This window comes from Pacificibacter marinus (assembly GCF_018860665.1).
Taxonomy (GTDB): domain Bacteria; phylum Pseudomonadota; class Alphaproteobacteria; order Rhodobacterales; family Rhodobacteraceae; genus Celeribacter; species Celeribacter marinus_A.
The window spans coordinates 172,352-228,380 of the sequence record NZ_JAHKPK010000055.1 but is presented as its reverse complement, the minus strand read 5'-3'; the positions used below and the strand labels follow the sequence as shown (position 1 = coordinate 228,380).

General features: G+C 54.2%; 61 protein-coding genes (2 of these 61 cut by a window edge). 29 read left to right on the top strand and 32 right to left on the bottom strand.

The window, feature by feature from the left end:
* The 7 genes from KO497_RS15095 to rpmB form a co-directional block, all read right to left on the bottom strand.
* Positions 1–294, bottom strand: the start of a protein-coding gene (locus KO497_RS15095; RefSeq protein WP_215944774.1) for an IclR family transcriptional regulator. The gene continues 513 nt to the left of window position 1, outside the view; 294 of the gene's 807 nt are visible here — the first part of the coding sequence; the start codon lies at positions 292–294; its stop codon lies beyond the left edge, outside the window.
* Positions 295–387: 93 nt separating this feature from the next.
* Positions 388–1,356, bottom strand: a complete 969-nt coding sequence (locus KO497_RS15090; protein WP_215944773.1) for a substrate-binding domain-containing protein — start codon at positions 1,354–1,356, stop codon at positions 388–390.
* Positions 1,357–1,434: 78 nt separating this feature from the next.
* On the bottom strand, positions 1,435–2,715 hold the full coding sequence (locus KO497_RS15085) for an ABC transporter permease (protein WP_215944772.1): 1,281 nt from the start codon (positions 2,713–2,715) through the stop codon (positions 1,435–1,437).
* A gap of 1 nt (position 2,716) precedes the next feature.
* Entirely contained in the window at positions 2,717–4,297 is a 1,581-nt protein-coding gene (locus KO497_RS15080; protein ID WP_215944771.1) for a sugar ABC transporter ATP-binding protein, read from the bottom strand.
* A gap of 268 nt (positions 4,298–4,565) precedes the next feature.
* Positions 4,566–5,105, bottom strand: a complete 540-nt coding sequence (locus KO497_RS15075; RefSeq protein ID WP_215944770.1) for a copper chaperone PCu(A)C — start codon at positions 5,103–5,105, stop codon at positions 4,566–4,568.
* 47 nt (positions 5,106–5,152) lie between these two features.
* Entirely contained in the window at positions 5,153–5,500 is a 348-nt protein-coding gene (locus KO497_RS15070; RefSeq protein ID WP_215944769.1) for a hypothetical protein, read from the bottom strand.
* A gap of 166 nt (positions 5,501–5,666) precedes the next feature.
* Entirely contained in the window at positions 5,667–5,954 is a 288-nt protein-coding gene (rpmB, locus tag KO497_RS15065; RefSeq protein WP_215944768.1) for a 50S ribosomal protein L28, read from the bottom strand.
* Positions 5,955–6,284: 330 nt separating this feature from the next.
* Between rpmB and KO497_RS15060 the strand changes: the two genes are divergently transcribed.
* Positions 6,285–6,935, top strand: coding sequence for a PEBP family protein (locus KO497_RS15060; protein ID WP_215944767.1), 651 nt, complete (start codon positions 6,285–6,287; stop codon positions 6,933–6,935).
* A gap of 80 nt (positions 6,936–7,015) precedes the next feature.
* Here KO497_RS15060 and KO497_RS15055 read toward each other — a convergent pair whose 3' ends face one another.
* Both KO497_RS15055 and meaB read right to left on the bottom strand, forming a co-directional pair.
* Complete coding sequence (locus tag KO497_RS15055; protein WP_215944766.1) at positions 7,016–7,324, bottom strand: DUF1330 domain-containing protein; 309 nt, start codon at positions 7,322–7,324, stop codon at positions 7,016–7,018.
* Between the two features lie 102 nt (positions 7,325–7,426).
* Positions 7,427–8,425, bottom strand: coding sequence for a methylmalonyl Co-A mutase-associated GTPase MeaB (meaB, locus tag KO497_RS15050; protein ID WP_215944765.1), 999 nt, complete (start codon positions 8,423–8,425; stop codon positions 7,427–7,429).
* A 171-nt stretch (positions 8,426–8,596) separates the two neighbouring features.
* Between meaB and hrpB the strand changes: the two genes are divergently transcribed.
* Positions 8,597–11,014 (top strand): ATP-dependent helicase HrpB, encoded by a 2,418-nt coding sequence (gene hrpB / locus KO497_RS15045; protein WP_215944764.1) that lies wholly within the window; start codon positions 8,597–8,599, stop codon positions 11,012–11,014.
* 105 nt (positions 11,015–11,119) lie between these two features.
* A complete protein-coding gene (locus tag KO497_RS15040) occupies positions 11,120–11,716 on the top strand; it encodes a hypothetical protein (RefSeq protein ID WP_215944763.1) in 597 nt (198 codons plus the stop codon).
* Between the two features lie 166 nt (positions 11,717–11,882).
* Here the strand turns inward: KO497_RS15040 and gndA are convergent, their stop codons facing one another.
* Entirely contained in the window at positions 11,883–13,313 is a 1,431-nt protein-coding gene (gndA, locus tag KO497_RS15035) for an NADP-dependent phosphogluconate dehydrogenase (RefSeq protein WP_215944762.1), read from the bottom strand.
* Between the two features lie 271 nt (positions 13,314–13,584).
* Here gndA and KO497_RS15030 point away from each other — a divergent pair, with 271 nt between their 5' ends.
* Together KO497_RS15030 and KO497_RS15025 are read left to right on the top strand one after the other, a co-directional pair.
* Complete coding sequence (locus KO497_RS15030) at positions 13,585–14,043, top strand: NUDIX hydrolase (protein ID WP_215944761.1); 459 nt, start codon at positions 13,585–13,587, stop codon at positions 14,041–14,043.
* A 228-nt stretch (positions 14,044–14,271) separates the two neighbouring features.
* Entirely contained in the window at positions 14,272–15,750 is a 1,479-nt protein-coding gene (locus KO497_RS15025) for an inorganic phosphate transporter (RefSeq protein ID WP_215944760.1), read from the top strand.
* An 83-nt stretch (positions 15,751–15,833) separates the two neighbouring features.
* Here KO497_RS15025 and argF read toward each other — a convergent pair whose 3' ends face one another.
* Positions 15,834–16,757 carry an ornithine carbamoyltransferase gene (gene argF, locus KO497_RS15020; protein WP_215944759.1) on the bottom strand — a complete coding sequence of 308 codons (924 nt, stop codon included), beginning with the start codon at positions 16,755–16,757 and terminating at the stop codon, positions 15,834–15,836.
* A gap of 24 nt (positions 16,758–16,781) precedes the next feature.
* Positions 16,782–17,948, bottom strand: a complete 1,167-nt coding sequence (locus tag KO497_RS15015; protein ID WP_215944758.1) for an aspartate aminotransferase family protein — start codon at positions 17,946–17,948, stop codon at positions 16,782–16,784.
* Between the two features lie 404 nt (positions 17,949–18,352).
* On the opposite strand from KO497_RS15015, the gene KO497_RS15010 reads away from it, so the two are divergent.
* Positions 18,353–19,231, top strand: a complete 879-nt coding sequence (locus KO497_RS15010) for an aldose 1-epimerase family protein (RefSeq protein ID WP_215944757.1) — start codon at positions 18,353–18,355, stop codon at positions 19,229–19,231.
* Positions 19,232–19,265: 34 nt separating this feature from the next.
* On the opposite strand, the gene KO497_RS15005 is transcribed toward KO497_RS15010, so the two are convergent.
* The 3 genes from KO497_RS15005 to KO497_RS14995 all read right to left on the bottom strand — a co-directional run bounded on the left by KO497_RS15005 (position 19,266) and on the right by KO497_RS14995 (position 22,494).
* Positions 19,266–20,609: a mechanosensitive ion channel family protein gene (locus tag KO497_RS15005; protein ID WP_215944756.1), complete on the bottom strand. Its 1,344-nt coding sequence runs from the start codon at positions 20,607–20,609 to the stop codon at positions 19,266–19,268.
* A gap of 107 nt (positions 20,610–20,716) precedes the next feature.
* A complete protein-coding gene (locus KO497_RS15000; protein ID WP_215944755.1) occupies positions 20,717–21,592 on the bottom strand; it encodes a trypsin-like serine peptidase in 876 nt (291 codons plus the stop codon).
* Positions 21,593–21,708: 116 nt separating this feature from the next.
* Entirely contained in the window at positions 21,709–22,494 is a 786-nt protein-coding gene (locus KO497_RS14995; RefSeq protein WP_215944850.1) for an ABC transporter permease, read from the bottom strand.
* A 331-nt stretch (positions 22,495–22,825) separates the two neighbouring features.
* On the opposite strand from KO497_RS14995, the gene KO497_RS14990 reads away from it, so the two are divergent.
* The 7 genes from KO497_RS14990 to KO497_RS14960 all read left to right on the top strand — a co-directional run bounded on the left by KO497_RS14990 (position 22,826) and on the right by KO497_RS14960 (position 28,848).
* A complete protein-coding gene (locus KO497_RS14990) occupies positions 22,826–23,413 on the top strand; it encodes a GcrA family cell cycle regulator (RefSeq protein WP_215944754.1) in 588 nt (195 codons plus the stop codon).
* 231 nt (positions 23,414–23,644) lie between these two features.
* A complete protein-coding gene (locus tag KO497_RS14985; RefSeq protein WP_215944753.1) occupies positions 23,645–24,571 on the top strand; it encodes an ABC transporter ATP-binding protein in 927 nt (308 codons plus the stop codon).
* Complete coding sequence (locus KO497_RS14980) at positions 24,568–25,329, top strand: ABC transporter permease (RefSeq protein ID WP_215944752.1); 762 nt, start codon at positions 24,568–24,570, stop codon at positions 25,327–25,329. The genes KO497_RS14985 and KO497_RS14980 overlap by 4 nt, the downstream gene beginning before the upstream one ends.
* A gap of 148 nt (positions 25,330–25,477) precedes the next feature.
* Positions 25,478–26,890 carry a 30S ribosomal protein S12 methylthiotransferase RimO gene (gene rimO, locus KO497_RS14975; RefSeq protein WP_215944751.1) on the top strand — a complete coding sequence of 471 codons (1,413 nt, stop codon included), beginning with the start codon at positions 25,478–25,480 and terminating at the stop codon, positions 26,888–26,890.
* Positions 26,891–27,062: 172 nt separating this feature from the next.
* Positions 27,063–27,836, top strand: a complete 774-nt coding sequence (locus KO497_RS14970) for a hypothetical protein (RefSeq protein WP_215944750.1) — start codon at positions 27,063–27,065, stop codon at positions 27,834–27,836.
* Positions 27,837–28,023: 187 nt separating this feature from the next.
* Positions 28,024–28,416: a rhodanese-like domain-containing protein gene (locus KO497_RS14965; RefSeq protein ID WP_215944749.1), complete on the top strand. Its 393-nt coding sequence runs from the start codon at positions 28,024–28,026 to the stop codon at positions 28,414–28,416.
* Between the two features lie 36 nt (positions 28,417–28,452).
* A complete protein-coding gene (locus KO497_RS14960; RefSeq protein ID WP_215944748.1) occupies positions 28,453–28,848 on the top strand; it encodes a thiol-disulfide oxidoreductase DCC family protein in 396 nt (131 codons plus the stop codon).
* On the opposite strand, the gene KO497_RS14955 is transcribed toward KO497_RS14960, so the two are convergent.
* The 3 genes from KO497_RS14955 to KO497_RS14945 form a co-directional block, all read right to left on the bottom strand.
* Complete coding sequence (locus KO497_RS14955) at positions 28,845–29,198, bottom strand: YigZ family protein (RefSeq protein ID WP_215944747.1); 354 nt, start codon at positions 29,196–29,198, stop codon at positions 28,845–28,847. The two genes, KO497_RS14960 and KO497_RS14955, sit on opposite strands and share 4 nt — an antisense overlap.
* A gap of 74 nt (positions 29,199–29,272) precedes the next feature.
* Positions 29,273–29,584, bottom strand: a complete 312-nt coding sequence (locus KO497_RS14950; protein WP_215944746.1) for a DUF6455 family protein — start codon at positions 29,582–29,584, stop codon at positions 29,273–29,275.
* Between the two features lie 179 nt (positions 29,585–29,763).
* Positions 29,764–30,513, bottom strand: coding sequence for a M48 family metallopeptidase (locus tag KO497_RS14945; protein WP_354668126.1), 750 nt, complete (start codon positions 30,511–30,513; stop codon positions 29,764–29,766).
* A 195-nt stretch (positions 30,514–30,708) separates the two neighbouring features.
* On the opposite strand from KO497_RS14945, the gene KO497_RS14940 reads away from it, so the two are divergent.
* Entirely contained in the window at positions 30,709–30,948 is a 240-nt protein-coding gene (locus tag KO497_RS14940) for a hypothetical protein (RefSeq protein WP_215944745.1), read from the top strand.
* A gap of 26 nt (positions 30,949–30,974) precedes the next feature.
* On the opposite strand, the gene KO497_RS14935 is transcribed toward KO497_RS14940, so the two are convergent.
* Complete coding sequence (locus KO497_RS14935; protein ID WP_215944744.1) at positions 30,975–31,274, bottom strand: DUF167 domain-containing protein; 300 nt, start codon at positions 31,272–31,274, stop codon at positions 30,975–30,977.
* Positions 31,275–31,369: 95 nt separating this feature from the next.
* Between KO497_RS14935 and KO497_RS14930 the strand changes: the two genes are divergently transcribed.
* Both KO497_RS14930 and KO497_RS14925 read left to right on the top strand, forming a co-directional pair.
* Complete coding sequence (locus KO497_RS14930; protein ID WP_215944743.1) at positions 31,370–31,948, top strand: nitroreductase family protein; 579 nt, start codon at positions 31,370–31,372, stop codon at positions 31,946–31,948.
* Entirely contained in the window at positions 31,948–32,661 is a 714-nt protein-coding gene (locus KO497_RS14925) for an EI24 domain-containing protein (protein WP_215944742.1), read from the top strand. The genes KO497_RS14930 and KO497_RS14925 overlap by 1 nt, the downstream gene beginning before the upstream one ends.
* Here the strand turns inward: KO497_RS14925 and KO497_RS14920 are convergent.
* Positions 32,658–32,939: a DUF1467 family protein gene (locus KO497_RS14920; protein ID WP_215944741.1), complete on the bottom strand. Its 282-nt coding sequence runs from the start codon at positions 32,937–32,939 to the stop codon at positions 32,658–32,660. The genes KO497_RS14925 and KO497_RS14920 overlap by 4 nt on opposite strands.
* Positions 32,940–32,992: 53 nt before the next feature.
* Positions 32,993–33,397, bottom strand: a complete 405-nt coding sequence (gene mce / locus KO497_RS14915) for a methylmalonyl-CoA epimerase (protein WP_215944740.1) — start codon at positions 33,395–33,397, stop codon at positions 32,993–32,995.
* A 196-nt stretch (positions 33,398–33,593) separates the two neighbouring features.
* On the opposite strand from mce, the gene KO497_RS14910 reads away from it, so the two are divergent.
* Complete coding sequence (locus tag KO497_RS14910) at positions 33,594–34,319, top strand: response regulator (protein ID WP_215944739.1); 726 nt, start codon at positions 33,594–33,596, stop codon at positions 34,317–34,319.
* 3 nt (positions 34,320–34,322) lie between these two features.
* Here the strand turns inward: KO497_RS14910 and KO497_RS14905 are convergent, their stop codons facing one another.
* Together KO497_RS14905 and aspS are read right to left on the bottom strand one after the other, a co-directional pair.
* Complete coding sequence (locus KO497_RS14905; protein ID WP_215944738.1) at positions 34,323–34,838, bottom strand: DUF1993 family protein; 516 nt, start codon at positions 34,836–34,838, stop codon at positions 34,323–34,325.
* Positions 34,839–34,934: 96 nt separating this feature from the next.
* Positions 34,935–36,713: an aspartate--tRNA ligase gene (aspS, locus tag KO497_RS14900; protein WP_215944737.1), complete on the bottom strand. Its 1,779-nt coding sequence runs from the start codon at positions 36,711–36,713 to the stop codon at positions 34,935–34,937.
* Between the two features lie 435 nt (positions 36,714–37,148).
* On the opposite strand from aspS, the gene carB reads away from it, so the two are divergent.
* The 3 genes from carB to KO497_RS14885 all read left to right on the top strand — a co-directional run bounded on the left by carB (position 37,149) and on the right by KO497_RS14885 (position 43,418).
* Entirely contained in the window at positions 37,149–40,430 is a 3,282-nt protein-coding gene (gene carB / locus KO497_RS14895) for a carbamoyl-phosphate synthase large subunit (RefSeq protein WP_215944736.1), read from the top strand.
* Between the two features lie 530 nt (positions 40,431–40,960).
* Positions 40,961–41,659, top strand: a complete 699-nt coding sequence (locus KO497_RS14890) for a YoaK family protein (protein WP_252729693.1) — start codon at positions 40,961–40,963, stop codon at positions 41,657–41,659.
* A gap of 427 nt (positions 41,660–42,086) precedes the next feature.
* Entirely contained in the window at positions 42,087–43,418 is a 1,332-nt protein-coding gene (locus tag KO497_RS14885; protein ID WP_215944735.1) for a DEAD/DEAH box helicase, read from the top strand.
* A 110-nt stretch (positions 43,419–43,528) separates the two neighbouring features.
* On the opposite strand, the gene KO497_RS14880 is transcribed toward KO497_RS14885, so the two are convergent.
* Positions 43,529–43,990 carry a hypothetical protein gene (locus KO497_RS14880; protein ID WP_215944847.1) on the bottom strand — a complete coding sequence of 154 codons (462 nt, stop codon included), beginning with the start codon at positions 43,988–43,990 and terminating at the stop codon, positions 43,529–43,531.
* A 366-nt stretch (positions 43,991–44,356) separates the two neighbouring features.
* On the opposite strand from KO497_RS14880, the gene KO497_RS14875 reads away from it, so the two are divergent.
* Complete coding sequence (locus KO497_RS14875; protein ID WP_215944734.1) at positions 44,357–44,947, top strand: thymidine kinase; 591 nt, start codon at positions 44,357–44,359, stop codon at positions 44,945–44,947.
* Between the two features lie 85 nt (positions 44,948–45,032).
* On the opposite strand, the gene KO497_RS14870 is transcribed toward KO497_RS14875, so the two are convergent.
* The 5 genes from KO497_RS14870 to KO497_RS14850 all read right to left on the bottom strand — a co-directional run bounded on the left by KO497_RS14870 (position 45,033) and on the right by KO497_RS14850 (position 48,414).
* Positions 45,033–45,977: a 2-hydroxyacid dehydrogenase gene (locus tag KO497_RS14870; protein ID WP_215944733.1), complete on the bottom strand. Its 945-nt coding sequence runs from the start codon at positions 45,975–45,977 to the stop codon at positions 45,033–45,035.
* Positions 45,974–46,315 carry a tRNA-binding protein gene (locus KO497_RS14865; RefSeq protein ID WP_215944732.1) on the bottom strand — a complete coding sequence of 114 codons (342 nt, stop codon included), beginning with the start codon at positions 46,313–46,315 and terminating at the stop codon, positions 45,974–45,976. Before KO497_RS14865 ends, KO497_RS14870 begins: the two co-directional genes overlap by 4 nt.
* Positions 46,312–47,118 carry a pyrroline-5-carboxylate reductase gene (gene proC, locus KO497_RS14860; protein WP_215944731.1) on the bottom strand — a complete coding sequence of 269 codons (807 nt, stop codon included), beginning with the start codon at positions 47,116–47,118 and terminating at the stop codon, positions 46,312–46,314. The genes KO497_RS14865 and proC overlap by 4 nt, the downstream gene beginning before the upstream one ends.
* A gap of 109 nt (positions 47,119–47,227) precedes the next feature.
* Entirely contained in the window at positions 47,228–47,728 is a 501-nt protein-coding gene (locus KO497_RS14855; protein WP_215944730.1) for a YbjN domain-containing protein, read from the bottom strand.
* Between the two features lie 428 nt (positions 47,729–48,156).
* A complete protein-coding gene (locus tag KO497_RS14850; protein WP_215944729.1) occupies positions 48,157–48,414 on the bottom strand; it encodes an accessory factor UbiK family protein in 258 nt (85 codons plus the stop codon).
* 144 nt (positions 48,415–48,558) lie between these two features.
* On the opposite strand from KO497_RS14850, the gene lgt reads away from it, so the two are divergent.
* From lgt to KO497_RS14825, 5 genes are all read left to right on the top strand, one after another.
* Positions 48,559–49,437 carry a prolipoprotein diacylglyceryl transferase gene (gene lgt, locus KO497_RS14845; RefSeq protein ID WP_215944728.1) on the top strand — a complete coding sequence of 293 codons (879 nt, stop codon included), beginning with the start codon at positions 48,559–48,561 and terminating at the stop codon, positions 49,435–49,437.
* Positions 49,434–50,531, top strand: coding sequence for a class I SAM-dependent methyltransferase (locus tag KO497_RS14840; protein WP_215944727.1), 1,098 nt, complete (start codon positions 49,434–49,436; stop codon positions 50,529–50,531). The genes lgt and KO497_RS14840 overlap by 4 nt, the downstream gene beginning before the upstream one ends.
* A 40-nt stretch (positions 50,532–50,571) precedes the next feature.
* Positions 50,572–51,330: a peptidoglycan editing factor PgeF gene (gene pgeF, locus KO497_RS14835; RefSeq protein WP_215944726.1), complete on the top strand. Its 759-nt coding sequence runs from the start codon at positions 50,572–50,574 to the stop codon at positions 51,328–51,330.
* A 285-nt stretch (positions 51,331–51,615) separates the two neighbouring features.
* Positions 51,616–51,783, top strand: a complete 168-nt coding sequence (locus KO497_RS14830; RefSeq protein WP_215944725.1) for a hypothetical protein — start codon at positions 51,616–51,618, stop codon at positions 51,781–51,783.
* 304 nt (positions 51,784–52,087) lie between these two features.
* Positions 52,088–52,915, top strand: a complete 828-nt coding sequence (locus KO497_RS14825; protein WP_215944724.1) for a Hint domain-containing protein — start codon at positions 52,088–52,090, stop codon at positions 52,913–52,915.
* Between the two features lie 88 nt (positions 52,916–53,003).
* On the opposite strand, the gene KO497_RS14820 is transcribed toward KO497_RS14825, so the two are convergent.
* Positions 53,004–53,504, bottom strand: a complete 501-nt coding sequence (locus KO497_RS14820; RefSeq protein ID WP_215944723.1) for an Lrp/AsnC family transcriptional regulator — start codon at positions 53,502–53,504, stop codon at positions 53,004–53,006.
* A gap of 259 nt (positions 53,505–53,763) precedes the next feature.
* On the opposite strand from KO497_RS14820, the gene trxB reads away from it, so the two are divergent.
* Positions 53,764–54,711, top strand: a complete 948-nt coding sequence (trxB, locus tag KO497_RS14815) for a thioredoxin-disulfide reductase (protein WP_215944722.1) — start codon at positions 53,764–53,766, stop codon at positions 54,709–54,711.
* 117 nt (positions 54,712–54,828) lie between these two features.
* On the opposite strand, the gene KO497_RS14810 is transcribed toward trxB, so the two are convergent.
* Together KO497_RS14810 and KO497_RS14805 are read right to left on the bottom strand one after the other, a co-directional pair.
* Positions 54,829–55,056 carry a DUF1150 family protein gene (locus tag KO497_RS14810; RefSeq protein WP_215944721.1) on the bottom strand — a complete coding sequence of 76 codons (228 nt, stop codon included), beginning with the start codon at positions 55,054–55,056 and terminating at the stop codon, positions 54,829–54,831.
* Between the two features lie 4 nt (positions 55,057–55,060).
* Positions 55,061–55,474: an Hsp20 family protein gene (locus KO497_RS14805; protein WP_215944720.1), complete on the bottom strand. Its 414-nt coding sequence runs from the start codon at positions 55,472–55,474 to the stop codon at positions 55,061–55,063.
* 177 nt (positions 55,475–55,651) lie between these two features.
* Between KO497_RS14805 and KO497_RS14800 the strand changes: the two genes are divergently transcribed.
* Positions 55,652–55,870: a YdcH family protein gene (locus KO497_RS14800; RefSeq protein ID WP_215944719.1), complete on the top strand. Its 219-nt coding sequence runs from the start codon at positions 55,652–55,654 to the stop codon at positions 55,868–55,870.
* 84 nt (positions 55,871–55,954) lie between these two features.
* Positions 55,955–56,029, top strand: partial view of a 5-(carboxyamino)imidazole ribonucleotide mutase gene (gene purE / locus KO497_RS14795; protein WP_215944846.1) — the 5' end (the start) only. Its footprint extends 414 nt past the window's final position; 75 of the gene's 489 nt are visible here — the first part of the coding sequence; it begins with the start codon at positions 55,955–55,957; its stop codon lies off the right edge, out of view.

Here is a 56,029-nt window from a genome sequence, read left to right as displayed (position 1 = left end):
ATCAAGATACGGCGTTGCAAGTTCGGACAGTTTACTGTTGTCAGACCGCACCCCACCCACCAGCGCCATACGATCAGTCAACCCGTAAGTATCGCCATCGAAACGACGAATGTAGCCACGTTCTTCGAGAACAATCATCATGCGAAAGATTTCGTTCTTGGAACGGCCGATGCCAGCGGCAAGTTGAGACAGATTGGGCCGCGTGTCCGTGAGCGACAAGAACTCGATAATATCGAGCCCTTTTTCAAGCGCTGGCGCGGAGTATTTCTGTAACTTGGTCTGAGGCTCTGACATCAGAACACCTTTAATTTAGATACGCGGGAATCGAAACCCCCGCGTTGTTTTTGCCGTGACTGTCTAATACTTAGTGCAATCACGGCGCTTGATTTACTTTAAGCCATTTTTGACAAGAATTTCGTCAGCATTGTCCGGCGTGATGGCTTGCGTGCCCAACACAACTTGCTTGGGCACGTCATTGCCAGCAAGATAAGACAACGCCTGTCGCAGACCTTCTGCCCCTGGTGTGGGGTATAAGAATGTCGCCGCCAATTCACCATTGGCAACCCAAGACACACCTTCGCCCGGCAAACCATCAACACCGAGGAAGATGATTTCGTCTTCACGACCAGCGTCTTTGGCCGCAAGATACGCGCCGTAGGCCATTGGGTCGTTGTGACCGTAAACCAGCGTAATGTCTTCGTAATTGCGCAGGGCAGTCGACATGATGTCATAGGCCTGATCCTGTTTCCAATCACCAGATTGACGATCAAGCAAGAAGGTCACGCCCTCTTCACCCTCAAACGCAGCGTGGAAGGGGTCAGAGCGGTCAAAGGTCGCCTGAATGCCCAAACCGCCATAGATTTCAACGATATTCCCTACGGCATTCCCCTTGCCGCCCAGCAATTCCAGCGCGTGCGCACCAGCCGCTTCGCCGATCAGGACGTTGTCGCCACCGACCCACTGAACGAATTTATCCGTGTCAACGTTACGATCCAACACAAACACAGGAATGCCGGCATCCGTCGCTTGTTCAACCACGCCTGTGAGGCCAGCGGATTCTTTGGGTGAAATCAAAATGGCGTCAACTTCTTGGCGAATGAAGTTTTCAACATCAGCGACCTGATCTTCTGTCCGGTCGTTGGCATCAGCCATGAGCAGTTCGACATTGGCGTGCAACTCTGCTTCAGCGCGTAAATCTTTGTTGAATTGCACACGCCAAGGCTCAACAGTCGTGACCTGTGAGAATCCGATGACATAGTTGTCTTCAGCGACGGTCGGCGTTGCACCGAACAAAGCTGTCAGGGCCGTCGCGGACACAAGTGCCGAAATGCCTTTGCTAAATGTTCTTCTTTTCATAGTTTACTCCCTAGTCATGATGCGGATCTTACGATCCACGTTTTGATCGCTCTAACCTTTGATTTTCCAGATGAGAGGTTAGAGCCTCCTCCCTTTCCCTAATCGGCTTTTGGCCATGGCAAAGATTTCAGCAAACCGACCTTCTTGCAGTAAAACGGCCGCGATGATGATGCCGCCTTTCAAGATCAGCTGTGTATTACTATCGATATTGTTGAGTTGCAGGATATTGCTGAGAAATCCAAAGATCAGCACACCGACAAATGTGCCCATAACTGCGCCGCGCCCGCCCATTAAACTGGTGCCGCCGATGACGACAGCCGCGATGGCGTCCAATTCCAGCCCCATCCCCGCGTCGGGTTTGCCCTGCCGAAATTGCGCGACATACAATACGCCTGCCAGCGCCGACAATCCGCCGGCAATGGCATAGGTTGCGATTTTAATACGAGCCACATCGATGCCCGCTAGGCGCGACGCTTCTTCGTTGCCGCCAATGGCCAATAGATAGCTGCCAAAGGTTGTGAGACGGGTGATCAACACGAACACCAACAAAATACCAAGGAAAATCAACCCCGGCGCGGGCAAGAATCCCCATAGGATTTCACGTAGAACCTCAAAAGTCTCCGTGGCGTTTGTGCCCGTATAGACAGGATAGACAGCTGTATCTTGCCCTGCGATCACGCGCGCCAGACCAAGCGCCCCTACCATCATGGCAAGCGTCACGATAAAAGGCTGCAAGCGGCCATAAACGATCAAAGCCCCGTTGAGTGTGCCCATCACGGCCCCAATGCAGGGCACCACAAGCAGTACGGCGATCACGCCAAATTTGGCATCCACCTGCGAGGACAACCAGATCATCGTGGCCGCAGACACGGCCAAAGCCAACCCGCCGCCCATCGCCAAAGAGGCTTTGCTATGTTTGTCAGGGGCACCTGATTTCAGATTTTTGTTTATGAACAGAAAAGACGCCGCGACAATAATGAACAAAACAGCACCCGCGGCAGGCACGCCAAAGGCGCTGGCAGCCGTCCAGCCTTCTTGGGTTAACAGCATCGCACAGATCACCGTCCCAAGCGCCATAATGGAGCCAACGGACAAATCGATTCCGGCAATGAAAATCACCAACGTCATGCCGATGGCGACAATACCGGTCACGGACACTTGCCGCAGCACATCCGTCATGTTGCCCACTGACATGAAAATATTGTTGCCCTTTGATGACAAAGGCGAGGTCACCGCGCCAAAGACAATGAGCGCCACAAGGCCCCAATACAGTTTGGTTCGGTTCAGCAACCTGACAAGCAGGCGACCTGGATGTTTTATCGTAGGTTTTGATACCATGTTTGTTTTGGTCTTGCTCATATCAGTTTTTCCATGTGCGATCTGTCGACGTATGAACCTGCATCGCGAGGTCCTTGACAGCTTTGTTTGTAATGTCCTCGCCCATCAATTCACCCGCCATGTGACCTTCGCTCAGCACAATGACGCGATCGCAAACGGCAACAAATTCAGACAGTTCAGAGCTTGTGAAAATGACGCTGAGACCTTGATCTGCAAGCTTGCCAACCAGATCGTAAATCTCGTCTTTGGCGCCGATATCGATGCCACGGGTAGGCTCGTCCAGCAGCAAAATGCGCGGATTTGTGGCCAACCACTTGCCCAAAACCACCTTTTGTTGGTTGCCGCCACTGAGCTTTCCAACGATGTGGTCGGGACCGTTCGCCGCGATGCGCAGCTGCTCTATGGTCGACAAACTTTGATCCATACGCAGCTTATTAGACATCAGACCAAACCGCGATTTCAGCGGCATCAAAGGCAGAGCAATGTTGTCAGCGATTGAATCCGACAAGATCAACCCATTGCCTTTGCGATCCTCGGTGATCAGTGCCAACCCGTGGGCCACCCCGTCTTTGGGTGTTGTCGGTCGCACGATTTCGCCGTCAATTTCGATGATGCCCTCATAGGCACCACCGCGAGCGCCAAACAATGTTTCGACCAACTCTGTACGCCCGGCCCCCAAGAGGCCACCGACGCCCAAGACCTCGCCTTTGTGCAAGGTGAAAGACACATCACTGAGAACCTCGCGCCCCGCCGCACGCACGGTCAGGCCTTTAACGCGCATCAGTGGGACTTGTGTTGGAACGGTTTGGCGCACAACCGGTTGAATATCCACCGGACGACCGACCATCATATGGACCAGATCCGCAGGCGTCGTATCCGACACCAGTTTCGATCCGATTTGGTTGCCATCGCGCAGCACTGTGACACGATCCGAGATTTCGAAAACCTCGTCCATCCGGTGCGAGATATAGATGACTGCCACGCCCTGAAACGCCAGATCGCGCACGACTTCCATTAAAATATCAGTTTCGTTCTGGGACAAAGCAGATGTCGGCTCATCCATGATCAAAACGCGTGCATCCATCAACAAAGCGCGGGCGATCTCGACCAATTGTTGTTCACCGACACGCAAATCACGCACCCGTGTGTCGACATCCAGCGTAAACCCAAAGCGGGCCAGCGCGGCCTTTGCCGTCTCGCGCAACTTAACGCGGTCAATCTTTAACCCGAATTTCAACGGCTCGTGACCCAGCATCACATTTTCCGCGACTGTCATGTCAGGAATGAGACTAAGTTCTTGATGCATAATGACAATACCTAGTTTTTCAGCCTCACGCGGAGAGGCAAAACTGACAGGTTTTCCGTCTATATACATTGATCCGCTGGTAGGGCATTGCACGCCGCTGATGATTTTCACCAAGGTGCTTTTGCCCGCGCCATTTTCTCCCATTAAGGTATGAATTTCCCCGCCAGTGAAATTCACATTCACGTCCCGCAAAACAGAAATTCCAGAGAATGACATGCCGATCTGATCAAGACGCATCTCAGTGATTCTGCCCGAAACGCGCTGCTCGCGAAGTACAGATGTTGTCGTCAACGACATGATTCCTCCCAAAATCAACCAGTTTCACTTCTGGCAATCATTTTATATACGAAACGCATGTCATATGTAAATCGAAAAGATCTCCTTGCACACCAAGCGCCGATCCCCAGCCCAAGGATCAGCCCGTCAACTGGGGTCAACGTAACGAAATTGAGGGCACATCATAAAATATGGCCGCCCCCAATCACCCAAGCCTCCCTTTCAACTCAAACGCAAAACGGCACCCCATTGGGATGCCGTTGCAGAGTGTTTGAAAATTTTGAAGGGCTTATTTCGCGTGATCCATCTCGCTGTGATCCATATCACCGTGCCCCATCGCACTATGGTCCATATCACCGTGGCCCATGTCACCATGATCCATCGCGCCGTGCTCAGGTGTGCGCTCCAAATCGACGGGGACAGTCACCGTGATCTCGCCAGCCTTCTCGAAGGTTAGTGTGACATCGAAGGTCTCGCCTTGCAGCATCGGCCCGTTGAGCCCCATGAGCATCACGTGATCAGCGCCACGTTCCAAAGCATGCGTGCCCATAGCAGGCACTTCGAAACCATCTTCGTCTTTGCGCATTTTCATAATGCCGTCGGCTTCAATATGCGTGTGCAACTCGACCAATTTGGCCACATCAGAAGTGGCACCGATCAAACGATCCTCGTCATGGCCGGTGTTTTTGATCACGAAAAACGCGGCACCTGTCTTGGCAGAGGGGCCGGATGAGCGGGCATAGGCGTCTTCAATCGTGATATCGGCAAAAGCAGGCAAAGCGAACAAAGTGGCGGCAAAACCGCCCAGAAGTGTGGATTTAAGGGACATAGCGTCCTCCCGGTATTTGAAATTGTCTTTAGATATGAAGAAGATATTCAAACAACAGGGGGATCGCGCGCCGAGGCCCCCAGCACCACAAAGGGCGTGGTAGGGGCGATGTAGGCTGCTGCATGCACCGTAGATACGATACCAAAGGGCAGCTGAGCCGCCTCATCTGCGGCCACCACAGCCAATGACGCCAGCGCACAATCAGGACAAAAATGCGCGACACCCAATGGCTGCCCATCCGCGCCCATCAAAACCGTAACCGCGCCCGTGCCCACGCACAACACCATCTCGCCAGAGGCATCGCGCGCAACGCCACGCGCAGAGGCCATCGCACCAGAGGTGGCGATGATCACGGCGGCAAAGACAAAGGCCAATATAGGTTTTAACAAACGCATGTCGTTTGATACCGCCTTAGGTGCGGGATTGAAAAGCGACATTTTGCAGCGATTTGAACGATAAGCCGAACAGCGCTTGCGACAACAGCATATGAGAAAACCCCGCGAGGCGAACCAGCGGGGTTTTAATCAGTCAAGACACCCAACACAGGGCTGTCGAGAAGGCTTAAGCGGCTGCTTGAGCTTTCGCGATGTCTTTTTTGATTTTCAATGCGTTTGCAGAGAGCTCTTCGTCTTTGGCTTTCGCCATAAACGCGTCAAAACCACCACGGTGATCGACGGAGCGCAGCGCAGCTGCAGAGATTTTCAGTTTAAAAGTGCGACCGAGAGCTTCCGACATCAGCGACACGTCGTTGAGGTTCGGAAGAAAACGGCGGCGGGTACGGTTTTTAGCGTGGCTGACATTGTTGCCAGACATTGGGCCTTTACCAGTCAATTCGCAGCGGCGTGCCATGGGATCATCCTCGTTTAGGTACCAAGACGCGGCGCGTCCTAGAAATTGTTCGTCGTCTATATCATTCGCGCCCGTATGACGGTTTGGCGACAAAGGTGCAAGACCCCGTGTTCAAAAGCCGACAAATAAGACTGAATTCAATAGCCAAGGGCCTGTTTAAAAAAACGGTGCCCGAAATTCAGTTTTGGGTGAATAGGAGGAATCGAAAGAGTCGTCAAGACCCGCAAGCCCTGCCCTGTTGTATCTTTTGGCACAATTGACCGAATTTATGCGACAGAACTGTGCAGGCCCTGCGTATATATATGCATATAGACAATTAGGGGACGATTCATGACCTTCACACGCATCACGACAGCCGCCGCGATTCTGAGCACCCTCACCGCATTTGGTGCAAGTGCCGAAACCTTTAGCGCCGATGTTTGGGCCGACAATTGGTTTTCCATGTCGGTGAACGGCACGCAAGTGGCCGAAGATTCGGTGTCCATCACCACGGAACGCTCGTTCAACGCCGAGCAATTTACATTCGAGGCCACACGCCCATTTGTGATCGGCGTCACCGCCAAGGATTTCAAAGAAAACGACACAGGGCTTGAGTATATCGGCACGGGGCGTCAGCAGATGGGCGATGGCGGCATCATTTTCCAGATCAAAGACGCGAGCGGCGAGATCGTATCTGTAAGTGACGCCAGTTGGTCGTGCTTGGTCACACATGTGGCGCCGTTGGAGAAGTCCTGCGAATCCGAAGCCAATCCGGTGGCCGGATCAGGCGCCTGCGGGTTTGACATAACAGACACGCCAACAGGGTGGGACACCGCCGATTTTGACGCCTCAGACTGGCAAGGTGCAACGGAGTGGTCCGAAAGAGATGTCAGCCCCAAAGACGGCTATAACCGCGTCACTTGGGATGCAAACGCACAGTTGATCTGGGGGCCAGATTTGGAAACCGACAACACCGTTTTATGCCGTGCCGTTATCAACTAAATCCTGATTGAATGGCGTTGAGGTCAGGCACCATGGCAGATTTCCAGCCATAAGATCTCAACGCCAGTCAGGCATTTCGTTTACGCGACATCGACCTCCATCGAGACCACAGACACATCATATGTCAAAAAGGCTCTGTCGCGGATGGGCACAATGTCTTGGTAAATCTGACTGCCAAACACGGCGTCCACGGCTTGCCGGTTGGGGTAATCAACGATCATCACATGTTGCGCAGGCTTATTGCCCACAACAGTTTCTTGCACTGTAAAACGTTGAATGATTTTGCCACCAACCGCTTCAAGCAACGGCCCAGTTACTGCAAGGTAACTGGCTAAGGCCATCGGCTCATCTTCGTTAATCGTCACAAGTGCGATAACTTTTACGGACATAAATTTTTCCACATTCCAAAGTATAGAAATAAGCGCACGCCGCCACAAACGGCCACACCATTTCAGTTAAAACCAAAGGATCACTGGGACGCCACACTCACGTTAACGCAACATGTCCTTTGCGGGCAAACCTTTCAGCGCGTCCAAAACCGTTTGCGCGGCAAAGCTGGCAGAGATTTCGCCCTTTGACACCTGCGCTGCATAGCCTTGGATCGCTGATTTCAAAGGCTCGCGATCCAGCTGCCCCAACAGCCCATTACGGATGTCTTGCACAAACCAATATTGCGCTTGATCCGCGCGTGTCTGGGCATAATGCCCCTGCGCTTTGCGCCATTTCACAAGGTTTTGCATATCATCCCAAGCCTCGGTCAAACCCGCCTCTTCAATGGCAGACACGGTCGCCGCTTTGGGAAATCCGTCAGGGTCTTGTGGACGCCTGCGCAACAGATGCAAAGCGCCAGCATAATCGGCGCGGGTGCGCTGTGCGGCGGCTTTCAAATCGCCATCAGCCTTATTGACCAAAATCAAATCGGCCATTTCCATGATGCCGCGTTTGACACCCTGCAATTCGTCCCCGCCCGCAGGCGCAAGCAGCAGCAAGAACAGGTCCGACATCTGCGCCACAACCGTTTCCGATTGCCCCACGCCCACTGTTTCAATCAGCACCACGTCATAGCCAGCCGCCTCGCACAAAAGCGTCGCCTCGCGCGTGCGCCGCGCCACGCCGCCCAATTCCGTTTGCGATGGCGACGGTCGGATAAAGGCATTTTTTTCCCGCGTCAGCAGCTCCATACGGGTTTTATCACCCAAAATAGATCCACCAGTACGCGATGACGACGGATCAACTGCCAAAACAGCGACCTTCAGCCCCTGTTTGACCAACATCATGCCAAAGCTCTCGATAAAGGTCGATTTGCCGACACCGGGCGTGCCAGATAGTCCAAGACGCAAGGCCTCGCGTTTGGATTTTTGCACCAATTCCATCAGTTCAAGCGCCTGCACACGGTGATCGTCGCGCCCACTTTCCACCAAAGTGATCGCCCGCGCCAAAGCACGTCTGTCTCCCGCCACAAGATTTGTCGCTAATTCTTGAATATCCATTCTGAAACCCAGCATCCCCCGCGCAATTTTGCCAAGTGTGCCCCGCATAACGACCCGCTGTCCAGATAGGACTGCCCGTCTGCGGCATTTGGTAAGTCGTTCAAACTTCCCGCCAACCTCAAGCACCATGTCGGCTCTTTCCCTTCGCAAATCAATCCAGCATAAAGAGCCATGACCCGAACGACACTCCCTATTGATGCCGTCTTGCCCGAGCTTGTCAAAGCTGTGCAAACACAAGGCCAAGCTGTGCTGATGGCCCCACCAGGCGCTGGCAAAACCACGCGCGTGCCGCTGGCCTTGTTGCCAGTGATTTCCGGCAAAATCATCATGCTAGAGCCGCGCCGCTTGGCCGCCCGCTCGGCCGCTGAACGTATGGCCGAAACCTTGGGCGAACCTGTTGGGCAGACCGTTGGCTACCGCATGCGCGGAGAGAACAAAACCAACAAAAACACCCGTATCGAGGTCGTAACCGAGGGTATTCTAACACGAATGCTACAATCGGACCCCGAGCTTTCAGGCGTGGGCGCGGTCATTTTCGATGAATTCCATGAGCGGTCTTTGAATGCCGATCTGGGCCTTGCTTTGATCGTCGAAGTGCGCGGCGCCCTGCGCGATGATCTGGCCTTGGTCGTCATGTCCGCCACCTTGGATGCCGGGCCTGTTGCCGATCTGTTGGGCGGTGCGCCGATTGTCACCTCTGAGGGCCGCGCCTTTCCGGTTGAGACCCTTTGGCTGGACAAGCCCGTACCCAAAACCACCCGCTTTGAGGCCGCCCTCGCTGATCTGGTCATCGATGCCGTGAACACGCAAGACGGTTCGGCCTTGGTGTTTTTACCTGGTGAAGGCGAAATCCGTCGGGTTGAACAGCATCTGACAGGGCGTGTCCCCAAAGATTGCGCCATCAGACCCCTGTTTGGCGCAATGAAATTCGAAGCCCAGCGGGCTGCCATCGCGCCTTGCACGACAGGGCGCAAAATCGTGCTGGCGACGTCAATTGCCGAGACCTCTTTGACCATCGAAGATGTGCGCATCGTAGTTGATGGCGGACGGGCGCGGAGGGCGCGCTTTGATCCAAGCTCCGGCATGTCGCGCCTCGTCACCGAACGAGCGTCAAAAGCAGAAGCAGAACAGCGCAAGGGCCGCGCAGGACGTGTCTCGGAGGGTATCTGTTATCGGTTGTGGACCCGCGGCGAAGAGGGTGCGATGCCGATGTTTGCGCCTGCAGAAATCGAGGCCGCAGACCTCAGCGGCTTGGCGATGGAACTGGCCCTTTGGGGCGCGTCTGAGGCCGAGCTTGCGTTTTTAACCCCGCCGCCGCAGGGTCAATTGGTCGAGGCCCGCGCTTTGCTGCACGGGTTAGGCGCGCTTGATGCCACGCAGCGTATCACCGCCCATGGCCGCAAAATCGCCGCCATGCCGCTTCATCCTCGTCTTGCACATATGCTGCAAAAAGCAGGCCAAAACGCTGCAAATCTGGCGGCAATATTGAACGAACGTGACCCACTGCGTGGGGTCGGCGTGGATTTATCCTTAAGGCTCTCGGCTCTATCAAATCGCGATGCCCGTGCGGATCGTGGTGCTGTGGAGCGCATCAAGCTTGAGGCCAAACGCCTACGTGCAGGCCTGCCCTCAGGCCCCGAGATGTCTTTGGGCGAAATGGCTGCTTTGGCCTATCCCGACCGCATCGGCTTGCGCCGCAAGGGCAACCAAGCACGCTATATTATGTCGGGCGGCAAAGGCGCTGTGATGGATGACGGCGATGCACTGGCCGCCACGCGATTGATTGTGATCACCGATACCGATGGCGCGCCACGAGAGGCCAAAATCAGGCAAGCTGTAGCGCTGAGCGACGGTGAATTGCGTGGTCTTTATGGAGACCAGATCGCGTGGCACGACCTGTGTCATTGGGACAAACGCGCCGGCCGCGTGGTGGCGCGGCAGCGTGAAATGTTTGGTGCTCTCACTTTGGATGATCGCCCGTGGAAAGATGCCCCAAGTGCGGCGATTGCTCTTGGGGCTTTGGACGGTATACGCCAAATGGGATTGCCTTGGTCTGCTGCTGCGCGACGTTTTGCGGCCCGTGTGGCACTCATGGGGGACGGCTATCCAGATATGTCTGAACAAACGCTGATGAACACACTGGAAGACTGGTTGTTGCCACATCTCAAAGGGGCCAAAACCGAAGGCGAATTGCGCGGGTTTGACACCACAGAAGCCCTGCGCGCGATGTTGGATTGGTCACAGATGAGCCGCCTCGACACTGAAGTGCCGGGGTCTTTTACCAGCCCCATGGGACGTAAGCTGCCCATCGATTATTCTGGCGAACACCCTGAAATCACAGCGCGTATTCAAGAGATGTTCGGCACAACACGTCATCCCACTGTGGGGCCGCGTCATGTGCCGCTGAAAGTGGTTTTGACCTCGCCTGCGCATCGCCCGATGCAGGTCACGATGGACATCCCGAACTTTTGGAAAACCTCTTACGCCGATGTGCGTAAAGACATGCGCGGGCAATATCCGCGCCACCCGTGGCCAGAAGACCCGACAGTTGCCGATCCAACCCTACGCGCCAAACGGCGCGGGACGTGAGGTTTTTTTTTGGGGGGGGAGGCGGCATTGCGCAATCTGACCCGATAAAAAGAAAAAATACAGATTGTGGTGTTTTGCATCTTGAGAGTTTGTTAGTTTATCAACATGATCACCAAAATTTCCCCAACGTGTAAAAATCTCCTTGTCGAGGAAATGCTAGTCCAAGCTAACCTCGCGATTGAAGCCTACAGTCGACTGCATGAAATGCTGGCGCATCCTGAAACTCAAAAGAAGCGCGAGGTCTGGGCGTTCGTTCAGTCTGCGCTGACGCATACGGCGATGATTTCAAAGTTTATGAAGCCGTCCAATAAATCCCAGCTTTCGGCTGAAAGGGCAAGCTCACTGAAGAAATTACTAAAAGTAGAAGAAGACTCACCAGTCTTCAGCAGAAACGCGAGAAACAACGTTGAGCACCTCGACGAACGGATTGACCTGTGGATCGAGACGGGTGGGACTAAAATGCTAGAATGTGTTTTCGACTCTCGCCAAGACTACGATTTTTTGAATAGACCTAGCTCTGATAAACGAAGCTGGTTCACAAAGCGCGTTTATTTGATCGCGGACGACACATTCTTGTCAGCGGGGCGATCGGGCGTCGAGGAAATTAACATGAAGCTACTGATGGATGAAGTTCGCCGAATTAAACAAGTCGCGGAGTGTTTCCTAAAGGAAGCCTCCACAATTAGGCGCATTTATCCTTGAATCCAATCAGAATTCATTGGCGAAGGTTCTGTCGTTCAGCATAGCCCACCAGCGCAATGTCGGCGGCAATGATCGCAATCGCTCAAATCGATCCACTACAGCCCCACCCAAAAGAAAAAGCGCGAGGTTGCCCCCGCGCTTTTGATCGATTTTAAGACTGATACGCTCAGGAATGCGCGATGTCTGAGGCCCATGGGCCGTGTTGATCTGTCTCGCCCGTGTCCACACGCACGAAACCATGCGCGCCAAAGAAATCGCGTTGACCTTGGACCAAATCGGTTGTGCCGCGGCCTTGGCGCATGGTGTCGAAATAGGCGAGTGCTGCGGCAAAGGCAGGCACCGGCAGACCTTGCAAAGACGCAGAGGCCACGACGCGGCGCAAAGCAGATGCGCCATCGATAATGCGTTGAGCAAAACGAGGGGCGAAGATCAAGTTGCCATGGGGCAGACCTTCGCGCACGGCGGATGCCATTTCGTCCAACATGGTTGAGCGGATGATGCAGCCTTCGCGCCACACTTCGGCACAGCTGGCAAGATCCAGATCCCAATTGTATTCGTCAGAGGCCGCAGACAAGAGATTAAGACCCTGATCATAAGCGATAATTTTGGCCGCCAGCAGGGCTTTTTCCAGATCATCATCTGAGATCGCAGGGGCCGTAGCCGTATCCATTTCAAGGCCTGCGAAGAGGTCTTGCCCAGCGATACGTGTGTCTTTGACCGCAGACCAAGAGCGCGCCGCAACAGCCGCCTCAATCGTCGACGGGGACTGTCCCAATGACAGGGCCTCGATAGCGGTCCAGCGGCCAGTGCCCTTTTGACCGGCCTTGTCGACGATGATGTCCACGATGGGCTGGCCTGATTTTTCATCAATGGTCTGCAAAACCTTACCGGAGATTTCGACGAGATAGGATTTCAGCTGACCTTGATCCCATGTCTCAAACAGCTTGCCGATATCGGCGGCAGAGCGGCCTTCGCCATCACGCAATAACCCGTAAACTTCGGCGATCATCTGCATGTCGGCGTATTCGATACCGTTGTGCACGGTTTTGACAAAATGGCCTGCGCCGTCTGGGCCAAAGTGATCCGCACAGGGCGCGCCTTCGTGCTTGGCAGAGATGGCTTCCAAGATGTCGCGAATAACTTCGAAAGAAGACTTGTCACCACCAGCCATGATAGACGGACCGTGACGCGCGCCCTCTTCGCCACCAGAGACGCCCATGCCGATGAAATTCAGACCGCTGGTGGACAGGGCTGCATCTCGGCGGCGGGTGTCGTGGAAGTTGGCGTTGCCCGCGTCGATGATCATGTCACCTTTGTCGAGCAGCGGCGTCAGGCCTTCGATTACGGAGTCCACGGGACCACCCGCTTGCACCATGATGATAATGGCGCGGGGCTTGGTCAGCGAGGCGACGAGTTGCTCAAGTGTTTTCGTCGGCACCAAGTTTTTCGCCAGATCGCCAGCGGAGGCGATGTAATCGTCCGTCACCGAGCCTGTGCGATTGTAAACTGCGACGGGAAACCCATTTTCAGCGATGTTGAGCGCAAGGTTCGCCCCCATAACACCAAGGCCAATCAGGCCGATGCGCGCTTGTGCCATATGTCATTCACTTTCATATTATGTCGTGCGGCAGCCACCTGTGCGCCGCGTGCATTTTGTTATGTGTGATATGTTAGCGTATGACATAATGAATTGCCATGCCTGCTCTGTCCCTAATCATCAAAATATGTTCCCAAATGTGCCAGTTTAACAGGCAACCTGCGTCATAAAAATGTGCAAGAAAACGCTGGAAAATCGTAGATTGTTGATTATTTAGGGAAAACTCTCTATACTTAACGGAATAATAATAAAGCAGGCATAATTTTCGTTCATGATTTCATTGCTTAAAACCGCTTGGTCTGGCGTTATAGACCCTATGATCAGACGCCCAAACAGGGTGCAATCTGCCGCGCTTTGCTTTCGCAAAAGCAAAGATGGCAAAGAGGTTTTGTTGATCACATCGCGTGAGCGTGGCCGTTGGATTTTGCCCAAAGGCTGGCCGATCAACGGGCTGGACGGCGCAAGTACAGCCGCCCAAGAAGCATGGGAAGAGGCAGGCGTTAAGCCCCTCAAAATCCATAAAAAATCCGTTGGCCAATTCCACTACGACAAAGTTTTAAGCAACGGCGCATCTGCACCGGTCGAGGCGAATGTTTATCCGATCGAAGTGAAAAACCTAGCTGACAATTACCCAGAAGTGGACGAGAGAACCCGTGACTGGATGGCCCCACAAGTGGCGGCCGAACTTGTGGAAGAACCAGAATTGAAAGCGATTTTACGCGCTTTTTAACGTGGATATCTGACCCCTGGGGCAAACGGTGCCCCGCAGTACCCCCGCCCTGCGTTACTGCCGCGTTATCGCCACCTGCCCGCTTGAGGCAAAATTCGATTACGATATAAAGTTACCGTGAATATCCAAAGTTTCTCGTCTTGAAGCGCCAAAAAGCTTGATACAAAGGCCTCGGTCCTTTAGCGCTGCGCTCAATGTAACAGCTTTGTAAAAATTGAGAGCCATCCCATGAGCGCGCCAAACGGCAATCAGTGGAAAACACTGGACAAAGACCTGAACCGTATCAGCCAATTTGAATACGCCCAAACCTATGTGGCTCGCCCGATGGTCGGGCTTGGGGTGGCTTTGGCCTTTATCATCATCGCGGGTCTCATCGCCGGTTTGATCTTTGGCAGTCAACCTGGATCGATGATCATCATAGCTGCCGCCGCTTTGGGCGCTTACATGGCGATCAACATCGGCGCCAACGATGTGGCCAACAATATGGGGCCAGCCGTGGGCGCGAAAGCCCTGACCATGGGCGGCGCGATTGTCATCGCGGCCCTGTGTGAAAGTGCGGGCGCGCTTTTGGCAGGTGGCGATGTAGTGTCGACGATTTCCAAGGGCATCATCGATCCGGCGTCCATTGCCGATACACAGATATTTATCTGGGCTATGATGGCAGCTTTGCTGTCATCGGCCTTGTGGGTGAACCTTGCCACTTGGATCGGCGCGCCAGTGTCCACCACGCATTCGGTCGTGGGCGGCGTCATGGGCGCAGGCATCGCGGCCGCAGGATTTGGCGCTGTGAACTGGGTATCAATGAGCCAGATCGCGGCCTCTTGGGTTATTTCGCCCGTATTGGGGGGCGTGGTCGCCGCTGCATTTTTGGCACTGATTAAGGCCAAGATCATCTATCAAGACGACAAAATCGCCGCCGCGCGGACATGGGTGCCTATACTCGTGGGCATTATGATGGGGGCTTTTGCTGCCTATTTGGCCATCAAAGGTCTTTCGCGGATCGTGTCTATCGACATCCCAACAGCGCTGTTGATCGGCGTGGGCGTGGGCGCGGTGTCCTACATTGTTTCAGCGCCTTTGATCCGCCGCCAATCTGAGGGGCTTGAGAACCGCAACAAGTCGCTGAAGGTTCTTTTTGGTCTGCCTTTGGTGATTTCTGCGGCTCTGTTGTCCTTTGCCCATGGGGCCAATGACGTTGCCAATGCGGTGGGTCCGCTGGCCGCGATCGTGCATGCCAATGAGTTCGGCGAATTCGCCGGCAAGGTGAACATCCCGCAATGGGTGATGATCATCGGGGCCTTTGGAATTTCATTTGGCTTGCTGCTGTTTGGCCCCAAGCTGATCAAAATGGTGGGCAGTCAGATCACCAAATTGAACCCGATGCGTGCCTTTTGCGTGGCCTTGTCTGCCGCGATCACTGTGATCATTGCAAGCTGGTTGGGCCTGCCCGTGTCCTCGACGCATATCGCCGTGGGCGGTGTGTTTGGGGTCGGCTTTTTCCGCGAATGGCATATGGAACGTCGCAAACGTGCCAGCAATGCCAAACGTCCGATTGAGCAGCGCATCGCCGTGGAAGAACGCCGTCGTCGCAAGCTGGTGCGTCGGTCGCATTTCATGACCATCATTGCGGCTTGGGTGATCACCGTGCCCGCGGCAGCTTTGCTGTCGGGTTTGGTGTTTTTATTGCTGTCGAGCCTGTTCCACTAGAGAGGCCCGCAAAGACAGATACAAAAAAGGCGCTCCAACAATTGAGAGCGCCTTTTTTATACGGAACTGTAATCAGGATAGCGTCACGACACGCACCAGCCCATGACGGCTTTTTGCGCGTGCAGACGGTTTTCCGCCTCGTCAAAGATCACCGATTGCGGCCCATCCATCACGGCATTGGTCACCTCTTCGCCGCGATGCGCCGGCAGACAGTGCATGAACACAGCGTCGGGATTGGCCATCGACATCAGCTTACGATCCACACGGAAAGGGCGCAGCATTGCATGGCGACGTTCGCGCGCGGATTGGCTGTCGTGCATGGACAACCAGGTGTCAGTGACCACCAAATCAGCACCGTGCACGGCTTTTTCCGCGTTGCGCTCGATCTCGATCTTCACGCCTTTTTTACGCGCATCGGCCATGAAGCCTTTTTCAGGATCCAGTTGTTCTGGCCCCGCAAAGGTGAAATCAAACCCGAACTGGCCCGCCGCATGAATAAAGGACGCGGCCACATTGTTGCCATCGCCACACCAGACCACTTTTTTGCCCTTAATAGGCCCGCAGTGTTCTTCAAAGGTCAAAATATCCGCCATGATTTGACATGGATGCGTGCGGTTGGTCAGACCATTGATCACCGGCACAGTCGCATATTCCGCCATTTCCAAAAGTGTGCTTTCATCAAAGGTACGGATCATGATCATATCAACATAGCGGGACAAAACGCGGGCCGTATCAGCGATGCTTTCGCCATGCCCCAGCTGCATATCCGCACCGGAAAGCACCATGGTCTGCCCGCCCATTTGGCGCACGCCGACATCGAAGGACACGCGTGTACGGGTCGATGGTTTCTCGAAAATCAACGCGACCATTTTGTCTTTGAGCGGCAGGTCCGCATCAAGTGCCGCTTTGGGCAGGCCCACCCGCGCCTCTTTGGTGGCCCGCGCAGTGTCGATGATCTGGCGCAGGGCTGCAGGGTCAGTGGTGTGAATGTCTAGAAAATGTTTCATAAGATGTTCGTTTCTATCAGCAGATCAAAGGGAGGAAGCCGCCGCATCAAGGCGTTTGACGGCCTCGGCGATGTCCTCGTCGGAAATATTCAAAGGTGGCAGCAAGCGCAGCACATTGTCAGCAGCAGGCACGGTCAAAAGATTTTGCGCATAAGCAGCGTTGACCATATCAATGGGCGCGATTTTGCATTTGAGACCGACCATAAGACCTTGCCCACGCACGGCTTCAAACACATCGGGATGGCTTGCGATCAGGCCTTCCAGTTTTTGATTAAGCAAAGCTGCCTTGCGGTTCACTTCGGCCATAAAGGCAGGGTCAGAGACAATCTCCATGACCTTCAACCCCACAGCGCAGCCCAAAGGGTTGCCGCCATAAGTGGACCCATGGGTACCCGCGACCATGCCGCTGGCAGCATCTTCAGTGGCCAAAACCGCGCCCAAAGGAAAGCCGCCGCCGATGCCTTTGGCGATCATCATAATGTCCGGCGTGATGCCCGCCCATTCATGGGCAAACAGTTTGCCTGTGCGCGCCACACCACATTGCACTTCGTCCAAAACAAGCAGGACATCTTGCGCATCGCACAGCGCGCGCATGTCTTTGAGCATATTATCAGGCAAGGCGCGAATGCCGCCCTCGCCCTGAATAGGTTCAACCAAAATCGCCGCTGTGTTGGGAGTGATCGCGGCCTTGAGGGCGTCCAAATCACCAAACGGCAGATGCACGAAACCAGGCATCAGCGGGCCGAACCCTTTGGTCATTTTATCAGCCTCAGAAGCGGCAATCGCAGCTGTAGACCGGCCATGAAAACAGCCATCGAAACTGACAATTTCGAACTTTTCGGGATGGCCTTTGTCGTACCAGTATTTACGCGCCATTTTGATCGCCAGCTCGGCCGTTTCCGTGCCTGAGTTGGTGAAAAAACAAGTGTCGGCAAAGGTGCTATCGACAAGTCTATCCGCCAGATTTTGCTGTGCGGGTATTTTATACAGATTCGAGACATGCCACAGGGTGTCAGCTTGATCTTTGAGAACCTGCGCCAAGTCTGGATTGGCATGGCCCAGCGTATTCACCGCGATGCCAGCGCCCATGTCCAAAAAGCGTCGTCCGTCAGCCTCGATCAGCCAAGAGCCCTCGCCTTTGACAAATGAAAGAGGAGCCCTGTTATAGGTCGGAAGTACGGACGAAATCATGGTCGTGGTCCTTTAAAGGTGTATTGGCCGTCAGCGAAAGATCAATGGGTGACCTGCAAGCGCGCGGCTGTCAACAATGTGAGATTGATTTTTACGGGGTATGCGAGATTTTCACATGAATTGTGCCGCAATCGGCACGGATGAACGGACGGGAACCGGTTTATCGGCCTCGTCGGATCGAGCGAATATATGTCTGCGCTGTGTTCATAACGGTGAGATAGGCGAGGTTTGGGTTTGTGTCAAAGGGTTTTCAAGCTGCGCCGAGAAATGTGACGATGCAATTATTCGCACCCACTCTGTTTCATGCCTGTTCACATCCCATCGGACCCAAATCGAGTTGGCCCCTATCCAAGTTTGCAGTAAAGACAAAACGAGCCCCCCTTTAGCTTAGGTCCAGACCGCTTATGTCATCACTATGTCAACTTAGAAATGATGCTCTTACAGTGGCCGTCGCGCCTTTGGGAGCGGAAATGCAGTATTTGCGCACGAGTGCGGGTGATGATTTGTTGTGGTCTGGCGATGCTGCGTATTGGACGGGGCGCGCACCGGTTTTGTTCCCCATAGTGGGTCGCGCGCCAGAGGACATGATCGCGGTGGGCGACCATAGAGCGCCGATGAAACAGCACGGTTTTGCCCGTCGCTCAGTGTTTGAAGTGGTTGAGCAGACAGAAACGATGTGTCGACATCTGTTGACCCAAAGCGATGAAAGCCGCGCCGTCTATCCGTTTGATTTTGATTTGGAAATCAGGCATGAGATCAAGGGCGCGACGCTGCATGTCAGCGCAACAGTACGCAACACGGGTGTCAGCCCGATGCCGTTCGGGTTCGGGTTTCATCCAGCGTTTCGCTTTCCCCTGCCCCATGCGGGATCAGACGCGCATCACGTGACGCTGGCAGACAAATCCAGTCCCGATATGCGCAAAATAGACGATGGCTTGCTGCGCGCTCAGGTGATTGAAAGCCCTTTCACACAAGGCGATTTAGAGCTGCACGATGAGATGTTTGCCGAGGATGCGTTGGTGTTTCCCAACGGCGCGCGAGCGCTGCGCTATGGTCCAGCCACCCCGTCAGGCAAGGGCATCTCGCTTGACTTTGAATTTACAAACCTGCCCGATTTGGCGCTTTGGCGGCCCCTTGGGGCACCGTTTTTATGCATCGAGCCATGGCACGGCACCGCGCCTTATATCGGCGACAGCCACCAAATCGCAGAACGCCCCAACAGCACCACGCTGGCGGCGGGCGGTGAGGCGAGGTTTGGCTATGCGGTGACGGTCTCTGCCTAAGGCAGCGCGGCACCAATGGCACCGCGCTACAGATTTATTTCGGCAAACCGTTTTTGAATTCCACAACTTGATGCGGATACGGGATTTCGATGTTGTTGTCTTTGAGTGCATTCCAGATCAAAAACAGCACATCTGATGAATATTTATTGTCGCCGTCGTCCAAGCCGTTGACCCAGAATTCCACCCCGAAATCGATGCCGCTGTCGCCAAAGCCCCGCAATTCGCAATCGGGCGGATAGGGCAGATCAAGGATATCAGGATGGGTCGACACGGCCGCCTCGATCAGCGCAGGAACGGTGTTTATGTCAGTGTCATAAGACACAGAAAACGCCACTTCGAACCGATTGGCAGAGCCGCTATCAGAGTAATTCACCACGCGGGTGGTGATAAAATCCTCATTGGGCACCACGATCCAGCGGCCATCAAAGGTCTCTAGAATGGCTGCACGGGCGGTCATTTTGACGATTTTGCCCTTTTCGCCGCCATCCAGTTCAACGTAATCGCCCACAGTGGCTTGGCCCTCAAGCAACAAAATCACGCCAGAGATAAAGTTCGACGCGATACGTTGCAGACCAAAACCGATACCGACACCGATGGCACCACCTAGCACGGCCAAAGTCGACAGATTGATGCCCATGATGTTCATCAACAGCAAAAACGACAGGCCGAAAATGATGATCTCGGCAGCTTTGGAGGCCAATTCACGAGTCGCGGGACGCATGTTGTCTTGAGCGATAATATAATTGCGGCTTTGCCCTGTCGACCAACGCCCCAGCCAAAACAAAATCGACCCGGCGATCACACCGCGAATAACCGACAACAGCGAAAACTGGATATTGCCAGCGCCCACAATCGTCTCGGACAGCTTAAGCATCACCGGATCAAGCAGACCCAAAGTGTACAAAATTGCTATGGGCATCAAAGCGAACTTGCCCAACAGCTTGAGGAACGGATCTTTCAGGATCGACTGCACCAAGGCGCGCACAGCGAGCAGCAAAAACACCCGTTTGCCAAAGGCGATCACAGCGCCAGAGCCAAAGATAGACCGCGTGACACCTTCGCCAAGACCGGTGAGGACATAGGCCAGAAGCGGCAGGCCCAGCGGCAAGAACAGCACGGCAAAGCGACGCGCTTCAACAAGCAGCCCTTTGGCCTCATCGTCCTTAGGCGTTAAAAAACGGCTCACTTTGGGCATCAATTTACCCGCCAGATAGCGCGCCAGAACATAAGCCACGACAAGCAGCGCAAATTGTGACCACGCTGCGGGGCTAAGCAACCAGCCCTTTGCAAGCTCTAGCCCTTGATCAAAATAGTTATAGGCTTGATGCACAAAAGGCGGAAAATCGGCGGGGAAAGGCGATGTGGCTTGGTCGGTCATAAAGGGCTCCGGTGGTTCGCATTTTCTTAGCGATACCTCAAAGCCGATCTAAGGGGAAAGGCCAAGTGACAGTTCCCGCAAAAACGTTTTCCGAATGGGCCAGCGGATCAATTGGCTGACAAAAATTTCGAATTGCCCACCGCGCGCGCACTGCCCGATGATCCGCCCACAGAAATGCGCCGCGTCACCACGGGTTTGGGGGCTGCGCTATAAGACCCGCTGGCAATCTGGCGTTTCAGGGCAGGCACGATGTCGAGCAAAGACATGCCATGGCCGACGCTGCGACTGCCACGGGTCGATCCGGCAGAGACCACAGACACGATACGCTTGCGCCCCCCGTCCAAGGCGAACACAGGCGCGCCAGAAGAGCCAAACGTGATATCACAATCAAAGTCTAACAGGCCTTTCGCGTAGGTCAGAACATTGCAAGCGCGTTGCACAGACAAAGCACCATTGCGCCCCTGCCCATAGGACGCGACCGCCAATTCGCCATTTTTTATGCCAGAACTGTGCAGCGCAAAAGGCGTCGCCAAAGAGCGCGCAATCGGATTGGCCAATTGGATCAGCGCCACATCTTTGCGCACCATTTCGCCCGTGACCTTTGTTCCATTGAAATAGTCCGGCGACACAGCCACCTGCTGCCCGCGCGAAGCCGCTATAAAATCACCATTGCGCAGACCCGCGCGAAACAAAATGTTCTTCGGTTCAATGATCTTCTTACTGTTCTCATAGACCACACAATGCGCCGCTGTGAGCACCAAATCCGGCGCAATCAACGCGCCGCTACAGGTGCCGATGCCTGAAACATCCAGACGCCCGACACCCTCCCAACCGATCAGTTCGGCGCGCCGATCTAGGCGGTCTAGGTCTTTGGCTTGGGTGTCAGCGGTCTGTGCGTGCAGCGGCCCCATCAGACCTGCGCACAAAACGACGATGGGTAAAATAACCCGCTTTGGGATGTCTAAAATGCTAAAAAATGCCATAGCGCTGATGCGTCCTCATCTATGAATGAGACCGATATGCCGTGAAAATTGGGCAAGAATAGGGTTGAGACCGCACATTTTCATGCAGTCTCACAGCTTTTTCATCACCCGTAGAGCTAAGATTTTAGCTTGGTGCCGCGGTTGAACAGCACCCAACAGGCCAGCAAAATCGTGAAAGTCACGGCGCTCACAATCACCAGCCCCAGAACAGGCGAAGAGTCCGAGCGACCAATCATGCCGTAACGCACCCCGTCGATCAGGTAAAACACGGGGTTGAAATGGGTGAGCCCGCGAAACCACGCAGGCAGGCCTTCGACCGAATAGAACGTGCCTGACAAAAACGCCAAAGGCGTGATGATGAAATTGGTGATCGCCGCCATCTGGTCAAACTTTTGCGAAACGATACCTGCAATCACGCCAAGCCCGCCCAACATCAAAGCCCCCAAGGTGACAAAGATCAGGGCGTATGTTGGATGTGCCAGACCCAGACCAACAGCCAAAGCCATGCCGATCCAAATCGCCACCGCCACAACCAACCCGCGCGCCAAAGCGCCCGCCATATAGCCCAAGACCAATTCAAGCGGCGACAAAGGCGGCATCAGCGTGTCGACGATATTGCCCTGAATTTTCGACACCAACAAAGATGAGGACGTATTGGTAAAAGCGTTCTGGATCACCGTCATCGTCAAGATACCAGGCGCCAGAAAGTGAATGAACGGCACGCCCATCACATCCCCCCGATTGGGACCAATCGCGAGAGTGAAAATGGTCAAAAACAGCCCTGCTGTAATCAGCGGCGCCAGCACAGTTTGCGTCCATACCGTTGTAAAGCGCAAGACTTCACGCAACGCCAAAGTGTACAGGCCCAGCCAGTTCACCCGACCAAACCGCCGCACGCCCATCGCCAGTTCGGCGTCAGCCCCTGTCTCAAGCCCCGATTGTGTCGATTTTTTTGCCTGTGCCATCGTTTATTCCTCTACTGAGTCGCTGCATGCGCTTGTAACCTGTCTCAGCCTGTTTAAAATAGAGGCAGTAAGACTTCTAAAAGAGTTTCCTGCGCAAAAGCCCTTTGCACAAAGGCGCAAGGCCGGCTTTCGCGTAACTGCGCTTGCTCGTCCGCGCCGCTGGGTGTAGGGATGCAGGCCAATTGAGCGGGTAACCCGCCCGCGACACGAATGATGCATAGCCCACGGCCTTTGGTTGATTTGGCCGTGCGAAGTACAAGGAACGACCATGTCCTGGACCGATGAGCGCGTCGAGCTGTTGAAAAAAATGTGGGGCGAGGGCCAATCTGCCTCGCAAATCGCCAAGGAACTTGGTGGTGTCACCCGCAACGCCGTGATCGGCAAAGTGCACCGCCTTGGCCTGTCCAATCGTGCTGGCACAACGGCAACTGCAAAACCGGCTGCGGCCAAACCCAAAGCGGTCGCCGCCAAACCCAAGGTCGAGGCAAGTGCCGCACCAAAGGCAAAAGCCAAACCCGCGGCCGCTGCGCCAGCGGAACCTGCCGCCCCTGCGCCACGGCCAAACCTGCCAGCGCGCCGCGCGATTATTCCTGCCGGTCAACCTTTGCCACCGCAGCCTTCGGCCAATGAGATTCCGGCAGAGGCTTTGGCAAAAGTTTCTGAGGTCGAAAAGAAGGCCAAAAAGATTTCTGTTATGGAACTTACCGAAAAGACCTGCAAATGGCCCATCGGTGATCCTGCGACAGAAGAATTCTGGTTCTGTGGTCTGCCTGCGCAAACGGGCAAACCCTATTGCGAAGCGCATGTTGGCGTGGCTTTCCAGCCGATGTCTTCGCGCCGAGATCGTCGCCGCTAAGGCGTAAGGCGATCCGCGTATAAAATTTTGAAAGGCCGCTCTTTTGGGCGGCTTTTTTCATGACCGATCGCCTTAGGATCACGCCGCAACGCGCACAGCCCCCTGCCAAAACCGCCGTTATGTGCGGCCAGCGCACCGAAGCTGTGCGACCAAGGGGGTTATCAAACACCCTTGTTGGGCTTAGTTTGCCTGCAACACCATAATTTTAAACGTTTGAAAGGCCCAATGCCCATGGCGCCCATTATCTCGATCAAAGACCTGACAAAGACCTATGCCTCGGGCACCCCTGCCCTAGATGCGGTGAACTTAGACATCGAAGAGGGCGAAATCATCGCTCTGCTTGGCCCCAATGGCGCGGGCAAAACCACGTTGATCGGCGCGATTTGCGGCATGGTCAAAATCACCTCAGGCACGGTCAGCGTCGGCGGGTTCGACGTGGAACACGATCCTCGAAAAGCCCGCGCGCAAATCGGGTTGGTCCCGCAAGAAATTGCGCTCGATATTTTCGAGACTGTTTGGAATTCTGTTAAAATGACTCGCGGCTTATTCGGCTACAAACCCGATGACGCTTATCTTGAAGGCATCCTTCGGTCTTTGTCTTTGTGGGACAAAAAAGATTCCAAAAACATGGAACTTTCAGGCGGCATGAAACGCCGCGTTATGATCGCCAAAGCCCTATCGCACGCCCCCAAAGTGTTGTTTTTGGACGAGCCCACCGCTGGCGTCGACGTGGCCTTGCGCCGCGATATGTGGGAGGTTGTGCGCAAGCTGCGCGACGAGGGTGTGACCATCATATTGACCACCCATTATATTGAAGAAGCCGAAGAAATGGCCGACCGCATCGGTGTGATCAATGCTGGAAAAATCTTGCTGGTGGAAGACACGGCCACCTTGATGCAAAGCTTTGGCCGCAAAACGTTGAAACTGTCGCTTGTGGACCCTTTGTCCACGACCCCTGTCACGCTTTCAGACTACGATCTTGCGCTATCTGATGACAAAATGACCCTCACCTATTCCTACGACACCCGCGCCGAACGCACTGGCATCACGCGGTTGATTTCTGATCTGGCCTCGACTGGCATTTCGGTGCGCGATTTGGAAAGTCATCAAAGCTCGCTTGAAGACGTCTTTTTAACATTGGTGGAGGAAAAATCATGAACTGGCTCGCCATTAAATCCATATACACCTCTGAAATGAAACGGTTCTTTCGCACTTTGAGCCAATCCATTTTGTCACCTGTTTTATCTACGGTGCTATATTTCGTTGTCTTCGGCGCAGCCATCGGCGGACGCATTCAAGAGGTCGGCGGCATCAGTTACGGCGCTTTCATCGTGCCCGGTCTGGTGATGCTCACCGTGCTGCAGCAATCCTTGTCCAACGCCTCTTTCGGGATCTATTTCCCCAAATTCACAGGGACTATATTCGAGCTGTTCACAGCCCCTATTTCCTTTGTCGAGATTCTGATCGGCTATGTCGGCGCGGCAGCCAGTAAGGCGATGATCATCGCCTTTGTCATCTTGGCCACAGCGACCTTTTTTGTCGATTTGCATATCATCCATCCGTTTTGGGCGCTTGGGTTCTTGGTTTTAACCGCTGTCAGTTTTTCGCTTTTGGGCTTTATCATCGGCATCTGGGCCAGCAATTTCGAACAGTTGCAGATCATCCCATTGCTTGTCGTCACCCCCTTGGTGTTCTTGGGCGGCGCGTTTTATACGGCGGATATGTTGCCCGGATTTTGGGAAGTCTTGGTCAAATTCAACCCCGTACTCTACCTGATCTCAGGCTTTCGCTGGTCTTTCTTTGAAGTCTCAGACGTGCCCGTGGGCGTGTCCTTAGCCGCGATTACGATCTTTTTGGTCTTATGCATCTCTGCTGTGGCGTGGATTTTCAAAACCGGATGGCGGCTAAAGCAGTAAACTGAACCACACATACCGATACAAAGGGGGCCAAGTGCCCCCTTTATGTTTGACGCCCCCATTGTGCCTGCGCTTTCCTCCCCCAAATGAGCATAAAACCACGCATGACGGGGGTTTCGCGCTGCATTCAATCGGAGTACATGAAGATATGAGCCAGAACCCACCCAGCCTCCGCCCCGATCTCGCCCCGCAACCGCTTGTTGACGCCGCGATTACCAAAAAACGCCAAGACCAGCCCACAATCGGCATGGTCTCTTTGGGTTGCCCCAAAGCACTGGTCGACAGTGAGCGGATTTTGACGCGGCTGCGTGCCGAGGGCTATGCCATTTCCCCCGATTACGTCGGCGCGGATGCGGTTGTGGTCAACACCTGCGGGTTCTTGGACAGTGCCAAGGCCGAAAGCCTTGAGGCGATTGGCGAAGCCTTGCAAGAGAACGGCAAGGTCATTGTAACGGGTTGTTTGGGCGCTGAGCCTGAATACATCACGGGCGTGCATCCGAAAGTCTTGGCCGTCACTGGCCCGCATCAATACGAGCAGGTTTTGGACGCCGTGCATCTGGCCGTGCCGCCCTCGCCTGATCCCTTTATCGATTTGTTGCCTGCGCGTGGTGTGTCTTTGACACCGCGCCATTTCAGCTATTTGAAAATCTCCGAAGGCTGCAACCACGCCTGTAAATTCTGCATCATCCCCGACATGCGCGGCAAATTGGTGTCGCGCCCTGTGCACGGGATTTTACGCGAGGCGGAAAAGCTGGTTGAGGCTGGCGTCAAAGAATTGCTGGTGATTTCGCAAGATACCTCGGCTTATGGCTTGGACCGTCGTTACTCCACCCACCCATGGAAAGACCGTGAGGTCAAAAGCCACATTACCGATCTGACCCGCGAGCTGGGCCAGCTTGGTGCGGCAAATGATCTGTGGGTGCGCTTGCATTACGTCTATCCCTATCCCCATGTGCGCGATCTAATCCCGATCATGGCCGATACCTCGAACGCGATTTTGCCCTACTTGGATATCCCGTTCCAACATGGCCACCCTGATGTTTTAAAACGCATGGCGCGGCCTGCGGCCTCGGCTAAGGTCCTGGATGAGATCGCCGCTTGGCGGTCCGATTGCCCTGATATTACCCTGCGGTCCACCTTTATCGTCGGCTACCCCGGCGAGACCGAGGCCGAATTTGACTATATGCTGGACTGGCTGAAAGAGGCCAATCTGGACCGTGTGGGCTGTTTTAAATATGAGAACGTCGCAGGTGCGCGCTCGAACGCCCTGCCCGATCACGTCGCGGAAGAGGTCAAACAAGAGCGCTGGGACCGTTTCATGGAAGCGTCACAGGCGATTTCAGAGGCCAAATTGGCGGCCAAAGTCGGCCAGACCATGCAGGTCATCGTGGATGATATTGACGAAGACGGTATCGCCACCTGTCGCACCAAAGCCGACGCCCCCGAGATTGATGGGAACTTGTTTATTGATGAGGACACGCAAGGTTTGAGCGTTGGGGATTTGGTGACTGTCGAAGTTGATGAGGCGAATGAGTATGATTTGTGGGGTGCACTTCGTTAGAAAACGCTCGAGGAGCGTTTTCCGAAGTGCACGCGTCAGCGCGTCAAAGACGCGATGCCGCAGGGTACATTTGATCTGGGGGATCATTTTTCAGAGGCAACGCGCGTAAGACCCGACAGGGTCGGAGCTCTGGGTTGTTTGCCTTCAGAAACATATTGCGAAGGAAACGATCTTGAAAAAGTTAAATTTTTTAAAAAGCTTCCCTTTTGGAGTATTCATCGGCCTAGAAATCGCGATTTTATTTTGCTGGATTTTAGATTCTAGTTTGCGCAACGAAATCAAACAAAATTTGATACAACTTCTTACAATAAGTGTAACGCTTCTAGCGGCAGGGATTGCGACTCTCGGCGTGTTTCATACTGTTGATCAGCAAGAAATTCACCGACGCGAAGAGCGCAATAATAGATTGAATGCAGCTAGAGCGCTCCTTCCTCACTCCTTAGCTAGCCTCAACACCGTAGTAGAAAATGGTATCAAATATTCAAAAACCTATTGCTGGAATGATTGGAAAATAGCACACCCTGACTATCTGGATGAGATTTCAATCTCTGAAGAAGTCTTTCAGAATTTGAAGGAGTGCATTGAACATTCGGATGAGTTGGCAGCAAGATGGCTGACACTCGCTATAAGCAGGTATCAAGTGTGTCATTCACGCCTACGAAGTAGGCCGCAAGATTTTTCGGAAGTAGAAAACGGGACCATGGTGGAGGCAAGTTATGCTACGTATATCGCAGAGCAATTTGCGGACTGGTTACTTCTCAAGCAAATAGTCGGTGTGTTGTTCGACTTTTCACGGGGTAATGAGGCCCTACCAAACCAAATAGCTGCAAACGCCTACACCCTTCCTCTCGGTGACGAACCCACTGGAATATCCGAACTGGCCCTTGAGAAAATTACTGCACGAATTTCAGGAAATCGACTTACGCTAACCGCGCTTGAAAGATAGCCCCCCAGCGACTGACCCTGGGTGGGTGCTTTAGCGCCCTTCATTCTTACCTGCACGCCTTTGGCGGGACGGGGAAGGTCAGGCGCTGAGCGATGCGTGCATCGCTCGGGGAGAGGTGTGAGGGCGGTGTTCACAGTATTGACCCAATAGACATTGCAGACCAAGCTCCCCCCAAAGGGAGCGCATCATGACCAAGACCTATCAAGACCTGCTGAGTGAGGCTTACGACCAAATCTCTACGATCCCAACCGAACTCGCCATCGATTTGGTGGGTGACCCAGATACGCTCATTGTTGATCTGCGCGACAGGCGGGAGTTGGAGCGGGAGGGCAAGATCGCGGGCGCGTTTCATTGTCCGCGCGGGATGCTTGAATTTTGGATCGATCCGTCTAGTCCCTATCACAAACCCGCATTGGCAGAAGCGAAACAGATCGTGTTTTACTGCGCCTCCGCGTGGCGATCCGCGCTGGCGGCGAAAACAGCGCAAGACATGGGATTTGAAAACATCGCCCATATAGAGGACGGCTTTGGCGCGTGGAAGGCTGCTGGCGGGGCGATAGAAAGTGTCGCAGCCAAATAGCATGGTTCTTTGACCAAAGCGCTCTAGATTGGGGGTATGACAGAGCAAGCCCCCACAAATCAGACAGATCAGACCGCCGTGCTGTTCAACGCGGACTGCCCTGTGTGCAATTTCGAGATTTCGCATTACGCAGATTATGCGGATAGAAACGCACTCAAAATTCGGTTTGACGACCTGAATTCTTGCGCCTTGCAGCGCTGGGGTTTGACAGCGGATCAAGCGGCGCGCAGGCTTTACGTGGCGCACCAAGGCCAGTTGCTATCGGGCGTCCCAGCCTTTCGGGCGCTTTGGGCGCAAATGCCAAAATACAGATGGTTGGCGCGGGTATCAGGCTGGCCAGTGGTCTTGCCAACAAGCGAATGGCTGTATGATCGGGTCTTGGCGCCTTTGATTTATCGCTGGCATATCCGACGGCAAGCACGCAAAGTTTAGGCCGTGCGATTGTCCAAATAATAGCGCACGGCGTCTTGGACATGGCGAAAGCGATCCCCACCAAGATGCTTGCCACCGTACCAACGCGTCACAACGATGATGTGATCGTGCAGACCTTCGCGCTCAAGCATCCGCAAAATCACCATGCCAGCCCCAGATTCGCCGTCATCGTTTTTGATAGGTGTATCGCCCGCCAAAAGTCCCCAAGTGTTATGGGTGGCTTTAGCGAATTTCTTGGTCTTGCACAGGGTTTTGAGAAAGGCTTTAGCCGCCTCACCAGAGGCACAAGGCCCGCCAGAGACCGCGTATTTTGACCCACGATCCGATATGATGCCATCAAAGGTTTGCATGGCCACGCGTATATATGGCGCAGGGCCGAATGTCAGGCGGGAATGTCAGACGCAAAGGTAAAGACGAACAGCGACTAGCGCGCGCCGTTTTGCACAGCCCGAATGTAGTTTAGCTCTTGGGTGTTCAAACAATACTCAGGCGTGCGGGGTTGCGGATCTTGGTGCTCGATCATCCACAAGATGCAGGCGTCATGCTGGGTGCATTTGCCACACCGCGTGACCATCTGCGTCAACTCAGGCGCATCGATGATGCCTGCGCGCGCGGCCTGATCCACATCCACTCCCAAACGGTCCCCCATGCCATGCATCAAAGTGGTAGAGCCACGTTCGGGCACAACAGGCACATCGGTTTTGGATACGGTGGAGGTGTTGTGAAGATCGGTCATGGCAAATCCTTACGGCAAAGCGGTGAACATCGAAAACGCACCACGATTTTGCCGAACCTGAACCGACACGTCCTTGATCAAGATCAATTGAGCTGTGTCGCGCCCTAAAGGCACAGCAAGACAGCCGCTCCGTTTGAAGACACGCCACTAATTAGATGCGCCACTGACAGATACATAAGTTACAGCGTCGCCATGGTCCGGCGCACAGTTTCTATGCGTTGATCATTGGGCGGATGCGACCCCAGAAATTCATCCCCAGGATCGGCGATACGAGTGAAAAACGCCGCCCCACGGATCGGGTTATAGCCCGCGCGGTAAGCGATGACAGTGCCCAACTGATCGGCTTCCAGCTCATACGATTTGGAATAGCGGCGCGCGCCGACGGTCGCGCCAAGGTTTTGCACGGTCTCGACTGTGGCAGCATCTGCCCCTACAGCGGCGGCCAGAACGCCGCCCAAAAGTCCGCCAATCGCAGCGCTTTCTTGGGTGCGATCCAGATGGCCACGGATGTGGTGCGCCGCCTCATGGCCCAAGATAAACGCGAGTTCATCGCTGTTTTGCAGATCGGCCAAAAGCGCCACTGTAAAGGTCAAAACGGGACGACCTGTGGCATCGACCGATTGAAAGGCGTTGGCGGGTGCAGAGGCATTACTATCAACGACAACTTTAAAATCGCAATTGGCCCCTTGGGTGCGCGCACGACATTCAGATTCTGCAATCGGTTCCACATGGCGCACAATGGCGGCAAAACTCTCAACCGTGACAGGCCCAGACTGAGTGCTACGCATCACGAGCTGCACACTTGGCACAGACGTGTTTGGATCAGGCGGGCTGTTGGGCGTCTCGACCTCAAGACAGGCACTCAGCGCGGTGATGGTCAAAAGACAAACAAGCAAGCGCAGCCGTGATTTTGGCAATGGATTGAACACGAGAGGTATCCTTAAAGAGCATGCGGGGGGCGCAAAGAGGCACGCAGGTTTTCACGCATATTTTAACCGCATGTCTAAGATCACACCAGTGGCAACTGTGTGAGGCGACCCAACGAAACGACGCCATATCGCAAACCCGTTTCAAACGCCCGCAAAGCGCTTGCAAATCTGCCCGCCACCGTTAGCATCATTCTTATGTTTACAATAGAACACGAATTTGACGCGACCGTCATAACGATGGTGGATGATGGCGAAGCGCCGCTACAAGAAGACGTGATTGTCTCGGCCTTTGAAGAATGTATCACCGTCGAGCAGCATGACCCTCGCACGGGGCGCACCCAGAAAATCACCCTATCGATGGCGCAGATGCGCGATTTGGGTGCGGCTCTGGATTTGCCAGAGGGCGCTTATATTTTGGGCCCTGCCAAGATTTAAAAAACTTACGCTCAAAGCCCTGACGCTCAAAGTCCTGTGATTTTGAACTGTTTGTCACGCGCAATCGCCCCGCGCAGCAGGCTCACGTTTGATTTCGACACGCCCAATGCCTTGGCCAAAAGTTTGATCACCTCTTTGGTGGCTTTGCCATCTTCGGGCACGCAGGTGACGTAGACGCGCACTTGGCCTTCCTGCACCAGAACCGCGTTGCGCGAGGCTTTGGGCGTCACCCGCACAGACAATAGATTATCGCCTATGGCCGCAATCAAATCGTTGCGTAGGCTGGCCTTAACTGTGTCTTTACCTTTGGATTTTGCTCCGCTCATGTAACGGCCTTTTACATTTCTTTACAAAGGTGGTTGATTGTCCGCCTCGAAACACCGACATATCGCATAACGCCGCACAAAAGAAAGCCCAAGACATGCCTGCACCAAATCCAGCTGCCCTCGATTTTTTGCTCTCCCGTCGGTCGCGCCCCGCCAAAACGCTTGTCGGCCCTGTGCCGACCCGCGACGCCCTTGCGCCACTGTTGCAAGCGGCAGCGCGCACGCCAGATCACGGCAAGTTAGAGCCTTGGCGCTTTATCGTGCTTGAGAAACCCGCCCTCACACGTCTGTCCCTTTTGGTGGCAGAAATGGCGGCAGGTCGCGATTTGGATGACGATCAACGGCAAAAGGCGATCAATCAATATGCCAATGCCGATTTGGCCGTTGCGGTGATTTCATCGCCCAAAGCCTCGCCCAAAGTCCCGCACATCGAACAGGTCTATTCTGCGGGTGCGGCCTGTTTGGCGCTGCTGAACGCCTCTTTGGCGGCAGGATGGGGCGCGAATTGGTTGTCGGGCTGGGCCTCGCATGATCCAGAGTTCTGCAAACTCGGGCTGAACCTCGCAGAGCATGAGACCATCGCGGGTTTCATCCATATTGGCACCGAAAAAGCGGCCCCACCAGAACGCCCACGCCCTGATCTGGATGCCATTACAACTTGGGTCACCGACTGATGTTCGACGATTTTTTTAAAGCGCTCGGCCAGCTTGGCGACACACGGTTTCAATCGGTGCTGTTCAAAGGCATAGGGCTGACCTTAGCGCTTTTGATCGCGATTTACGTCGCCTTTGTTTGGACCTTGGGCCTGTTCTTGCCTGACACCATCACCTTGCCCGTTCTAGGCGATATCAGCCTTGGGCTGGTGCTCTCGATAGGCTCGTTTTTTGTGATGATCGGCCTGTCTGTGTTTTTGATGGTGCCTGTGGCCTCGGCCTTTACCGGTTTCTTTTTGGAAGAGGTCGCAGAAGCCGTCGAGGACAAACATTACCCCCATCTGCCGCCCGCGCCGCGTCAAAGCTTTGGCGATATGATGCGCGACACGGTTGGGTTCTTGGGCCTATTGATCGTGGCCAATATCATCGCTTTGGTACTGTATCTGTTGTTAAATATCGCAGCCCCTTTGATCTTTTGGGCGCTCAACGGGTTCTTGCTGGGGCGTGAGTATTTTCAAATGGTTGCGATACGCCGCTTGGGACGCGAAGGCGCCAAAGCCGCCCGCGCCCGTCATGCGCCGAAAATCTGGATCGCAGGCGCTCTGATGGCCGTGCCTTTATCGATCCCCCTCGTGAACCTGCTGATCCCCGTTTTGGGGGCTGCCACGTTCACACATATGTTTATGCGGCTTGAGGGCGCGCGTTTGACCACGCCCCCGCAAGGCTCAGCTTAACTGTCGCCAACTTTGGGCAAATGTGCCGTCCAATCGACATCATGCCATGAAAACACGCCCGAATAGATCACGCCAACAATGATACCCCAAATCACGAAAGCGACCAAGGTGACGATCACGGCCTTGCGGCGCGGGTTGTAATTGCTAGGCGCGCCGGCATGCGTGCCCTCAACGATCACCCCCTCATCGCCTTGAGTGCGCAATCCGATGGGCAAAGCAATAAACATGGTCATGAACCACGTCACAGCATAAAGCACGATCCCAGAGACAATAGACATAAAGCCGCTTCCTTATATGCGAACAGGTTAGGCCTGTTCAATCTTCGAGCCAGTCAGACCTGCTCTAATTCAATCAGACAGCCGTTAAAGTCCTTGGGATGCAAGAACAGCACAGGCTTGCCATGGGCACCGATTTTCGGCTCGCCCGTGCCCAAGACACGCGCGCCCTCTGCCAGCAATTTATCCCGCGCGGCCAAGATGTCCTCCACCTCGTAACACATGTGGTGAATGCCGCCTGACGGGTTCTTGTCCAGATAGCCCGTGATCGGGGAATTGTCACCCAAAGGATAGAGCAATTCGATTTTGGTGTTGGGCAACTCAATAAACACCACCGTCACGCCGTGATCCGGTTCATCTTGCGGCGGGCCAACTTTTGCGCCCAAGGTGTTCGCATATTGCGCGCTCGCCGCTTTTAAATCGGGCACAGCAATGGCCACATGGTTCAAACGTCCGATCATGTCTTATCCTCTCCCAAACTCTTAGATTCGATTATGGCCTGTGCAGATGCCTGCCCGCAAGCGGCGCTTCGACGCAGTTTTGATGCCCCTATGCCAAGTGTTTGCGATTTTTCGCCACAGAACACCGCAAGGTTAACGCTCCATTCACCAGTTATGGACTTAACTACCAGACACAAACCCTGTGGAGCTGTTAGACATGCCAGATAATCTAGAAAGCCTATTGCCGCCGCAAAAGCCAACGCCTGAACGCCCTTTGCTTGGAACAACAGTGCTGATCGTCGAAGACAGCCGTTTCGCCTCTGAGGCGCTGCGACTGTTGTGCTTGCGCTCTGGGGCGCGGATTAGACGGGCTGACAACCTGGCCCATGCGCGCAAACATCTGCAGGTCTTTCGTCCCAATGTGGTGATCATCGATCTTGGTCTGCCTGATGGATCTGGCGCGGAACTGATTGATGAGCTGTCCCAGGCCAGCCCCCGCGTCGATGTTCTGTTGGGGATGTCAGGCGATACAGGTACAGAAAGCCGAGCGCGGACTGCGGGCGCCGATGGCTTCATCGCCAAACCCATCGCCAATTTGGCTGAATTTCAACATATCATTCTCAATGCCATGCCCAAAGGATCACGCCCCGCTCTGACGGGCATTCGCAGGGTCACTAACGAAGAGATCACCCCCGACCCCATCGCGCTGCAAGACGATTTTGTCCATATCTCAGACCTGATGACACTCAATCGTGGCGAAGATATGCTGGATTACATCGCGCAGTTTTTGTCCGGCATCGCGCGCACAGCAGGTGATACAGAATTGGTGGATGCGGCCCAAACACTGTCGAAGCATCGAGACCAAGGCCTGCCCTTTGGCTCTGATATCGCGCGGATTGCGGGCTTGGTTCATGATCGCATAGATCAAGCCCGCGTGGTGTAATGCTCAGGGCTCCATAGCCTGTTCAAAAGAAAATCCCGTTGGGTAACTGTGCAACCCGTCAAAATCTGATTTGCCGACCGTCATCCCAGCAGCCCGAACAGACACGTAAGCCATCGTGAAATGGAAGATCATATTGGGCAGAGCATAGCGCATTATGAAATCTGTACTGTCTTGGGTAACTTTTGCAAACCCAGCCACGTGCGACACCTCAGACACGGTAAAATCTGCAGGTGTAAGTCCTGCCAGCATTTCACGCACATCGCGTGCAAAAATGTGCAGGGCAGCACCTGTGGGCCTGTCTGGAAACACCGGCAGCGCGCGCCCAGTCACGGGAGCCACCGCACGGGCCGCAAAATTCAATGCGATGGCCAACTGTTGATTTGTAGGAAAAACATCTGGCGCAGCACGGGTCCTGAGTAGCGCGTCGCAATCAGGATGCTCTTCGATTTTGATTAACAGCGCCTCAATTTGACCGACATAGTGCAATAAAGTATCAAGAATAATTTGTGCGCCTTGCATGAAATCCCCCTTTTTACACGAACGTATTTCACTGCCAGCGATAAAAAAAGGCGCGAGGTTGCCCCCGCGCCTGATTAAAGTCGAATCGAATATCGCCTACTCTTCGGCAGGCAGCGCGCGCAGGTGCAATTCGCGCAATTGTTCGTTCATCGGCTCGTTGGGCGCGCCCATCATCAAGTCTTCGGCGCGTTGGTTCATCGGGAACATGATAACCTCGCGGATATTGGCCTCGTCAGCCAAAAGCATCACAGCGCGGTCGATGCCCATCGCACAACCACCGTGGGGCGGTGCACCATATTGGAACGCATTGACCATACCGCCGAAGCGTTTTTCAACTTCATCTTTGCCATAGCCCGCGATTTCAAAGGCTTTGTACATGATTTCAGGTGAGTGATTTCGCACCGCACCGGACACCAATTCGTAGCCGTTACAGGCCAAATCATATTGGTAGCCCAATACTTTAAGCGGATCGCCCATCAACGCTTCCATACCACCTTGTGGCATAGAGAACGGGTTGTGTTCAAAGTCGATTTTTCCGGTTTCTTCGTCTTTTTCATAGATTGGGAAATCCACGATCCAAGCGAATTGGAAGCTGTCTTTATCTGTCAAACCAAGCTCTTCACCGATCACATTGCGCGCACGGCCCGCAACGGATTCAAAGGCTTTGGGTTTGCCGCCCAAGAAGAAGGCCGCATCGCCAAGGCCGAGGCCAAGTTGCTGACGGATGGCTTCTGTGCGTTCTGGACCTATGTTTTTGGCCAAAGGACCAGCGGCCTCAAGACCTTCGCCTTGGTCACGCCAGAAGATGTAGCCCATGCCAGGCAGGCCTTCTTGTTGCGCGAATTTGTTCATACGGTCACAGAATTTGCGCGAACCGCCTTTTGGCGCAGGAATGGCGCGAACTTCTGTGCCCTCTTGTTCCAGCAAGCTGGCGAAGATGGCAAAGCCTGAGCCTTTGAAATGCTCTGACACAACCTGCATTTTGATCGGGTTGCGCAGGTCAGGTTTGTCGGAACCGTACCAAAGCGCTGCGTCTTTGTATGAAATCTGTGGCCAGTCTTTGTTGACCTTGCGACCTTTGCCGAACTTTTCGAACATGCCGCCGATCACAGGTTCAACAGTGTCGAAAATATCTTGCTGCGTGACGTAGCTCATCTCAACGTCCAACTGGTAGAAGTCGGTGGGCGAGCGATCCGCGCGCGGGTCTTCATCGCGGAAACAGGGCGCGATTTGGAAATATTTGTCAAAGCCAGAGACCATGATCAGCTGTTTGAACTGCTGCGGAGCCTGCGGCAGCGCGTAGAACTTACCCGGGTGCAAACGTGATGGCACCAAAAAGTCACGCGCGCCTTCGGGGGAGGAGGCTGTGATGATTGGCGTTTGGAATTCGTTAAAGCCCTGCGACCACATCCGTTCGCGCAGGTCTTTCACCACATTCGAACGCATGATCATGTTGTCGTGCAATTTCTCGCGACGCAGATCAAGATAACGGTATTTCAAACGCGTTTCTTCGGGATATTCTTGGTCGCCAAAGACCATAAGCGGCAGCTCGTCAGAGGCGCCCAAGATTTCCAGATCGCGGACAAACACTTCGATTTCGCCGGTTGGCAGTTTGGCGTTCACAAGGCTTTCATCACGCGCCATGACAGTGCCATCAATGCGGATACACCATTCGGCGCGCACCTTTTCCATGTCCTTGAACACAGGGCTGTCAGGATCGCAAAGCACCTGCGTGATGCCGTAATGATCGCGCAGATCGACGAACAAAATGCCGCCATGATCACGGATACGGTGGACCCAACCAGACAGACGAACGGTGTCGCCCACATTGGCCTTGGTCAGTTCAGCGCAGGTATGGCTACGATAGGCGTGCATAATTCGGAATCCTCAGGTCTTGGACTAATATTAGTCGTCGCGCTGATACACCGTTATAGGGCCGGAAAGTCAAGCCTTGCGGGGCGGATCGCGTGGTGTTTCGGGGCTTTTGGCTGCCTTGCACGCTTTGAACCGGATAAATCCATCTACTGTCTTTATATATGTGGGGAATCGGTGAGGCGATTTCTCATCCACAGGCGGCGCGTTTTTGGCCTTCTTTTTGACCAAGCGGTCACAGAGGACACAGCACAGACGCCTTGCTGCGGAACATTCCCATAACAGGCGCTATAGGTCTGAAAAGAATCCGCACAGTTTGTGCCAAAAGCCCGCCCCTGCCCCTTGCGTATGGGCGTCGCTTCCCTATAACTCACGACAATTTGCTTCCCCCGCCTTTTTGCGGAGGGATTGCGCCTGCAAAAAACACTGGGGTCTGCCATGCCTAAAAGAACCGATATCTCCTCCATCATGATCATTGGCGCGGGACCGATTGTTATCGGCCAAGCCTGTGAGTTTGACTATTCTGGCGCACAAGCCTGTAAGGCGCTGCGCGAAGAGGGTTACCGCGTTATTCTGGTGAACTCCAACCCAGCGACCATCATGACCGACCCTGGCCTCGCCGATGCGACATACATCGAGCCGATCACGGCCGAAGTGGTCGCCAAAATCATCGAAAAAGAACGCCCCGACGCATTGTTGCCAACAATGGGCGGACAAACGGGTCTGAACACGGCACTTGAGCTGGATGATCTGGGCATCTTGGAAAAATTCAACGTGGAATTGATCGGCGCAAAGCGCGCCGCGATCGAAATGGCAGAAGATCGCAAACTGTTTCGCGAAGCCATGGATCGTCTTGGTATCGAGAACCCCAAAGCAACCATCGTCGCAGCCCCCAAATTGCCAAATGGCAAGTTCGACATCGCAGCCGGCATGCAAGACGCCTTTGCCGCACTTGAAGACATCGGCCTGCCCGCGATCATTCGTCCTGCCTTTACCTTGGGTGGCACAGGCGGCGGCGTGGCGTACAACCGTGACGACTATGAGCATTTCTGCCGCTCTGGTTTGGAAGCCTCGCCCATGGCGCAAATCCTTGTGGATGAAAGCTTACTGGGCTGGAAAGAATACGAGATGGAAGTGGTCCGCGACACAGCCGACAACGCCATCATCGTCTGTTCGATCGAAAATGTCGATCCAATGGGCGTACACACGGGCGACTCTGTCACTGTGGCCCCGGCCCTCACGCTGACCGACAAAGAATACCAATTGATGCGCACGCATTCTATTAACGTGTTGCGTGAAATTGGCGTGGAAACAGGCGGATCAAACGTCCAGTGGTCTGTGAACCCAGTCGATGGTCGTATGGTTGTGATCGAGATGAACCCACGGGTGTCACGCTCATCCGCGCTGGCGTCAAAAGCGACAGGTTTCCCGATTGCGAAAATCGCCGCGAAATTGGCGGTCGGCTACACCTTGGACGAGCTGGACAATGACATCACCAAAGTGACGCCTGCGTCCTTCGAGCCAACAATCGATTATGTTGTCACCAAGATACCGCGCTTTGCCTTTGAAAAATTTGCAGGTTCTGAGCCAAACCTGTCCACTGCGATGAAATCCGTGGGCGAAGTTATGGCGATTGGGCGCACGTTCCACGAATCCATGCAAAAAGCGCTGGCCTCGATGGAAACAGGCCTGTCTGGCTTTGACGAGATCGAAATCGAAGGCGCGCCAGAGAAATCTGCTGTCATCAAAGCGCTATCCAAAGCGACTCCAGACCGTTTGCGCGTCATCGCCCAAGCCATTCGTTTCGGGTTGACCAACGACGAAATTCACGCCGCGAACTCCTATGACCCTTGGTTCCTTGAGCGCATCCGCGAAATCGTTGACGCAGAATCTGTGATCCGCAAAGAAGGCTTGCCCGTTTCTGAGGAAGGTCTGCGCCGCGTGAAAATGCTCGGGTTCACCGATGCACGTTTGGCGACGCTCACAGGTCGTGATGAGGCAAACATCCGCCGCGCGCGCCGCAACTTGGGCGTCAACGCGGTGTTCAAACGCATCGACACCTGTGCGGCTGAGTTCGAAGCGCAGACACCTTATATGTACTCCACCTACGAGGCCCCGATGATGGGTGACGTGGAATGCGAAGCGCGGCCCTCTGATCGCAAAAAGGTTGTGATCTTGGGTGGCGGTCCGAACCGCATCGGCCAAGGCATCGAATTCGATTACTGCTGTTGTCACGCCTGTTTCTCGCTGACCGATCAGGGCTACGAGACGATCATGATCAACTGTAACCCCGAAACCGTGTCCACCGATTACGACACCTCTGATCGCTTGTACTTTGAGCCGCTGACATTCGAACATGTGATGGAAATCCTGCGCGTTGAGCAAGACAACGGCACATTGCATGGCGTGATCGTGCAATTCGGTGGTCAAACACCGCTGAAACTCGCCAATGCTTTGGAAGCCGAAGGCATTCCGATTTTGGGCACCTCGCCTGACGCCATCGATTTGGCCGAAGATCGTGAGCGTTTCCAAGATCTCGTGAATCGTCTTGGGCTGAAACAACCGCACAACGGCATCGCGTCTACAGATGCACAAGCTATTGAAATCGCGGCCTCTATCGGCTTCCCATTGGTCATTCGCCCCTCTTACGTTTTGGGCGGTCGAGCGATGGAAATCGTGCGCGATATGGAACAGCTCAAACGCTACATCTCGTCTGCGGTTGTGGTCTCTGGCGACAGCCCTGTGCTGTTGGACAGCTACCTGTCTGGCGCGGTTGAGATCGATGTCGATGCGATTTGTGACGGCACAGACGTGCATGTCGCGGGCATCATGCAGCATATCGAGGAAGCGGGCGTTCACTCTGGTGACTCCGCCTGTTCCTTGCCGCCTTATTCCTTGACCGAGGAAATCATCGCCGAGTTGCACCGTCAAACCCGCGCTTTGGCTTTGGCGCTAAACGTGGTCGGGTTGATGAACATCCAGTTCGCGGTGAAAGACGATGTGATCTACCTGATCGAGGTGAACCCGCGTGCCTCGCGCACCGTGCCGTTTGTGGCCAAAGCGGTGAATTCGCCGATTGCCTCTATCGCTGCGCGCGTTATGGCGGGAGAAAAGCTCAACACCTTTGATCTGGTGGACAGCTCTAAAACCGGTCGTTTCGCGGTGAAAGAAGCGGTTCTGCCGTTTGCGCGTTTCCCTGGCGTCGACACCATCTTGGGGCCAGAAATGCGTTCCACTGGCGAAGTCATGGGGTCAGACAAAACATTCGCCCGTGCGTTCCTTAAAGCGCAGCTTGGCGCTGGCACGATTTTGCCGACCGAGGGCAAAGTGTTCTTGTCGATCAAAGATATGGACAAAACCGACGCCACGGTTGAAGCGGCCACCACGCTTGTGGATCTTGGGTTCGAGATTGTCGCCACACGCGGCACGGCGGCTTTCCTCACCGAAAAAGGCGTGGCCAGCACGATCGTGAACAAGGTCTACGAGGGTCGTCCGAACATCGTTGATATGCTCAAAAACGACGATATCGCGCTGGTTTTGAACACCACCGAGGGCAGCCAAGCCGTTGAAGACAGCCGCGAAATCCGCAAAGTCGCCCTTTACGACAAAATCCCCTACTTCACCACAGCCGCCGGCGCGCACGCTGCTGCAATGGCGATGAAGTCCCGGGGTGAAGGCGAGATCGATGTGGAAAGCTTGCAAGAGCAGGCTTTGTCTTAAGTCAAAACTGAGAAATTGAGAAACGGAACACCTCGCATTTTGTGCGAGGTGTTTTTTTGCACAATTAGGCAGCCTCGCTATCTTGACCCGCAGCATCTCCGAGCAACAAGAGTAAAATGATTGTCGCAAAACAGTTGACGAACAAGGAAATGCATACCCATAGGGCGGGGGATCGCCTTCTACTCTTTGCCATATCAATAGGCAAAAGAACGACGAGCCATATCAGGAAATATAAACAAAGTCAGCCAAACAAGATGGCCACAAATATCATAAAAGGCTCAGCCACTTACATCATCAATATCTATTCTACTTGCAAGGAGAGTGCGTCTCCTTGATTGGAAAGTCAAACCTGCCGTCAATTTCCTCCCCTCACACCCCGCCGTGGCCCATACACACCGTAGGTGTCGCCATATGGCAGAGTACGACCTCTGCCTCGGGGGGCAGATCAACAGGTTTGCACAAAGGTCTTAAATGACAGTTGTACAGACATGCGAGCACTGCCATTCTTATAGACATAGCCATGAGGAATTATGATGCTCATTAAAGTTGGTGATGCCCGCACCTCAACGATCGATCTGGTTCTCGCAGGCCTACTGTCTTCGGTCGCTGGCGCGCTGAACGCCGTCGGGTTTCTTATTGCTGGGTCGTTCACGGCAAATATGACAGGAAACATCTCGGCATTTGCGGACCACATTGCGAATGGCGCGATCTCCATTGCGTTTTCTTTTTTGGGGCTGGTCGTGGCTTTTATCTGCGGCGCAGGCATGGCTGCCCTTGCCATTCAAGCTGGAGAAAGACGGCACATCCGCTCGGTCTACGCCTTAGCAATTGCCGCAGAGGCCATCATACTTATGCTGGTTGGCGCGACACTTATCTTGTCATCGACCACAGGCCCCGAGATCTTTTTGGTCATTGCCCTCAGCTTTGTCATGGGGCTTCAAAATGCTGTGACGACGATGATTTCACGGGCACGGGTCCGCACGACCCATGTGTCGGGAATGGCAACGGATATCGGAATAGAATTGGCAGCCTTGATCGGTGGGGAAGCATCGCGGCGCGAAGCTACACCAAAGCTCTGGCTGCACAGTCTGACCCTTGCCTGTTTTGCTGGCGGCGGCTTATGCGGCGCGCTCTTGTTTCAGTTTATCGGAAGCTGGCTGTTTATATTGGCCGCAATCCTATTACTGATCATTGCCCTACCAGAAGCCTTTCGCGCACATCGGAGTTGAGCCTCTTGCAACATTGCCGTTTGTGCCTGGTGCCACTCAAAGCAGTGATGAGCGCAGCCACGGCGAAAGTATATTTTGTTGTCACAGCAGGCCTTGATTGTGCTGTAGCGCGATAGCACGGGGGGCTTTCGTCTGCACGGCAATGCTGCTGCAGCGATAATCCTTGACTTATCACCGTATGAGGCGCATAGCCCAGTCATCGACATCCTATGCTGCCGCGTGAGCAGCCGCGTGAGAGCAATGCTCCGCGCTGCAGGTGTCGATATCGGGCAGTACGCTGCCCATGGTTCCCACAGTCACGCAAGGGGTCCGGCAGGATAACGCGGTGCGCGCGATGCGCATTGACGGAGACCTTTCCTGCGACCGATAAAACGCTCCCATTGGGGCGTTCTTTTTGCGTGTGGGTTCTTCTCACAGAAAGAGATACATGACTGATTTTACAATGCTCGGCCTTAAGCCGCGCCTTTTGACTATTCTCAACGACATGGGCCTTAAAGAGCCTACTCCAATCCAAGCGCGTGCCATTCCAGAAGTGATGAACGGCCGCGACGTGATGGGTCTGGCCCAAACCGGTACGGGCAAAACACTGGCTTTTGGTCTGCCCTTGATGGACCAGTTGCTCGGCGCCGGCACAAAGCCGAACGCGAAAACAACACGCGCTTTGATCTTGGCCCCGACTCGCGAGTTGGTGAACCAGATCGCAGACAGCCTGTTCCCGTTCATGAAAGACACCCATCTGAAAATCAACCGCGTGGTTGGTGGTGTATCGATCAACGCACAGGTGAAACGCCTTGAGCGCGGCACAGATGTGCTGGTCGCAACACCGGGTCGCTTGATGGATCTGATCGATCGCCGCGCCATTCGTTTGGACGAAACATCGTTCTTGGTGCTTGATGAAGCCGATCAGATGCTTGACATGGGCTTTATCCATGCGCTGCGCAAATTGGTGCCTATGTTGGCGAAAGAGCGTCAAACGATGCTGTTTTCTGCAACAATGAACAAGCACATGAATGAAATGGCGCAAAGCTATTTGACCTCGCCTGTGCGCATCGAAGTGTCCCCTGCAGGCAAAGCAGCGGATAAGATCACCCAAGAAGTGCACTATGTCGGTCAATCCGACAAACCTGAGCTGCTCAAAAAGCACCTGAGCGCACATAAAGGCGAATTGGCGCTTGTCTTTGCACGCACCAAACATGGTGCAGAACGGATGTCGAAACAGTTGGAAGCCGCAGGATTTAAATCTGGTTCAATTCACGGCAACAAATCCCAAGGTCAACGCGAGCGCACGCTTAAAATGGCCCGCGATGGTCAGTTGGATGTGCTTGTGGCGACAGATGTGGCCGCTCGCGGGATCGATATTCCACTGGTGCGTTACGTCTATAACTACGAGCTGCCAAATGTGCCTGAAAACTATGTGCACCGTATTGGTCGCACAGCGCGTGCGGGGCGTGACGGCAAGGCTGTGGCGTTCTGTTCACCAGCCGAGCTTGGCGAATTCCGCGCCATTGAGAAAGTGATGAAAATCTCTATTCCTGTGGCGACACCGGCCTCTTGGTCTGACGACAAAGCCATGCCTGGCCCGAAACGTGGCGGCGGCGGTGGCGGTAATCGTCGCGGCGGCGGTGGCGGTGGCGGCGGCGGTCAACGTCGTGGCGGTTCAAATGGCGGCGGATTCAAATCCGGCGGCGGACGTTCTGGTGGGGCTTCGGCGGGTAAACCAGCAGGCGGTGGCAATCGTCGTCGCAAGACAACAGCGTAAAGAACAACGCCCCGTCCCTGTCTCAGGGGTGGGGCGTTTTCCTTTCAGACAAAAAAACGGCGCCTCACGCGAGACGCCGTTTTTGACTCAAAAGCTGAGGAGAGATGCGATCAGCTCGCTTCGTCTTCCAAATGCATTTTCATCGACATCAAAACCTGTTGCAGTTCCAACGTTTCGCGCAACAAGCGTTTGGCCTCGTTGATCGTGATGACGCCGTCTTCCATAGAAATCGTGTACTCACCCATCAACATCGCAAAGCGTTGCGACAAGGCGATCACATCGTGGTTCACTCCGCCCTCTCTTTCAGGCGTGTTCTTTTTGGACTTGTCATACGAAATCGTAATGCCGCGCAATTCGGCCAAAGCAGATGTCACATGTGGATAGCTTGACGCGGCCTCTAACTGGGCCACTGCGTCCACGGGCATAAATCGGTCCGCGTGCTCTTCAGCCGTCGAATAATATCGCCCAAGTGTTGCTTTCGATTTTCCAGTCAAGGCACAAGCTGCCTCAAGACCCACGTCCTTAACCAACGCTTCTGCGTGCTTCTTTAGATAATTGCCAGCAGCATTCATCACCAAACCCCAATTCAAACCATCGATTTCCCCCGACTTAGGGGGAATTCTCATCGTCGTTTCCCATTATTAAATTAACTAGCACATGGCAAAAGATAGTCTACCTGCTGTTGCAAGTGTTGACGAGTTTTGGCCGTTGTTTGGCCAAGCAGATACGTTCGGGTGGAAGTTTTGTGTGGTTCCCGCCACAGGTGTTTAACAAGTGCGTCGATTTTGCGCCCCTCATCCCAATTGTCCGCAAGGACGGCGCGAGATCTTGTTCGTTGTACCAGTTGCAGAATTTCCACCCATCGTGTCGCCTTTTTTTTAACAAAAACAGCCACTGAACCCTTGATCAAGACACGACCATTCGGCAAAGGGTGATCTATGGCAAAACTCTACTTTCAATATTCGACGATGAATGCCGGCAAATCTACTTTGCTGCTGCAGGCGTCGCACAATTACCGCGAACGCGGCATGGACACCTATTTGATCACCGCGCAGTTCGACAACCGCGCGGGCAAAGGGCGTATTGCCTCTCGGATCGGCATTGGTGAACCTGCTGACACCTTTGGAATTGGCGAAGATCTCTATTCGAAAATCCAAGCCCGCTTGGAAAAATCGGCCATTGCGTGCATTTTTATCGATGAGGCGCAGTTCTTGACCAAAGACCAAGTTTGGCAACTGGCCCGCGCCGTTGATGATCTTGGCGTACCTGTGATGGCTTACGGCTTGCGGGTCGATTTTCAGGGTAATTTGTTTCCCGGATCAGCGGCGCTGTTGGCGCTGGCCGACGAGATGCGCGAAGTGCGCACGATCTGCCATTGCGGCAAGAAAGCCACCATGGTTATACGCACCACCGACGATGGCACTGTGCTGACATCCGGTGCGCAGGTCGAGATTGGGGGCAACGAGCGTTACGTGTCTTTGTGTCGACGTCATTGGCGCGAAAAGACGGGCGACCAGACGCCCGATTAACGCGCCTGACCGCCACATTTATGCGATGACAAAAGAAATGCTTATAATTTGAACGTCATAGCCGATAATCGATTATATCGCTCGATTAAATCGCATTTGGCAGCGGTTTGCCCTGCGCAAATGCGGATAGATTCTCAAACGCCATAAATCCCATCGAGGCGCGCACTTCCAATGCCGCAGTCCCCAAATGCGGCAACAGGCTGCAATTGGGCAGATCCATCAAAGCCTGCGGCACCTGTGGTTCGCGCTCGTAAACATCAAGACCCGCACCGGCAATTTGCCCCATTTGCAAGGCCGCGATCAAAGCCGCCTCATCCACGATATCACCGCGCGCAATGTTGACGAGAATGGCATGGGATTGCATCCCCGCCAGTTGTTTTGCTCCGATGATATGTCGCGTTTGCGGCGTGGCTGGCAGCGCCAAAATCACCACATCAGCAGCTTCCATCACCTCGTCGATGCTCTCTAGCTGATGACAGGGCACTTCGAAGTTTTGCACTTCTGAACGGTTAAAACAGACCACATTCATGTCAAAACCAAAGTGACAACGTTTGGCGATGGCCTTGCCGATACGCCCCATGCCGATCACGCCCAAGGTCTTGCCGGTGATATGCATGCCCAACAATTGCGTCGGCGCCCATCCGGTCCATTTGCCCGCGCGCAGCATGGCTTCGCCCTCGCTTGCCCGCCGCGCTGTCATCAACATCAACGTCATGGCGATATCGGCGGTGGCATCTGTCACGGCACCGGGCGTATTGCTGACCGCCACGCCAGCGGCCTTAGCGGCATCCACGTCGATATGATTATAGCCAACGCCAAAATTGGTCAGCACCTTGCAGCGCAGATCGCCTTTGAACGCCTCAGCCGTGAATTGATCGCCCAAGGTGGGCAGGATCGCATCATAGCTTTGCATGGCCTTAGCTGCTTCAGCAGATGTCATCGGCAGGCCCGCGCGAAAGGTTGTGTCAAAGGCATCCTTAAGCGCAGTTTCTACAGCTTCGGGCAGAGTTTGTGTGACCAGCAGTTTCAATGCAATCGCCCCCCGATCGGCACATCGAACTCGGGGCGTGCCAACACGACCTCGCCGTCGGCATCGGGCAAGCCCAACACCAACACCTCGGACATGAACTTACCGATTTGGCGGGGTGGAAAATTGACCACGGCCATGACTTGCGTGCCGATCAGCGCCTCAGGCGTATAATGCGCTGTGATTTGCGCTGAAGTTTTCTTTTCGCCAATGTCACCGCCGAAATCGATCCACAGCTTGATCGCCGGTTTGCGCGCCTCAGGATAGGGCTCCGCACGGATGATCACCCCTGCACGCACATCGACTTTCATAAAATCATCAAAGGTGATTTCATCGCTCATTCCGCCAGCTCCGCGTCGCGTTTGACTGCTGCTTTGATCGCGCGATCCAATAGCGGTGGGAAACCGTCGTCTTCATTCATCAACACGCGCAGAGCTTCTGCTGTGACACCATTGGGCGAGGTCACGTTGATGCGCAATTCTGTGGGGCTCTCGTCTGCGTCTTCAGCCAAGACGCCGGCACCGCCCACGGTGGCTTTCGCCAATTGCAACGCCATTTCAGCAGGCAAACCTGCCGCCTCACCCGCGGCGGCCATGGCCTCGATCAAGTGGAAAACATAAGCAGGACCGCAACCAGACACAGCTGTCAAAGCGCGGATTTGCGCCTCGTCGTCCAAGCGTACCACTTGGCCCACAGCTTGAAGCAATTGATCGGCCAAATCGATTTGCGCAGGGGTCGTCACTGCATTGCCAACGATTCCCGTGATCCCGCGACCAACCGCGGCAGGCGTGTTGGGCATGGCGCGAATAACAGGCGTTTTCGCCCCCAGCATGTCTTCGTAGGTTTTAATGGTAATCCCCGCAGCGACAGACAAAAATACTGTATCGCTATTGCCCAGCGCTTGCAGGCTTGGCAAGGCGTCCCCCATCATTTGTGGTTTTACAGCCACCAAAACGATAGCGGGGTTTGCAGGAAGGTCGACGTTCAAATGCACGCCTGTTTCTTTCAGCCAATCGGATGGATACGGGTCTAGCACAGTGACAGAGGTGGCAGGCAAGCCGCCTTTGAGCCAACCCTTGAGCATCGCAGACCCCATCTTTCCGCATCCCAAAAGAACCAAGCCGCGTGTTTTCAGATCGTCCATGAAGCACTCCAATTCAAGTCAATAAAAAGCCCCCTGAAGGGGATCAGGGGGCAGTCTATCTTGTCTGCGCGGCTGTGCAAGCGAAGCCGCCAGCATCCGTCAAATTGTTTTAGGCGCGCCCGTAGGCCTCGCGAATGGCCACATCCATCGCACTCTTAGGTGTGCGCTCAGCCCATGCAACAAGTTGAAAGGCGGGATAGAACCGCTCGGCGGCGGCAACGGCGGCATTGATCATGCGGTCAACCTGTTTTGGCCCCGCGACCTGACCACCATCCAGCAGCAACCCATAGCGGTAGACCATCAAATTTTGATCCTGCCAAAACGTAAAGTTGCCCGCCCAGCATTCGTCATTGGCATGGTTCAACAGCTCATAAATTTGCGGCAGGCGCTCTTCTGGGGGCTCCATCTCGAACGTACAAATCAAACGCAGGGTCTCGTCGTAATCGGACCACGCCAAAGTGATGGAATACGTCCGCCATTGGCCAACGACAGCCATAGCGATTTGGTCGTCAGTCACGCGGTCAAATTCCCAATCGCGGGTGACCGCAAGAGTTTCGACAAGATCAATGGGATGAAGATCGTCGGTAAAGGACTGTTCGTTCAGCGACATGTGCAGCCTCGCTTTTGTTATCGTCTTTGGCTTTGCGATGTTCCCCAACACCGCCACCAAGACTTGGTGCCTGCTCTAGGGGCGGCGGGAAACCTAGCACCCCATACCAGATATGGTGTGACGAATGGCTGCGACTGTAAAGAGAAACTTTACGCTTATCCCCAGCAATCGTGCTTACCCACAGGGCAAAACAGCCCCAAAGCGCATACCGCGTGACTTATCCACAAAACATTGAGAGGATTGGAAAAACTTGACAGTGCATCAGGCTGATCCTGCCGTTCAAATCACCTTTTCTCATCCGCTCAAACGCGTCAAAAAGCGACCGAAACGCAAGCGCAGTTTAAACAATCGCGATCACAGAACGCAAAAAAGGGGCGCATTGCGCCCCCTCGATACCGATAAGTCCATGCCGCCCCCGAGGGGTTGGCTTATGTTTTAGAAGATTTCGCAGCCGCTTCCAAGGCATCCAAACGGGCACTCAATGCTATATTTTCTTCGCGCGCTTTTTGCGCCATCAACCGCACCGCTTCAAATTCGTCACGGGTGACGAAATCACGATCCGCAAGCCAGCGATCGATAAGGCCTTTAAGCGCGGTATCCGCTTCGCCTTTTGCGCCTTGGGCCACGCCCATCGCATTGGTCATCAACTGGGAAAAGTCATCAAGAATTTTATTGCGCGTTTGCATGGGGCTCTCCGTTGCGTGCTTGGTGGCGCGCCGTACCACAAAAGGCACAAGTCACGCGAAAGTGTCGTTGTTGAGCGATATATGGGGGGAAGTGGTGCAAATCGCAAGGTTGACTCTTGCCCTTTCCCCAAGACAGATGCGCGCATGTTTAATTTACCTGCCGTGATCCAATTCCCCGATATCTCGCCTGTGCTCTTTTCGATCGAGCTTGGGCCCATCAACTTTGCCCTGCACTGGTATGCCTTGGCCTATATCTTTGGGGTGCTGATCGCTTGGGGGCTGGCGGTGGCGGCGTTGAAATCCGCGCGGCTTTGGCCTGATGACACCACGCTGATGACGCGCGAACAACTGGACGACATGCTATCGTGGCTGGTGCTGGGCGTGATTGCAGGCGGGCGGTTGGGCTATGTATTGTTTTACAAACCCAGCTATTTTCTGGCCCATCCGGTTGAGATTCCGATGATATGGCAAGGTGGCATGGCCTTTCATGGTGGGTTCTTGGGCGTTGTGGTTGCGGCCTTTCTTTATGGGCGCGCGCAAAAGCTACGCTTGTTGTCACTGGCGGACCTATTGGCGATGGCGGCCCCTGCTGGATTGTTACTGGGGCGGATGGCGAATTTCGTCAATGCAGAGCTTTGGGGGCGCCCCTCTGATGCGCCTTGGGCGGTGGTGTTTCCGGGCGATGCGGCACAGGCCTGTGCCACTGCGACCACCTTATGTGCCCGCCACCCGTCACAATTGTACGAAGGCCTGCTGGAAGGGCTGCTATTAGGTACAGTGTTGTTGGTCTTGGTTTGGCGCTTTAACGCGTTGAAAAAACCAGGCCTGATCGCAGGAATTTTCTTTGCTGGCTACGGCGTATCGCGCTTTATCGTTGAGTTTTTTCGCCAAGCCGACGCGCAATTCATCACCCCTGACAATCCTATGGGCCATGTGCTTATCGGGCTTTCAATGGGGCAACTTCTGTCTGTACCTATGATCTTGATCGGATTGGGGTTGGCCATACGGGCGAGCCGCTCATGAGCGCGTCCAAGCCCAAGGCCACCCCTATCGCAGAACTGTTGCTGCGACGCATTTCCAACACGGGCCCGATATCGCTGGCCGAATATATGGCCGATTGCCTTCTGCACCCGACCCATGGCTATTACACCACCCGCGATCCTTTGGGGGCCGCAGGTGATTTCACCACAGCGCCAGAGATCAGCCAAATGTTTGGCGAATTGTTGGGCCTGTGTTTGGCGCAGGCATGGATCGACCAAGGCCGCCCTGTCCCGTTTACATTGGCCGAACTTGGCCCCGGGCGTGGCACATTGATGGCGGATATATTGCGCGCGACCAAGGCGGTGCCGCAGTTTCACGCCTCAATGCAGCTGACACTGGTTGAGGCCTCGCCCGCATTACGCGCCAAACAACGAGAGCTTCTCAGCGGCTTTGATATCACCTATGCAAACACCGCAGCCGACCTGCCCGATCAGGCGTTATTCTTGATCGCCAACGAGTTTTTCGACGCTTTGCCGATCCGCCAATTTGTGCGTGATCCAAAGGGATGGCGCGAAACGCAAGTGGGATTGATCGACGACTCACTTGTGCTTGGCTTGTCACAGCCCGCGCCGATTGCGCTGCTAGATCATCGTTTGGATGATACGCAAGACGGCGATGTGGTTGAAATATGCCCCTCGTCAGCGCCGATCATCGATGAAATCGCGCGGCGCATCAAAAGCCATGGTGGCGCTGCCATCATCATCGACTACGGCGATTGGCACGCACGGGGCGATACGTTCCAAGCGCTGGAAAACCACAAGATGGTCGATCCTCTGGCCCGCCCCGGATGTGCAGACCTGACGGCCCATGTGGATTTCGAAGCGCTCAGCCTTGAGGCGCAAACCGCTGGGGCTTATGTTTCGGCGATGATACCGCAAGGGCATCTTTTGGCACAGCTTGGTATAAGTGAACGTGCTGAAAAACTAAGCACTCATATGCATGGTGAGGCGCTGGAAAATCATATTGCCGCATTTGACAGGTTGACCAACGCCGATAAAATGGGCTTGCTTTTCAAAGCAATTGCCATAGTGCCCAAGGCAGATATGTTGCCGGCTGGATTTACCAAGTCCGCTTGAAAGCCTCAGGTCGCCCACCTTGTTTGAAAGAGTCGCTGATATGAACCTTGAAGTCATCACCGCTGAGGCCTTGGACGGGATAGATCACGGCTTTTTCACCCGCAAAGGCGGCGCGTCTTCTGGGGTCTACGCGGGGCTCAACTGTGGTTTGGGATCGACAGATCAATCAGACATCGTCGCCATCAATCGCCGTCGCGTCGCACAGGCCATGAACGTCGCCGAATCGCAGCTTTGCGGGGTGCATCAAGTGCATTCCAACGCGGTCGTGCGCGTCACGGAAAGACCGTCAGGTGATATGCCACGCGCTGATGCTTTGGTTACTGATCAACCGGATTTGGCTTTGGTCATTCTCACCGCCGACTGTCAGCCCGTGTTGTTTGCCGACAAAGACGCGGGCGTCATAGGCGCGGCTCATGCTGGTTGGCGCGGCGCCATGGACGGTATTTTGGAACGCACGGTTGAGGAAATGGTCGCCTTGGGCGCCACGCGTGACAACATCACTGCCGTCATTGGTCCAAGCATATCGCAAGCGGCTTACGAAGTGGGGCCAGAGTTCCTAGACGACTTCATTGCCCATGATCCCGATAACGTGCAGTTTTTTGCCAGCGGTCAGGGCGATCGCTATATGTTTAATCTGCCTGCCTTTGGGCTGAACTGTTTGCGCAAGGCTGGTGTTGGCCATGCAGAATGGACGCGCCATTGCACCTATGCAGATCCAGCGCGGTTCTATTCCTATCGTCGGTCCGTACATAAGAAAGAAGCCGACTATGGCAGGTTGCTGTCCACCATTCGCCTGTAACCACGCGCCCGCGAATGACACAATGGGGCGAAAAAGGGACCAAAGCCTGCCCTATTTTAGCCAGAAACAATCACATAGCTTTGAACAAGACTGTTTCCGCATTTATTAAAATTGTTTACTTTCAATTGGATAATATCTGAGGCGCAACATACCGATTGAACATGATATTCTTTCTACATTTTTCTGAAAACATGCCTCACCGCCCAAATATCGCCGTAGCCCACCGTCATATTAGCTCTAACAAACACACACCCGCACCAGACGGGGCATTTGAGAGAACAGAGCATGACACAGCAAATCAAAATCAAAAACCGCCGCTGGCTGACATCTGCAATCGAGCAGGCAAAAACGTCTGACGTTCACCTGCCTTGGGCTCGTGGCAATCGCCGGTCCGAGTGGAAAGCCAAAGTTGCTGCGCGCGCCTCAGGCACCAAATTGGCTGCCTCCGCATAAGGCCGCCCTGCTGCGGATCGAGGCATCCTCCCGACTTCGATCCGTGGCCCAAAATCACGAACGAACAGAGAATCACTTGGTTGTTCCACAACAATCGTGGTGAACACCGCGACAGCTTGCTCAGCGAATTTTGGCAAAGCAGCGCCACATTCCTTACAGTTTTGGAAACAAAGAAGCGGCATTACCTGCTACTGGTGCCACCGGCAGCGCCAATGCCATTAAGCTTTTGACAATGTACTTAATTTCCTGTGAATGTTGATCCACTGGATCGGTGGGGGCCGAACAGTGACCACAGGAGTGTTCAATGTCGCACCCCCATTTCGGCGCAAATTCTGCGTCGAGCGCCCAGCGCGCTGCCACGCCGCTTGGCACATCTCAAACGACCAAAGCGCAAGCCGCTTGGACTGTACGCCGTGCACGCCCAGCGCCGCGCGCTGAAATTGTCACACGCAGCTTTGATATGATGTGGTTGGCCCCCAATGGCGACATCATGGATCGTCGCGTGTCAGCCCCCGCTTTACCAGTGTTTGAACACGCCTTTAGCGCCTTTGCCCGTGGCGCTTTGATCCCGACAGACCGCGGCCCCGCTGCCATCGAAGACCTGTTGCCCGGTGATCTTGTGGAAACAGTCAGTGGTGATTTTTTGCCAATCCAGTGGATCGGCTCGATGCAATTGGATGCTCAAGGCACGCGCAAACAAGGGGCTGCCCCTGAGTGCCTGTATCGCTTGATGGCGGATAGTTTTGGCTATGGTCGCCCTGCCCCCGATTTATTGCTGGGCAGCGGCGCGCGCTATTTGCACCGCTCAAACGCGCTCAAATCGTACTTGGGCACATCCGAAGCCATGGCGCCTGTGTCGAGCTTGGTGGACGGCCAGTCCGTGATTGAAGTGACGCCGATGTCGTCGGTGAAGACCTATCATATCTGTCTACCGCAACACCGTTTGATCCGCGTCAACGGTGTCGATTTAGAGACCTATCACCCCGGAACGGCGGCCTCTGGTCAATTGATTGGGTCAATGCGTGCACGGTTTATGGACCTGTTTCCACATCTGACCGAGCTGGGCGACTTTGGGGCGATGGTGCATCCGCGATTGTCTGCGGGCGACTTGTTGTCCTTGGATACGGCTTGAATAGACTGACCTTGCCAAACAAACATCAAAGCGGCCTCGGATTAGGGGCCGCTTGAAGACTTCATAACAATTTGTGTCGTTAGATGGCTTATGCGTTTTGGGCCAACCGTGCCTCTAATACTTCAAATGGCACACCCGGTTCGTCTTTGGCGCCGCGGATCACCAAAGAGGTTTTCACGCTGGCCACATTGGGCGTCGACAGCAGTTGAGATGTTAAAAATGTCTGAAAAGTCGACAGGTCGGGAGCAACGCATTTCAAAATGAAATCCACCTCACCATTAAGCATATGACATTCACGCACAAGCGGCCATTCACAGCATTTTGCCTCAAATGCTGACAGATCCACTTCGGCTTGGCTTTGCAAACCGACCATCGCAAAAACCTGCACTTCGAACTGCAATGCGCGCGCATCGACAACCGCGTGATAGCCGGTGATATAGCCCGCTTCTTCCAGAGTGCGCACACGGCGCAAGCACGGCGGCGCGGAAATACCGACCCGTTTGGCCAATTCAACATTGGTCATACGCCCATCAGCCTGCAATTCCGCCAGAATTTTTCGGTCGATTTCATCAAGTTTATGGACGGGCATTCGGGTCTCCGACGGTTGGGCAAAAAGGGGAACAATTTTCAAAACAACTGTAAACACCCTGTCGGGCGCAATGATGTGTCTCATTTAGGGCATATAAATTCAAGAAGATTCCATTCGTTGCACAAAAGGATTCTGCTCTTGCTCAATAAAAACATCCCGAATACGCAACTGTGACGTATTGATATGCGACTTAGGTTTGCGTCCTCGGGATGGCGTGTCTATATCGGGTGCAACCCAAAGACAATGACAAGAGGCCGATATGTCTGAGACAAAACACACAAAAGTTCTGATCATTGGATCTGGCCCAGCGGGATACACTGCTGGCGTCTATGCCTCACGCGCCATGCTGGCCCCTTTGCTGGTGCAAGGCATCGAACCCGGCGGTCAATTGACAACCACCACAGAAGTTGAAAACTGGCCTGGTCACACAGAAATCCAAGGCCCTGAACTGATGGTCAATATGCAGGCTCATGCCGAAGCCATGGGCTGTGAGATCAAACAAGACATCATCACCAGCCTAGACACCAGCCAACGTCCTTTTGTGGCCATGGGCGACAGTGGCACCACCTACACCGCTGATGCGGTGATTTTGGCGACAGGTGCGCGGGCGAAATGGCTCGGTCTGCCCTCGGAAGAGGCTTTTAAAGGCTTCGGTGTTTCGGCCTGTGCGACCTGTGACGGGTTCTTTTACCGCGGCATGGAAATCGTTGTCATCGGTGGCGGTAATACTGCGGTTGAAGAAGCGCTGTTTTTGACCAACTTTGCCTCTAAAGTGACATTGATCCACCGTCGCGACAGCCTGCGTTGCGAGAAAATTCTTGAGCACCGCTTGTTCAAGAATGAAAAGATCGAGGTTCTTTGGGATCACCAGCTTGAAGAAGTCTTCGGCGATGAAGCTCCGATGAAGGGCGTCAACGGTGTGCGAGCGAAACATGTGAAAACCGGCGAGATCACCGAAATTCCAGCCAAAGGTGTTTTCGTTGCCATCGGCCACGCGCCGGCCAGCGAATTGGTGTCTGATGTTTTGGAAACGCACAACGGCGGCTATGTCAAAGTCACGCCCGGCTCAACAGAGACATCTATCCCAGGCATTTTTGCAGCAGGTGATCTGACAGATCATAAATACCGCCAAGCTGTCACCTCTGCGGGCATGGGCTGTATGGCGGCCTTGGATGCTGAACGCTTCTTGGCCGAACAAGACGACTAGGCCCTAATCGCAGATCACTCAGCCGTAGAAATTTTATAAAAACAAAAAACGCCCCGATCCTTTGATCGCGGCGTTTTGCATTTAAGCTCAGTTAAAGTTAAGGCGCAGCATGCACATTCAATGCACACTTACTGGCGAAAAATCATGCTCGCGCGCCAAATCAAAGGCCAGTTTCAAATCGGCAACAAGCGCCATCCGGTCGCCATCGGAATTGTGCACAGCATAGATTCGCTCCATGTCGCCTGCCTTTTCACGCACCTCGTCTGGCAAGTCTGCCACCAGAACAGAACGCACGTAAACGATTTTTTCATCTGCGTTTGGAAGACTATCAAAATTCGCGTTCATGATCTTATCCTTTTTTAATTTCAATAACTTCGACAACCGAGTCCGGTGTCGAGCGTGACAGATCTATGTGCAGCAACCCATTTTCCATCGCGGCCCCTGCCACATCAACACCGTCAGCCAAAACAAACGAGCGTTGAAATTGACGCGCGGCAATCCCGCGGTGCAAGAACAGCCGTTCTTCTGAGACGTCTTCCTGTCTGCCACGGATAACCAACTGACGATGCTCTAACGTGATAGACAGGTCGTTTTCGGAAAATCCCGCCGTGGCCAGAGTGATCCGATACGCATTTTCGGAAATTTGTTCGATGTTATATGGTGGATATCCACCAGAATCCGCCTTGGCCGTACGTTCCACCAATCGTTCCAATTGATCGAACCCCAGTAAGAACGGATGCGATCCAAACGTCATTTTTGTCATGAACATGCCCTTTCAAATCAAGCGACAGTGCAAATATTGGCCCTGTTCCCAGCAACCGTTATTAACAATATGGGGAAGGCCCGCGCCCGCTTCAAGGTTTAGACGACTGCGCTTTGAGATTTGCCTGTTTGCGCGTAGAGTAAACCCAACACCTAAAACGAGTCGAATGAACCCAAAATGAACACCACATCCCGTATGGACTATAAAGAAGTGCTGCGCATAAAGCTGTCAGTGCTCAAACGCGAACACGGCGATTTGGATGAGGCGATTGATGCGATTCAGGCCAAACCGATGCCCGACGCATTGCGGTTGCAACGGATGAAGCGGCAAAAACTGTCGCTCAAAGACCGTATCGCCCAGATCGAAGACCTAATAACCCCTGACATCATCGCTTAGGCGGCGAAATAGCGCGCATTTTATTGCACCCCGTCCGATCCCCGCTATAGTGCGCCCTTCTCTCAAGGCACCAATGAGGACAGCATCGTGAGCGTCAAAGTCGGCATTATTATGGGCAGCCAATCGGACTGGCCCACTATGAAACTTGCAGCGAATATT

Coding starts and splice junctions, on each gene's coding strand:
- KO497_RS15090 (WP_215944773.1), bottom strand. CDS start 1,356: ATGAAAAGAAGAACATTTAGCAAAGGCATTTCGGCACTTGTGTCCGCG.
- KO497_RS15085 (WP_215944772.1), bottom strand. CDS start 2,715: ATGAGCAAGACCAAAACAAACATGGTATCAAAACCTACGATAAAACAT.
- KO497_RS15080 (WP_215944771.1), bottom strand. CDS start 4,297: ATGTCGTTGACGACAACATCTGTACTTCGCGAGCAGCGCGTTTCGGGC.
- KO497_RS15075 (WP_215944770.1), bottom strand. CDS start 5,105: ATGTCCCTTAAATCCACACTTCTGGGCGGTTTTGCCGCCACTTTGTTC.
- KO497_RS15070 (WP_215944769.1), bottom strand. CDS start 5,500: ATGCGTTTGTTAAAACCTATATTGGCCTTTGTCTTTGCCGCCGTGATC.
- rpmB (WP_215944768.1), bottom strand. CDS start 5,954: ATGGCACGCCGCTGCGAATTGACTGGTAAAGGCCCAATGTCTGGCAAC.
- KO497_RS15060 (WP_215944767.1), top strand. CDS start 6,285: ATGACCTTCACACGCATCACGACAGCCGCCGCGATTCTGAGCACCCTC.
- KO497_RS15055 (WP_215944766.1), bottom strand. CDS start 7,324: ATGTCCGTAAAAGTTATCGCACTTGTGACGATTAACGAAGATGAGCCG.
- meaB (WP_215944765.1), bottom strand. CDS start 8,425: ATGGATATTCAAGAATTAGCGACAAATCTTGTGGCGGGAGACAGACGT.
- hrpB (WP_215944764.1), top strand. CDS start 8,597: ATGACCCGAACGACACTCCCTATTGATGCCGTCTTGCCCGAGCTTGTC.
- KO497_RS15040 (WP_215944763.1), top strand. CDS start 11,120: ATGATCACCAAAATTTCCCCAACGTGTAAAAATCTCCTTGTCGAGGAA.
- gndA (WP_215944762.1), bottom strand. CDS start 13,313: ATGGCACAAGCGCGCATCGGCCTGATTGGCCTTGGTGTTATGGGGGCG.
- KO497_RS15030 (WP_215944761.1), top strand. CDS start 13,585: ATGATTTCATTGCTTAAAACCGCTTGGTCTGGCGTTATAGACCCTATG.
- KO497_RS15025 (WP_215944760.1), top strand. CDS start 14,272: ATGAGCGCGCCAAACGGCAATCAGTGGAAAACACTGGACAAAGACCTG.
- argF (WP_215944759.1), bottom strand. CDS start 16,757: ATGAAACATTTTCTAGACATTCACACCACTGACCCTGCAGCCCTGCGC.
- KO497_RS15015 (WP_215944758.1), bottom strand. CDS start 17,948: ATGATTTCGTCCGTACTTCCGACCTATAACAGGGCTCCTCTTTCATTT.
- KO497_RS15010 (WP_215944757.1), top strand. CDS start 18,353: ATGTCATCACTATGTCAACTTAGAAATGATGCTCTTACAGTGGCCGTC.
- KO497_RS15005 (WP_215944756.1), bottom strand. CDS start 20,609: ATGACCGACCAAGCCACATCGCCTTTCCCCGCCGATTTTCCGCCTTTT.
- KO497_RS15000 (WP_215944755.1), bottom strand. CDS start 21,592: ATGGCATTTTTTAGCATTTTAGACATCCCAAAGCGGGTTATTTTACCC.
- KO497_RS14995 (WP_215944850.1), bottom strand. CDS start 22,494: ATGGGCGTGCGGCGGTTTGGTCGGGTGAACTGGCTGGGCCTGTACACT.
- KO497_RS14990 (WP_215944754.1), top strand. CDS start 22,826: ATGTCCTGGACCGATGAGCGCGTCGAGCTGTTGAAAAAAATGTGGGGC.
- KO497_RS14985 (WP_215944753.1), top strand. CDS start 23,645: ATGGCGCCCATTATCTCGATCAAAGACCTGACAAAGACCTATGCCTCG.
- KO497_RS14980 (WP_215944752.1), top strand. CDS start 24,568: ATGAACTGGCTCGCCATTAAATCCATATACACCTCTGAAATGAAACGG.
- rimO (WP_215944751.1), top strand. CDS start 25,478: ATGAGCCAGAACCCACCCAGCCTCCGCCCCGATCTCGCCCCGCAACCG.
- KO497_RS14965 (WP_215944749.1), top strand. CDS start 28,024: ATGACCAAGACCTATCAAGACCTGCTGAGTGAGGCTTACGACCAAATC.
- KO497_RS14960 (WP_215944748.1), top strand. CDS start 28,453: ATGACAGAGCAAGCCCCCACAAATCAGACAGATCAGACCGCCGTGCTG.
- KO497_RS14955 (WP_215944747.1), bottom strand. CDS start 29,198: ATGCAAACCTTTGATGGCATCATATCGGATCGTGGGTCAAAATACGCG.
- KO497_RS14950 (WP_215944746.1), bottom strand. CDS start 29,584: ATGACCGATCTTCACAACACCTCCACCGTATCCAAAACCGATGTGCCT.
- KO497_RS14940 (WP_215944745.1), top strand. CDS start 30,709: ATGTTTACAATAGAACACGAATTTGACGCGACCGTCATAACGATGGTG.
- KO497_RS14935 (WP_215944744.1), bottom strand. CDS start 31,274: ATGAGCGGAGCAAAATCCAAAGGTAAAGACACAGTTAAGGCCAGCCTA.
- KO497_RS14930 (WP_215944743.1), top strand. CDS start 31,370: ATGCCTGCACCAAATCCAGCTGCCCTCGATTTTTTGCTCTCCCGTCGG.
- KO497_RS14925 (WP_215944742.1), top strand. CDS start 31,948: ATGTTCGACGATTTTTTTAAAGCGCTCGGCCAGCTTGGCGACACACGG.
- KO497_RS14920 (WP_215944741.1), bottom strand. CDS start 32,939: ATGTCTATTGTCTCTGGGATCGTGCTTTATGCTGTGACGTGGTTCATG.
- mce (WP_215944740.1), bottom strand. CDS start 33,397: ATGATCGGACGTTTGAACCATGTGGCCATTGCTGTGCCCGATTTAAAA.
- KO497_RS14910 (WP_215944739.1), top strand. CDS start 33,594: ATGCCAGATAATCTAGAAAGCCTATTGCCGCCGCAAAAGCCAACGCCT.
- KO497_RS14905 (WP_215944738.1), bottom strand. CDS start 34,838: ATGCAAGGCGCACAAATTATTCTTGATACTTTATTGCACTATGTCGGT.
- aspS (WP_215944737.1), bottom strand. CDS start 36,713: ATGCACGCCTATCGTAGCCATACCTGCGCTGAACTGACCAAGGCCAAT.
- carB (WP_215944736.1), top strand. CDS start 37,149: ATGCCTAAAAGAACCGATATCTCCTCCATCATGATCATTGGCGCGGGA.
- KO497_RS14890 (WP_252729693.1), top strand. CDS start 40,961: ATGATGCTCATTAAAGTTGGTGATGCCCGCACCTCAACGATCGATCTG.
- KO497_RS14885 (WP_215944735.1), top strand. CDS start 42,087: ATGACTGATTTTACAATGCTCGGCCTTAAGCCGCGCCTTTTGACTATT.
- KO497_RS14880 (WP_215944847.1), bottom strand. CDS start 43,990: ATGAATGCTGCTGGCAATTATCTAAAGAAGCACGCAGAAGCGTTGGTT.
- KO497_RS14875 (WP_215944734.1), top strand. CDS start 44,357: ATGGCAAAACTCTACTTTCAATATTCGACGATGAATGCCGGCAAATCT.
- KO497_RS14865 (WP_215944732.1), bottom strand. CDS start 46,315: ATGAGCGATGAAATCACCTTTGATGATTTTATGAAAGTCGATGTGCGT.
- proC (WP_215944731.1), bottom strand. CDS start 47,118: ATGGACGATCTGAAAACACGCGGCTTGGTTCTTTTGGGATGCGGAAAG.
- KO497_RS14855 (WP_215944730.1), bottom strand. CDS start 47,728: ATGTCGCTGAACGAACAGTCCTTTACCGACGATCTTCATCCCATTGAT.
- KO497_RS14850 (WP_215944729.1), bottom strand. CDS start 48,414: ATGCAAACGCGCAATAAAATTCTTGATGACTTTTCCCAGTTGATGACC.
- lgt (WP_215944728.1), top strand. CDS start 48,559: ATGTTTAATTTACCTGCCGTGATCCAATTCCCCGATATCTCGCCTGTG.
- KO497_RS14840 (WP_215944727.1), top strand. CDS start 49,434: ATGAGCGCGTCCAAGCCCAAGGCCACCCCTATCGCAGAACTGTTGCTG.
- pgeF (WP_215944726.1), top strand. CDS start 50,572: ATGAACCTTGAAGTCATCACCGCTGAGGCCTTGGACGGGATAGATCAC.
- KO497_RS14830 (WP_215944725.1), top strand. CDS start 51,616: ATGACACAGCAAATCAAAATCAAAAACCGCCGCTGGCTGACATCTGCA.
- KO497_RS14825 (WP_215944724.1), top strand. CDS start 52,088: ATGTCGCACCCCCATTTCGGCGCAAATTCTGCGTCGAGCGCCCAGCGC.
- KO497_RS14820 (WP_215944723.1), bottom strand. CDS start 53,504: ATGCCCGTCCATAAACTTGATGAAATCGACCGAAAAATTCTGGCGGAA.
- trxB (WP_215944722.1), top strand. CDS start 53,764: ATGTCTGAGACAAAACACACAAAAGTTCTGATCATTGGATCTGGCCCA.
- KO497_RS14810 (WP_215944721.1), bottom strand. CDS start 55,056: ATGAACGCGAATTTTGATAGTCTTCCAAACGCAGATGAAAAAATCGTT.
- KO497_RS14805 (WP_215944720.1), bottom strand. CDS start 55,474: ATGACAAAAATGACGTTTGGATCGCATCCGTTCTTACTGGGGTTCGAT.
- KO497_RS14800 (WP_215944719.1), top strand. CDS start 55,652: ATGAACACCACATCCCGTATGGACTATAAAGAAGTGCTGCGCATAAAG.